This is a genomic window from Streptomyces sp. NPDC007929 (genome assembly GCF_042959065.1).
GTDB lineage: Bacteria > Actinomycetota > Actinomycetes > Streptomycetales > Streptomycetaceae > Streptomyces.
This window is the reverse complement of the sequence record NZ_JBIBKD010000011.1, coordinates 114568-170858: the sequence shown is the minus strand read 5'-3', so window position 1 is coordinate 170858 and position 56291 is coordinate 114568. Positions and strand designations below refer to the sequence as shown.

Below are 56291 nucleotides of genomic sequence, written 5' to 3'. Positions count from 1 at the left end.
GGCTGGCTCCATCCTTGATCAACAGGCGGATGTCCAGGTAGTGGGATCAGGTGTCAACCGGATGTGAGGCCTACGCCCCGCTGCGGATACCATCGCAGTGACCATCGGTTTTTCGATCGGTCGCTGGAACTGTCAAGCGTCTGGAAGGGGGCCGCTCGCGTGAGTGTGCTCGACGAGATCATCGACGGAGTCCGTGCCGACCTCGCGGAGCGGCAGGCGCGCGTCAGCCTCGACGAGCTCAAGGAGCGCGCGGCGAAGGCTCCCGCGGCCAAGGACGGCGCGGCAGCGCTGCGCGGCGACGGTGTCAAGGTCATCTGCGAGGTCAAGCGCTCCAGCCCCTCCAAGGGCGCGCTGGCCGCGATCGCCGACCCGGCCGGACTCGCCGCGGACTACGAGGCGGGCGGCGCGGCCGTCATCTCCGTCCTCACCGAGGAGCGCCGCTTCGGCGGCTCGCTCGCCGACCTGGAGGCGGTTCGGGCCCGAGTGGACATCCCGGTCCTCCGCAAGGACTTCATCGTCACCTCGTACCAGCTGTGGGAGGCGCGCGCCTACGGCGCCGACGTCGTGCTGCTGATCGTCGCCGCCCTCGACCAGCCGGCCCTGGAGTCCCTCATCGAGCGCGCGGAGTCGATCGGGCTCACCCCGCTGGTCGAGGTGCACGACGAGGACGAGGTGGAGCGCGCGGTCGACGCCGGCGCCCGCGTGATCGGCGTCAACGCGCGCAACCTCAAGACCCTCGAGGTCGATCGCGGCACCTTCGAGCGGGTGGCGCCGGAGATCCCCGACCACATCATCAAGATCGCAGAGTCCGGCGTCCGCGGCCCGCACGACCTCATCGCGTACGCCAACGCCGGCGCCGACGCGGTGCTGGTCGGCGAGTCCCTGGTCACCGGCAAGGACCCGAGGACGGCGGTCTCGGACCTGGTGGCGGCCGGCGAGCACCCCGCACTCCGGCACGGCCGGAGCTGATCACCCGCTAGGCTTGCCCCGATGACTCCCACCCTGACGACCGTGGACCGGTACGCCCGCCTCGCGCGCGGCTGCCGCCCCCGAGGCTGCCGTGCGCCCGCGCGCCGCGTCCACGGCCGCCGCGTGAGGTACGTCATCGGTGACGAGCCCGGGCAGGTCAACGGCATGCGATGGCAGCGACGCCCTGCTTTTGGGGGCGCGGGGAACTGCGCGAACGGCCACAGCGGTCCCGCAGCCGACTGACAACCCTTGCCCCCACGGCGACTAGTGCATTCCACACACAACTCACCGTGAAGGTATCCGCATGCCCAGCCAGTTCTTCATCCCCGACCCCGAGGGTCAAACGCCCAACCCCGAAGGCTACTTCGGGGCCTTCGGCGGCAAGTTCATCCCCGAGGCCCTCGTCGCCGCCGTCGACGAGGTCGCCGTCGAGTACGACAAGGCCAAGCACGACCCCGAGTTCGCCAGGGAACTCGACGACCTCCTGGTCAACTACACCGGCCGCCCGTCGTCCCTCACCGAAGTTCCCCGGTTCGCCGCGGAAGCGGGAGGCGCCCGCGTCTTCCTGAAGCGGGAAGACCTCAACCACACCGGCTCCCACAAGATCAACAACGTCCTCGGCCAGGCCCTGCTCACCCAGCGCATGGGCAAGACCCGGGTCATCGCCGAGACGGGCGCCGGCCAGCACGGCGTCGCGACCGCCACGGCCTGCGCGCTGTTCGGCCTCGACTGCACCATCTACATGGGCGAGATCGACACACAGCGCCAGGCCCTCAACGTGGCCCGGATGCGCATGCTCGGCGCCGAGGTCATCGCCGTGAAGTCCGGCAGCCGCACGCTGAAGGACGCCATCAACGAGGCCTTCCGCGACTGGGTCGCCAACGTCGACCACACCCACTACCTCTTCGGCACCGTCGCAGGCCCGCACCCCTTCCCGGCCATGGTCCGCGACTTCCACCGGGTCATCGGCGTCGAGACCCGCCGCCAGCTCCTGGAGCGCGCCGGGCGCCTGCCCGACGCGGCCGTCGCCTGCGTCGGCGGCGGCTCCAACGCCATCGGCCTCTTCCACGCCTTCATCCCCGACACCGACGTCCGCCTCATCGGCTGCGAACCGGCCGGGCACGGCGTCGAGACCGGCGAGCACGCGGCCACCCTGACCGCCGGCGAGCCCGGCATCCTGCACGGCTCCCGCTCCTACGTCCTCCAGGACGACGAGGGCCAGATCACCGAGCCGTACTCCATCTCGGCCGGTCTGGACTACCCGGGCATCGGCCCGGAGCACTCCTACCTGAAGGACTCCGGCCGCGGCGAGTACCGCGCGGTCACCGACGACGCCGCGATGCAGGCCCTGCGCCTGCTGTCGCGCACCGAGGGCATCATCCCGGCCATCGAGAGCGCCCACGCGCTGGCCGGCGCCCTGGAGGTCGGCAGGGAACTCGGCAAGGACGGGCTGATCGTGGTCAACCTGTCCGGCCGCGGCGACAAGGACATGGACACCGCCGCGCGCTACTTCGGCCTGTACGACACCGACGCCGAGGTCGCCGAGGACGCCTCCGGCACCGCCGAGATCGAGGGGGACGCCAAGTGAACGGCAACATCAGGCTGTTGAGCGACACCCTCGCCGCGGCGAAGTCCGAGGGCCGCTCCGCCCTCATCGCCTACCTCCCGGCCGGGTTCCCGACCGTGGACGGCGGCATCGAGGCCATCAAGGCCGTCATCGACGGCGGCGCCGACGTCGTCGAGGTGGGCCTGCCGCACAGCGACCCCGTCCTCGACGGCCCGGTCATCCAGACCGCCGACGACATCGCCCTGCGCGGCGGAGTGAAGATCGCCGACGTGATGCGCACGGTCCGCGAGACGCACGCCGCCACCGGCAAGCCGATCCTCGTCATGACGTACTGGAACCCCATCGACCGCTACGGCGTCGAGCGGTTCACCGCCGAGCTCGCCGAGGCGGGCGGCGCCGGGTGCATCCTGCCCGACCTGCCCGTGCAGGAGTCGGCGCTGTGGAGGGAGCACGCGGACAAGCACGGTCTCGCCACCGTCTTCGTCGTCGCCCCCAGCAGCAAGGACCAGCGGCTCGCGCAGATCACCGCGGCGGGCAGCGGCTTCGTCTACGCCGCCTCCCTCATGGGCGTCACCGGCACCCGCGCCAGCGTCAGCAACCAGGCCCAGGACCTGGTGGAACGCACCCGGGCCACGGGGACGGACCTGCCGGTCTGCGTCGGGCTCGGTGTCTCCACCCCCGCCCAGGCGGCCGAGGTCGCGGGCTTCGCCGACGGTGTGATCGTCGGCTCGGCCTTCGTCAAGGCCATGCTGGACGCCCCGGACGACGCCGCCGGTGTCGAGGCCGTGCGCGCACTCGCCGCTGACCTCGCCCAGGGCGTGCGCGGACAGGCGTAACCACGCCGGAAGTCATACAGGTCCCTCGTACGGGTGGACCTGGGGCCGGGGAGGCGCGCTGCGCCTCCCCGGTTCGTTTCCGGGGTGTGAGCGAGAAGAACCGTGAGGGAAAGCGCACCGCCCGGGAGAAGCTGGCGGCCGAGCGCGAGAAGCAGAAGTCCGCGGACAAGCGCCGGCGTGCGCTGATCGTGGGCGGTGCCGTCGTCGCCGTCCTGGGACTCGCGGCGGTGATCGGCGTCGTCGCGGCCAACGCCGGCAAGGACGACGACAGCGAGGCCTCGGGCCCGGTCGTGGCGCCCTCGGGGGCCCAGGGCAAGGACAGCCTGGCCATCCCGGTCGGCAAGGACAGCGCCAAGTCCACGCTCACGGTGTGGGAGGACTTCCGCTGCCCGGCCTGCAAGTCCTTCGAGACGGCGTACCGGCCGGTGATCCAGGAGCTGACGGAGGCCGGTGAGCTGAAGGTGGAGTACCACCTGGTCACCCTCATCGACGGCAACATGCGCGGCACCGGCTCCCGCAACGCGGCCAACGCCGCGGCCTGCGCCCAGGACGCCGGAAAGTTCCCCGCGTACCACGACGTGCTCTTCGACAACCAGCCCCCGGAGGTCGACGACGCCTACGCGGACAACGCCAAGCTGATCGAGCTGGCCGGCAAGGTCGACGGCCTGGACACCCCCGCCTTCCGCACCTGCGTCGAGAAGGGCACGCACAACGGCTGGGTCGCCAAGTCCCATCAGGCCTTCAACAAGGGCGGCTTCTCGGGCACGCCGACCGTGCTGTTCGACGGCAAGAACATCTACCAGGACCGGACGATGACCCCGGCCAAGCTGAAGCAGATGGTCCAGGAGGCGAACAAGGAGTAAGGGTCTTCTCACGCCCCCGTTATGGACCCGTAGCCGGGCTGCCCGCCGCGGGCCCGGTGCGGCACGGTAGCGTCGACCTTGCCATGGAACTTGCCTTCATTCCCAGCCCGTCACGCGGGGTGCTGTACCTCGGCCCCATTCCGCTGCGCGGCTACGCGTTCTGCATCATCATCGGCGTCTTCATCGCGGTCTGGCTCGGCAACAAGCGCTGGATCGCCCGGGGCGGGCGGGCCGGCGCGGTGGCCGACATCGCCGTCTGGGCCGTGCCCTTCGGTCTCGTCGGCGGCCGCCTCTACCACGTGATCACGGACTACGAGCTGTACTTCAGCGAGGGCCGTGACTGGGTGGACGCCTTCAAGATCTGGGAGGGCGGCCTCGGCATCTGGGGCGCGATCGCGCTGGGCGCGCTGGGCGCGTGGATCGGCTGCCGCCGCCGCGGCATCCCGATGCCCGCCTACGCCGACGCCGTCGCCCCGGGCATCGCCTTCGCGCAGGCCATCGGCCGCTGGGGCAACTGGTTCAACCAGGAGCTGTACGGCAAGCCCACCGATCTGCCGTGGGCCCTGGAGATCACCTCCTCGTCGGACGGGCGGGTGCCGGGCACCTACCACCCGACGTTCCTCTACGAGTCGCTGTGGTGCATCGGGGTGGCGCTCCTCGTCATCTGGGCGGACCGCCGCTTCCGCCTCGGACACGGCCGGGCGTTCGCGCTGTACGTCGCCGCGTACTGCACGGGCCGGGCGTGGATCGAGTACATGCGCGTCGACGACGCCCACCACGTCCTCGGGCTCCGGCTGAACGTCTGGACCGCGATCCTGGTGTTCCTGCTCGCGGTGACCTACCTGGTGGTGTCGTCCAGGAAGCGGCCCGGGCGCGAGGAAGTCGTGGAGCCGGGTGCCGAGGCCTCCGGTGACGGCGCCGCCGACGCCCAGAAGTCCGAGCGCGCCGCCGAGGACGACGAGGTCGCGGACGACAAGGCCACGGACGACAAGGCCACGGGCAAGAGCGCGGACAAGGCCGAGGCCGAGACGGAGGCCGCCGGTAAGACCGGGGCCGACGCCGCCAAGGACGAGGCCGGGTCGGGGAAGAAGACCTGACCGCAGACCGCGGATGACAGGCCGAGAGCGCCCGGGAATCTCCCGGGCGCTCTCGGCGTATCAGCGCCGGCGCGCCAGGGACAGGGTGCGCTGGGCCGCCGTCACCACCGCCGCGTCGACGAAGCGGCCGTCCGGCAGGGCCTGGGCGCCCTGGTCCGTGGCGGCCGCCTTGAGCACCGTCTCCGCCTGCTCGATCTCCGCCTCGGTGGGCAGATAGGCGCGTTCGATCACCGGGAGCTGGCGGGGGTGGATCGCGGCCCGGCCGAGGAACCCCAGGGCACGGCCGTGGGCGCAGGAGGCCGCCAGGGCGTCCAGGTCGCGGGTGTCGGGGTGGACGGACTGCGGCGGCGGGGGCAGTCCGGCGGCCCGGGCCGCCACGACCACTCGGGAGCGGGACCAGTCGAGTCCGCTGTCGTCGCGCACCCCGAGGTCGGCCCGTAGATCGGTCTCGCCGAGTGCGATGCCGCGCAGATGCGGATGGGCACCGGCGATGGCGTAGGCCTGCTCCACGGCGAGGGCCGTCTCCAGCAGGGCGTACAGGTCGGTCCGGGCGGCTCGGCGGGCCACTCGGGCGACCTCGGCGGGTGAGCGGATCTTGGCGAGGCGCAGGCCCGAGAGCCCGGCCGCCGGAGACAGGGCCGCGATGTCGTGCTCGCCCCAGGGGCTGTCCAGGGCGTTGACGCGGACATGGACCGGGACGGGCGGTGGGTGGGCGAGCAGCTCGGCGGTGGCGGCCCGGGCGTACTCCTTGCGGTCACAGGGGACCGCGTCCTCCAGGTCGACGACCACGACATCGGCACCCGAGGCCAGGGCCTTCGCGACCACCTGCGGCCGGTCACCCGGGGCGTAGAGCCAGGTCAGCGGGTACTGCGCCGTCACAGGGCGCCCTCCGCGCGCAGCGCGCCGACGTCCTGCGGGGTCAGGCCCAGCTCGGTCAGGATCTCCTCGGTGTCGGCGCCGTGCGGGCGGCCGGCCCAGCGGATCGAGCCGGGCGTGGCGGAGAGCCGGAAGAGGACGTTCTGCATGCGCAGCGGGCCCAGTTCGGGATCGTCGACGGTGGTGATGGTGCCCAGGGCCTGGTACTGCGGGTCCGCCATCACATCGCGCACGTCCTGGACCGGGGCGACCGCCGCCTCGGCCTTCTCGAAGGCGGCCAGGACGTCGGTGCGGGTGCGCGCCGCGATCCAGCCGCCGACCGCCTCGTCCAGGACGTCGGCGTGCCGGGCGCGCTCGGCGCCCGAGGCGAACCAGGGCTCGTCGATCAGCTCCGGGCGGCCGACCAGGCGCAGCACGCGTTCCGCGACCGACTGGGCCGAGGTGGAGACGGCGACCCAGGTGCCGTCGGCGGTGCGGTAGACGCCGCGCGGTGCGTTGTTGGGGGAGCGGTTGCCGGTGCGGGGCTGGACGTGGCCGAGCTGGTCGTACCAGAGGGGCTGGGGGCCGAGGGCGGCCAGGATCGGCTCGATCAGCGCCATGTCGACGACCTGGCCCTCGCCGGTGTGCGCGCGGGCGGCCAGCGCCGTCATCACCGCGTACGCCGTCGTCAGGCCCGCGATGGAGTCGGCCAGGCCGAACGGCGGGAGGGTCGGGGGCGAGCCCGGCTCGCCGGTGATCGCGGCGAAGCCGCTCATGGCCTCGGCCAGGGTGCCGAAGCCGGGGCGGTGCGCGTAGGGCCCGAACTGGCCGAAGCCGGTGACGCGGGCCAGGACCAGGCGGGGGTTGACGGCCGACAGCTCCGGCCAGCCCAGGTCCCACTTCTCCAGGGTGCCGGGGCGGAAGTTCTCGATGATCACGTCGGTGCCCGCGGCCAGGCGCAGCAGGGTGGCGCGACCACCGGGCTTGGACAGGTCCAGCGTCATGGTCCGCTTGTTGCGGCCGAGCATCTTCCACCACAGGCCCACGCCGTCCTTGGACGGGCCGTGGCCGCGGGAGGGGTCGGGCTTGTCCGGGTGCTCGATCTTGACGACCTCGGCGCCGAAGTCGCCGAGCAGGGTGGCGGCCATCGGGCCGGCGAAGAGGGTGGCGAGGTCGAGGACGCGCAGGCCGGTCAGGGGCGCGGGCACGGGCGTGGACGTGGGCAGGGACGCGGTCATGGGCGGGGGACCTCCCGGTGTGTGAGGTGGGCGAGGGTGTCGAAGCCGACGCCGTCGAAGTCGCCGATGGAGGTGGTCAGCCGGTTCTTCAGGGGCGCCGTCCAGCGGCCGGGGAGCGCGCCGGGGTGCCCGGCCAGCAGTCCGGCGACCGAGCCGGCCGTGGCGCCGTTGGAGTCGGTGTCCCAGCCGCCGCCGACCGCACGGCAGATGGAGCCGGTGAAGTCGCCGTCCGCGTGGGTTAGCGCGGCGGCGATCAGGGCGGTGTTGGGTACGGCGTGCACCCAGTGGGTGCCGGTGTGGCTCGCGTGGAGCGCGTCGACGACGGTGTCGAAGTCCGTGTGCTCGTGCGCGAGCCGCACGGCGTGCCGGACGGCCCGGGCCAGTCGGGAGCGTGGCGGGACGACGGTGAGACCGGTGCGCAGACAGCTGTGGACGTCGTGGTCGCCGGTCGCCGCCGTGGCGATGACGGCCGCCGTGAACATCGCCGCGTAGACGCCGTTGGCGGTGTGCGTGAGGGTCGCGTCCCGGTGGGCCTGCTCGGCGGCCGCGGCCGGGTCGCCGGGGTTGGTCCAGCCGTGGACGTCCGCGCGGATCAGGGCGCCGATCCATTCGCGGAACGGGTTGCGGTGGCGGGCCGTGTGCGGGGGCTCCAGGCCGCACAGGAGGTTGCGGTAGGCGATGCGTTCGGCGGTGAAGGTGCGGCCGGCGGGGAGCTCGTCGAGCCAGGTGCGGGCCACGTCCGTGGTGGTGAACGTCCGGCCGTGGCGTTGCAGCAGGACGAGGTTGACCAGGGGGTAGTTGAGGTCGTCGTCCTCGGGCATGCCGTCGATGTTCTCGGCGAGGGAGGTGGGCGCCGAGCGGCGGTTCCAGGGGTACCGGTCGAGCAGTTCCCGCGGGACGCCCCGGGCGGTGAACCAGGTGCTGAGGGGCCAGTTGCCGGTGGCGCGGGCGAGACTGCGGATGGCGTCGAGGGGGAGCTTCTCGACCGGTTTGCCGAGGAGGCAGCCGGTGGCGCGGCCGAGCCAGGCGGCCTCCAGGGCGAGCGGGGTGGTGGCCGGGGCGCCGACCGGCCGCGGCCAGTCGGGGCAGGCGGAGCGGATCCTGTCCAGGGCGGTGGGTTCGTCGTCCGCCAGCGCGCTCGGGAGATCGGCCAGTTCGTCCAGGAGGTCTTCCGCCAGCCGGCGCAGGTAGCGGGAGGCCGGGGCGGGGGACGCGCCCGCGCCGGCCGGGGCGTCGGGACCGCCCGCCGCCCGCCAGCGGGCCGCGACCGCCTTGGGCGCGCGGCCGTCCTCGGCCGCCTGGCGCAGCTCGTGGCCGAGCAGGTCCTCCGGCTGGACCCAGGTCAGTCGGAGCATGCCGGGCCTCCGAGGGAGGCGAAGGCCCGCTCGTGGGCGCGGCGGCGGGCCACGTCCCGGTCGAAGACCTCGCGTGTCACGGCGGTGAGGGTGGCCGCCGGTTCCCACAGGTCCAGGCGGCTGGCCTCGGCGACCGTCTTGGCCCAGTCCTCCGGGACCGGTGCGCCCAGGGCCCCGGCCACGGCTCCGGCCATCGTGGCGATGGAGTCGCAGTCGCGGCCGTAGTTCACCGCGCCGAGCACCGCGTGACGGTAGTCGCCGCGCGCCACGAGCACCATGCCCAGCGCGACGGGCAGTTCCTCGATCGCGTGCAGCCGGGACGGGCGGCGGGCGCCGAGCGAAGGGGCCCGGTAGTCGGGGCCGACCGTGTCGTACGGGGTCACCGCCTCGCGCAGCGGGCCCAGCGCCGACTCGAAGTCCGTGTGGCGGGCCGCCTCCTCGCAGACCCGCTCGATGGCGGCCCGGGTGCCGTCCTTGGCGAGGGCGAGGCACGCCGAGACGACCGAGTCCGGGGTCGCGCCGGGGGTGCACGCCGCCGCCACCGCCGCGGCCAGGACCCCGGCCGCCTCCCGGCCGTACGACGACTGGTGCGCGCCGGCGATGTCGAGGGCCTCGGCGTACGCCGCCCGCGGGTCGGCCGCGTTGACCAGGCCGACCGGGGCCATGTACATCGCCGCGCCACAGTTGACGATGTTGCCTGTGCCGGCCTCGCGCGGGTCGGCGTGGCCGTAGTGGATCCTCGTCACCAGCCATTTCTCCGCCAGGAAGATCCGCTGGAGGGGGAGGGCCTCGCTCTCGAGTTCCGGGATCCAGCGCGGCTCGGTCATCAGGTCCGGGACCAGGTGGTCGGCGACGGAGTAGGCGTCGAGGTGGTCGCGGACCCGGGCGTAGACGCGGATCAGGGCGTGGGTCATCAGGGTGTCGTCGGTGACGTGGCCGTCGCCCTTGTGGTACGGGGCGAGGGGGCGGGCCGTGCGCCAGTCGTCGCCGTGCCAGGGGCCGACGATGCCGTGGACGCGGCCGCCGTGGCGCTGAAGGATCTGCTCGGGGGAGTAGCCCTCGACGGGGCCGCCGAGCGCGTCGCCGACGGCCGCGCCGACCAGGGCCGCTGTGATCCGCTCGTCCAGTGGGGTGTTTTGGGGGGTTTTGGGCTGCATGGCCGCATCATCCACCCGGGCGGGCCGGTCGCACCGCTTCCAGGAGGTCGGCGAGTTCCACTAGGTCCGTGCCGGTGAGGCGGGGCAGGACGCAGCCGGAGAGGGTGCGGCAGGTCTCCCGCCAGGAGGCGGGGATCGACGCGCCGCCGCCCAGCGCGCCGGTGAGGGCGCCCGCCAGGGCCGGTGCGGAGTCCGCGACGCGGGACAGGCAGGCCGCGGCCGGGATCGCCTCCGCGATGCGGCCGCGGGCCGCGGTGGCCAGGGCGAGGGCGACCGGGACCGTCTCCGCGGCGGCGATGCCGTAGCTGTAGACGTGGTCGACGATCTGGTGCTCCAGGGGTGGGACGAGCGCGAAGGCACTGTCCGCGGCGGTGGCGAGGGTCAGGGCCTGCCGGGCGTTGCGGCCGATCTCCGTCTTCTCGGGGAGCTCGGCGAGGGCCGCGGTGACGCAGGCGCCGACGTCCGCTCCGGCCAGGGCGAGGGCGAGGGCGGCCGCCATCGCGCGGGCGCCGTGGACGCCGTCGCCGTCCTGGGTGTAGCGGGCGTCGAACTCGGCGAGGTCGGCGGCGCCGCGGGGGTCGCCGGGGTGGGCCACGGCCAGGACGCAGGCGCGTACGCAGGCGGCGTCGTCGAAGTAGTGCGGGTTGTCGTGGCCGGTGGCGGGTGGACGCAGCCCGGTGGCGAGGTTGCCGAGGCCGGCGCGGACGGAGATGCGGGCGCGCAGGGGGAGTACGGCCGACTCGATCTCGGGGGCGCGGTGCGCCGCGGCGGCGACCTCGGCGGCCAGGGCGTTCCAGGTGAGGTCGATGGCGGCTCGGGTGCGGCGTTCGCGGCTGAGGTCGTCTCGGACGGTGTCGTCGCCGGCGCGCAGGAGGGCCTCCGCGGCGAAGGCTGCCCACTCGGCGTCGTCGGACGGGCCGAGGCGGAGGGGTTCGGGGGGCTGGTTCAGGGCGATGGGGACGGGGAGGGTGGTCGTGGCGTTCTGTTCGGCGAAGGTGTCGAGTTCGCGGGTGAGGCGGCGGGTCCAGTCGGGCATGCGGGCGGCTCGGTGGCGGGCGGCGGGCCAGCCGGCGGCGTCGCCGGCGGCGAGTCCCAGCAGGAGGCCTTCGGCCCGTCTTGTGGCCTCGGCTTCGCCTTCGGCCCTGTGGTCTCCCGCCCGCGCACCGCCCGTGACTGTCACCTGAGGGGCCCTGGTCTCCCGTGGGGCGCGTTCGCCGTCGGCGGGTGCGGGGGATTCGTGTGGTGTCGGGGCGCGTTCGGCGTCGGCGGGTAGGGGTGGGGGTGGGTTCTGCGGGGTCGGGGTGCGTTCGCCGTCGGCGGGTGCGGGTGCGTGCGTGGTCACGAGGGTCCCTCCGTTCCGTCGCCCGCCAGGACGAAGTCCGTCGGTGTCAGCAGGTCCGCCACGTCCAGGACGTGGTAGCCCGCCATGGCTGGGAGGCATCTGCCGAGGACCGGGCCGATGGGGGTCGTCCAGCGCTCGGGGATCGAGGAGACTGCGCGGGTCGCTCCTGCCAGGGCCCCGGCCACCGCCGCTGTCGTGTCCGCGTCGCGGCCCATGTTCACCGCGGTCAGGACGGACTGCTCGAAGTCGCCGTCGGCCGCCGCGTACGCGCCGAAGGCGAGGGCGACCGCCTCGGGGGCCAGGTCGGTCCAGGGGTAGCCGCCGATGACGACCGCGGAGCGCACCGCGCGTTCGCCGCGGTGGGCGACCGCCACCGCGCGGCGCAGGCTGCGGGCCGTCCAGGAGTCGTCGGGGACGACCGCGAGGGCCGCGGCCACGACCGCGGTCGGCGGCGCGCCGGCCATCGCCGCCGCGACACCCGCCGCCACCGCCTGGCCGCCGTAGATGCCCTCGCCGTCGTGGCTCACCGAACCGTCGATCGCGACCAGCCGAGCCGCCTCCGCCGGACGGCCCGCCGCGAACACCCCGAAGGGCGCCGCCCGCATGGCCAGGCCGTCGCTCCAGGCGTGCCGGTGCTGCGCGGAGATCGGGGCGGCCAGCCCCCGCCGGAGGTTCTCCAGCGTGCCCCGTTCGCTGAACCCGGCGCCCCGGAAGGGGCCCTCGTCGCGGTCGGCGATCCACTCGTGCCAGGCCGCCTCCACATGGGCCGGGGTGAGCGCGGAGCCGTGCCGGGCCAGCAGGAGGCCGGAGAAGATCGCGTACTCGGTGTCGTCCGTGCCCGCCGGACGCTCGGCGACGTAGCCGGTGATCCTGCCCCACCGGGCGCGGATCTCGGAGGGCTTCAGGTTCTCCGCCGGAGCCCCGAGGGCGTCTCCGACGGCCAGGCCCAGCAGTGCGCCGCGGGCGCGTGCGCGCAGTCCGGCGGCGTCCCCGGGCGCCGGGACGGAGGGGATGCAGGCGATCGATGCCATACGGCATGTGTCCCACTCCGGTTGCTCCGCCGAGCCTCACGCGCCCCAGCATCACCCGGTCGACATCTGTGCGCACTGATGATCAAGTGAGCACGAAAGGGCAAAACCGCAGGTTAGCGCAGCCTTTCCTTGCTGGCGAGGAAGGAATCCGGGGCGTATTTTTGGTGTTGTAAAACTCTGGAACATGTCCAAAGACGGGGAGTGGGGTTCCTTTCCATGGCCATCATCGACACCGAGGCGACGCTGCACGAGGCGCACCGGGACAACCACACGCACCGGGACGTGAACGGCGGCTGGCTGCGCCCCGCGGTGTTCGGCGCGATGGACGGCCTCGTCTCCAACCTCGCCCTGATGACCGGCGTCGCGGGCGGAGCGGTCGGCCAGCACACCGTGGTCATCAGCGGCCTCGCGGGGCTGGCCGCCGGCGCCTTCTCCATGGCCGCCGGCGAGTACACCTCCGTCGCCTCGCAGCGCGAGCTCGTCGAGGCCGAGCTGGACGTGGAGCGGCGCCAGCTGCGCAAGCACCCCGCGGACGAGGAGGCCGAGCTCGCCGCGCTCTACGAGTCCAGGGGCGTGGAGCCGCGCCTGGCCCGCGAGGTCGCCCGGCAGCTGTCGAAGGACCCCGAGCAGGCTCTGGAGATCCATGCCCGGGAGGAACTGGGCATCGACCCCGGCGATCTGCCCTCGCCGACCGTGGCCGCGGTGTCCAGCTTCGGCTCCTTCGCGCTGGGCGCGCTGATCCCCGTCGCGCCCTATCTGCTGGGGGCGAGCAGCATCTGGCCGGCCGTTCTGCTGGCGCTGCTCGGGCTGTTCCTGTGCGGTGCGGTGGTTGCCAAGGTGACGGCTCGCACCTGGTGGTACAGCGGGCTTCGGCAGCTCCTCCTGGGAGGCGCGGCGGCCGGTGTGACGTACGCCCTGGGCACCCTGTTCGGAACGGCCGTAGGATAGCTCGACCCGGACCTATGCAAGGGACTGCATAGGTAGTCGTTACTCGTTGGTTTCGGAGGCACAGCCACCGGGCATGAGCCGTAAGCGCTGCGGGCAACGACGCTCGCCGCGCACCCCTGGCGGGGTGGGCGAAGACGCCCGTCCCGCTCCCCGGGCCGATGGACACCGATCTGACCCGATCGTTCCGTGCGGTCCCCCCATAGCCTCCACCGCGGTGCGGAACCCCCGCCGTACACCCGCGGTGTCCGCATGCTGGAACGGACTATCCCGGTTCCCGAGAACCGCTCCATCATGTAACCTGCACGAAATTTTGCGATCACGCGAGGGCCAACGTCGTCCCTCGGCACTTGCACATGCCAGATGACGACGACGGGAGAGCCGATGCGTACGCCGCGCCAGCCGTCCCAGCATTCCGCGAATGGCCAGAACTGGTCCTTCATGGATGCTCGCCCTGCTGCGCAGGGTATGTACGACCCCCGCAACGAGCACGACGCCTGCGGCGTCGGCTTCGTCGCCACCCTCACCGGCGAGGCGTCCCACACCCTGGTGGAACAGGCTCTGACCGTTCTGCGCAACCTCGAACACCGCGGCGCCACCGGCTCCGAGCCCGACTCCGGCGACGGCGCCGGCATCCTGTCGCAGGTCCCGGACGCCTTCTTCCGTGACGTGGCCGGATTCGAACTGCCCGACGCCGGTTCCTACGCCGTCGGCATCGCCTTCCTGCCGGAGGACTCCACCGCCGACGCCGTCTCACAGATCGAGACGATCGCCGCCGACGAGGGCCTCACCGTCCTGGGCTGGCGCGAGGTGCCCGTCGCACCCCAGCTGCTCGGCGCCACCGCCCGGTCGACCATGCCGGTCTTCCGCCAGATCTTCGTCGCCGACGGCTCCGCGACGCCCGCCACGGACATCGCCCTCGACCGCAAGGCCTTCGTGCTGCGCAAGCGCGCCGAGCGCGAGGCCGGCGTGTACTTCCCGTCGCTGTCCGCGCGGACCATCGTCTACAAGGGCATGCTGACCACCGGCCAGCTGGAGCCCTTCTTCCCGGACCTGTCCGACCGCCGCTTCGCCTCCGCGATCGCGCTCGTGCACTCCCGGTTCTCGACGAACACCTTCCCGTCGTGGCCGCTGGCCCACCCCTACCGCTTCGTCGCGCACAACGGTGAGATCAACACCGTCAAGGGCAACCGCAACTGGATGGTGGCCCGCGAGTCGCAGCTCGCCTCGGACCTGTTCGGCTCTGCCGACGATGGGCACAGCGGGTCCGACGGCAAGACCATCGACCGGATCTTCCCGGTCTGCACGCCGGACGCCTCCGACTCCGCCTCCTTCGACGAGGTCCTCGAACTCCTGCACCTGGGCGGCCGCTCCCTGCCGCACTCCGTGCTGATGATGATCCCGGAGGCGTGGGAGAACCACGACTCCATGGACCCGGCCCGGCGCGCCTTCTACCAGTTCCACTCCACGATGATGGAGCCCTGGGACGGCCCGGCCTGTGTCACCTTCACCGACGGCAAGCAGGTCGGCGCGGTCCTCGACCGCAACGGCCTTCGCCCCGGCCGCTACTGGGTCACCGACGACGGCCTCGTCGTCCTCGGCTCCGAGGTCGGCGTCCTGGACATCGACCCCTCCAAGGTCGTCCGCAAGGGCCGCCTCCAGCCCGGCCGCATGTTCCTCGTCGACACCGTCGAGCACCGCATCATCGAGGACGACGAGATCAAGGCCGAACTCGCCGCCGAGAACCCCTACGCGGAGTGGCTCGAGGCCGGCGAGATCGAGCTCGAGGACCTGCCCGAGCGCGAGCACATCGTGCACACGCACGCCTCGGTCACCCGCCGCCAGCAGACCTTCGGCTACACCGAGGAGGAGCTGCGCGTCCTCCTCGCGCCGATGGCCAAGGCCGGCGCCGAGCCGATCGGCTCCATGGGCACCGACTCGCCCATCGCCGCCCTGTCGGACCGCCCCCGTCTGCTCTTCGACTACTTCACCCAGCTGTTCGCGCAGGTCACCAACCCGCCGCTGGACGCCATCCGCGAAGAACTCGTCACCTCCCTGCGCTCGTCGCTGGGCCCCCAGGGCAACCTGCTCGACCCGAACGCGGCCTCCTGCCGCAGCGTCCTGCTGCCCTTCCCGGTCATCGACAACGACGAGCTGGCCAAGCTCATCCACATCAACGCCGACGGCGACATGCCCGGCTTCAAGGCCGCGACGCTCTCCGGCCTGTACCGGGTGCACGGCGGCGGTGAGTCGCTGGCCGCGCGCATCGAGGAGATCTGCGCCGAGGCCGACGCCGCCATCGACAACGGCGCCCGCCTGATCGTCTTGTCGGACCGCCACTCCGACGCCGAGCACGCGCCGATCCCGTCGCTGCTGCTCACCGCGGCCGTCCACCACCACCTCATCCGCACCAAGCAGCGCACCCAGGTGGGCCTGCTGGTCGAGGCCGGTGACGTCCGCGAGGTCCACCACGTCGCCCTGCTCATCGGCTACGGCGCCGCCGCCGTCAACCCGTACCTGGCGATGGAGTCCGTCGAGGACCTGGTCCGCGCCGGCACCTTCCTGCCCGGCATCGAGCCCGAGCAGGCCATCCGCAACCTGATCTACGCCCTCGGCAAGGGCGTGCTGAAGGTCATGTCGAAGATGGGCATCTCCACCGTCGCCTCCTACCGCGGCGCCCAGGTCTTCGAGGCCGTCGGTCTCGACGACGCCTTCGTGGAGAAGTACTTCAACGGCACGGCCACCAAGATCGGCGGTGTCGGCATCGACGTCGTCGCCAAGGAGGTCGCTGCCCGGCACGCCAAGGCCTACCCGGCCTCCGGCATCGCCCCCGCGCACCGCGCGCTGGAGATAGGCGGCGAGTACCAGTGGCGCCGCGAGGGCGAGCCGCACCTGTTCGACCCGGACACGGTCTTCCGGCTCCAGCACTCCACGCGCTCCGGCAAGTACGACATCTTCAAGAAGTACACCGAGCGGGTGAACGAGCAGTCCGAGCGGCTGATGACGCTGCGCGGCCTGTTCGGCTTCAAGTCGGACCGGCAGCCGATCTCCATCGACGAGGTCGAGCCGGTCTCCGAGATCGTCAAGCGCTTCTCCACCGGCGCCATGTCGTACGGCTCCATCTCCCAGGAGGCGCACGAGACCCTCGCCATCGCCATGAACCAGCTGGGCGGCAAGTCCAACACCGGTGAGGGCGGCGAGGACCCGGAGCGCCTGTACGACCCGGCCCGCCGGTCGTCCATCAAGCAGGTCGCCTCCGGCCGCTTCGGTGTGACCTCCGAGTACCTGGTCAACTCCGACGACATCCAGATCAAGATGGCCCAGGGCGCCAAGCCCGGCGAGGGCGGCCAGCTGCCCGGCCACAAGGTCTACCCGTGGGTCGCCAAGACGCGTCACTCGACGCCGGGCGTGGGCCTGATCTCCCCGCCCCCGCACCACGACATCTACTCGATCGAGGACCTGGCCCAGCTGATCCACGACCTGAAGAACGCGAACCCGCAGGCGCGGATTCACGTGAAGCTGGTCTCCGAGGTCGGCGTCGGCACGGTCGCCGCGGGTGTCTCCAAGGCGCACGCGGACGTCGTCCTGATCTCCGGCCACGACGGCGGCACCGGCGCCTCGCCGCTGACCTCGCTGAAGCACGCCGGCGGCCCCTGGGAGCTCGGCCTCGCCGAGACCCAGCAGACCCTGCTGCTCAACGGCCTGCGCGACCGCATCGTCGTGCAGACCGACGGCCAGCTCAAGACCGGCCGTGACGTGGTCATCGCCGCGCTGCTGGGCGCCGAGGAGTTCGGTTTCGCGACCGCGCCGCTCGTCGTCTCCGGCTGCGTCATGATGCGCGTCTGCCACCTGGACACCTGCCCGGTCGGCATCGCCACGCAGAACCCGGTCCTGCGCGAGCGCTACTCCGGCAAGGCCGAGTACGTCGTGAACTTCTTCCAGTTCATCGCCGAAGAGGTCCGCGAGATCCTCGCCGAGCTGGGCTTCCGCTCCATCGAGGAGGCCGTCGGCCACGCCGAGACCCTCGACGTCTCCCGGGCCGTCGACCACTGGAAGGCCCAGGGCCTGGACCTGGAGCCGCTGTTCCACGTGCCCGAGCTGCCCGAGGGCGCGGTGCGCCACCAGCTGATCGCACAGGACCACGGCCTGGAGAAGGCGCTCGACAACCAGCTCATCAAGCTGGCCTCGGACGCGCTCTCCGCTTCCGGCGCCGCCGACGCCCAGCCGGTGCGCGCCCAGGTGCAGATCCGCAACATCAACCGCACGGTCGGTACCATGCTCGGCCACGAGGTGACGAAGAAGTTCGGTGGCGCGGGCCTGCCCGACGACACCATTGACATCACCTTCACCGGCTCCGCGGGCCAGTCCTTCGGCGCCTTCGTGCCGCGCGGTGTCACGCTGCGCCTGGAGGGCGACGCCAACGACTACGTCGGCAAGGGCCTGTCCGGCGGCCGGATCGTGGTCCGCCCGGACCGCTCGGCCGACCACCTCGCCGAGTACAGCGTCATCGCCGGCAACACCATCGGCTACGGCGCCACCGGCGGCGAGATGTTCCTGCGCGGCAAGGTCGGCGAGCGGTTCTGCGTCCGCAACTCCGGCGCCACGGTCGTCTCCGAGGGCGTGGGCGACCACGGCTGCGAGTACATGACCGGCGGCCACGCGGTGGTCCTCGGCGAGACGGGCCGCAACTTCGCGGCCGGCATGTCCGGCGGTATCGCGTACGTGATCGACCTGGACCGCGACAACGTCAACGTCGGCAACCTGGACGCCGTCGAGGCGCTGGACGACGCCGACAAGCAGTGGCTGCACGACGTGGTTCGCCGCCACCAGGAGGAGACGGGCTCCACCGTCGCCGAGAAGCTCCTGGCCGAGTGGGACACCGCCGTCGAGCGGTTCAGCAGGATCATCCCCAGCACCTACAAGGCAGTGCTCGCCGCCAAGGAAGCCGCCGAGCGAGCCGGTCTCACCGAGACCGAGACCCACGAGAAGATGATGGAGGCGGCGATCAATGGCTGACCCGAAGGGCTTCCTCAACCACGGGCGCGAGCTCGCCAAGTCCCGCCCCGTCGAGGAGCGCGTCAAGGACTGGAACGAGGTCTACGTCCCCGGTTCCCTGCTGCCCATCATCAGCAAGCAGGCCAGCCGCTGCATGGACTGCGGCATCCCGTTCTGCCACAACGGCTGTCCGCTCGGGAACCTCATCCCCGAGTGGAACGACTACGCCTACCGCGAGGACTGGGCGGCCGCCTCGGAGCGCCTGCACGCGACGAACAACTTCCCGGAGTTCACGGGCCGGCTCTGCCCCGCTCCCTGCGAGGCGGCGTGTGTGCTGGGCATCAACCAGCCGCCGGTCACCATCAAGAACGTCGAGGTCTCGATCATCGACAAGGCGTGGGAGACCGGGGACGTCGCCCCGCAGATCCCCGAGCGCCTGTCCGGCAAGACCGTCGCGGTCGTCGGCTCGGGCCCGGCGGGACTCGCCGCCGCCCAGCAGCTGACCCGGGCCGGTCACACGGTCGCCGTCTACGAGCGCGCGGACCGCGTCGGCGGCCTGCTGCGCTACGGCATCCCCGAGTTCAAGATGGAGAAGCGGCACATCAACCGCCGCATCGAGCAGATGCGCGCGGAGGGCACCCGCTTCCGCACCGGCATCGAGATCGGCCGCGACCTGAAGGCCACGGACCTGAAGAAGCGCTACGACGCGGTCGTCCTGGCCGTCGGCGCCACCACGGCCCGTGACCTGCCGGTGCCCGGCCGCGAACTCAAGGGCATCTACCAGGCCATGGAGTACCTGCCGCTGGCCAACAAGGTGCAGGAGGGCGACTTCGTGGCGCCCCCGATCTCGGCCGAGGGCAAGCACGTCGTGGTCATCGGCGGCGGCGACACCGGCGCGGACTGCGTGGGCACCGCCCACCGCCAGGGCGCGGCCTCCGTCACGCAGCTGGAGATCATGCCCCGCCCGGGCGAGGAGCGGAACGCGGCCTCCCAGCCGTGGCCGACCTTCCCCATGCTGTACAAGGTCACCTCGGCCCACGAGGAGGGCGGCGAGCGGGTCTACTCCGTCTCCACCACCCACTTCGAGGGCGACCAGGACGGCAACGTCCAGTGGCTGCACCTCACCGAGGTGGAGTTCATCGACGGCAAGCTGACCCCGAAGCCGGGCTCCGAGCGCAAGATCCCCGCGCAGCTGGTCACCCTCGCCATGGGCTTCACCGGCACCGACCGGGACAACGGCCTGGTCGAGCAGTTCGGGCTGGAACTCGACGAGCGCGGCAACATCGCCCGCGACGGCGACTACCGGACCAACGTGCCGGGCGTGTTCGTCGCCGGTGACGCCGGCCGCGGCCAGTCGCTCATCGTCTGGGCGATCGCGGAGGGCCGCTCGGCGGCGCGCGGCGTGGACCGCGCGCTGACAGGTACGAGCGAACTGCCGGCCCCGATCCGTCCGACGGACCGCGCACTGATGGTCTGACCGGCACGCGGTCCGGCCTCCCGTGGTCCGACCGCACCTCACAGAACGTCCCGCACAAAGGCGTGCGGAACACTGACGGCGCCTGCCCCGTGTCCCCGACCGGACGAAGGGGCGGGCGCCGTCGCACGTCCTCAGCCGTTCTCGGTCCCGTCCTGGTGCGGCCACACCTGGATGTGATCCTCCTCCAGCTCCAGCAGCACCCGGTCCGCCATGCCCAGGGCCGCGGTGTACTCGGCCGGCAGCTGGAGGCGGCCCGCGCGATCGAGCATCGCGTACTCACGGGCCACCAGAGACTCCTGCCCCGCCTCGTCGACCTCCGTACGGCGCAGGACCTCCGTCGAGGTGCGGCCGTCACGGATCGCGACCGTACGGCGGACCTCCCCGGCGACCGCCTGGTCGTGCGTGACGATGACGATCGTCGTCCCCAGCTCCTCGTTGGCCCGGCGGAACGCCGCGAACACCTGCTGCCCGGTCGCCGAGTCCAGCTCGCCCGTCGGCTCGTCGGCCAGCAGCACGGCCGGGGCGTTGGCGAGGGCGACGGCGATCGCGACGCGCTGCTGCTGGCCACCGGACATCGCCTGCGGACGCCGGTCCCGGCAGTCGGCGACCCCGAGCAGGGACAGCAGCTCCTCCGCCCGCCCGGCCCGCTTCCGCCGGGAGACACCCGCCAGCTGCATGGGCAGGGCGACGTTCTGCGCGGCCGTCAGATACGGCAGCAGATTGCGGGCCGTCTGCTGCCAGACGAAGCCCACCACCTCACGCCGGTACCGCAGCCGGGCCTTGGCGTCCATCGTCAGCAGATCGCGGCCGGCGACCCTCGCCGCGCCCGCGGTCGGGACGTCCAGCCCCGCCAGGATGTTCATCAGCGTCGACTTGCCGCTGCCCGACGCCCCCACCAGGGCCATCAACTCGCCCTCCCGGACGAGGAGATCGAGCCCCTGGAGCGCCTGCACCTCCACCGCGTCCCCGCCGCCGCGCTTGGCGAAGATCCGCACCAGCCGGTCGCAGGCGATCAGGGCATCGTGCCCGTACGCGGGCCGGTCGCGGTGCTGCGTGGCGCGCCGCTGAAGTTCCGCCAGCGATTCCGTCGTGGCGCTCATCGCATGTCTCCCGCCCTGAGGTGAGTGATCGGTGTCCGGCGTCCCGCCCACCAGGCCTGCGCGACGGCCACCGCCCCGGCCAGCAGCACCGCGCCCACGGCCGGCAGAGCCAGTGACCACAGGTCGGTCCGCAGCACGGCGTCCGGCGGCGTCACGCCGGAGGCGTCCGCCAGCGCGAGCCGGTCCAGGTCGATGCCGGGGGCGAGCAGTCCCACCGTGGCCCAGCCGACGGCCATGCCCCCGGCTGCCGCGAGCAGCGTCTGGGGCAGCGCCTCCAGGCCGAGCAGACGCCGTCCCTGGCGGGTCGTCATACCAAGGGTGCGCAGCCGGGCCAGCAGCGCGGCCCGCTCCGGCGCGGCCCGCAACAGCCCGAGCACCAGGGCCAGCACGGCGTAGCCCGCGCCCGCCGCGACGGCCCAGACGTAGATCCGCTCGGCACCGGCCTGCAACGGCGCGTCGGACAACGCCGCCCGTTCCTCGCTCCGCAGCGTCACCGACAGGCCGGAACCGACGCCGCGCACGGCCGCCCGCAGCTCCTTCGCGTCGAGCCCGGAACCGGCCGCCAGCAGCACCGACGGCCCGGGGGAGCCCTTCAGGGCCGCCGCGTCGACCAGGAGGAACTCGCCCTCGGGCACGGCCGGGGTACGCGGACGCACCGCGGTGATCCGCACCGTGAGCGGCCCGGCGTCGGTCACGATCCGGCGCGGCGCCCGCCCGAGCCGCTCGGCGACCTCCGGCGAGGCGACCGCGCCCAGCACCCCGTCCCGCGTCCGCAGCCGGTCGGCCGCGAAACCACCCAGCCCCACCCGCCCGGCCAGCTCCCCGTACGCGTCCGGCTCGACCCCGGCCACGGTCAGCGACCGCGCCTCGTCCGAGTCGCGCTCCGAGGCGAACTCGACACCCACGGCCGTGACCTGCCGCACCCCCGTCACCTCACCCACCGACCGCGCCAGGCCCGCCGGGAGCGGGGAACCGTCGGCGGTGGCGACCAGCGCGTCCGCGCCCGTCGCCAGCAGCGCGGCCCGGTCCCGTGCCTCCGCCACGCCCGCCAGCACGGACCCCCCGAACGCGGCCGTCGTCAAGGCCGTCAGCAGGGCGAGCAGCGGCAGTGTCGCGACCGCCGCCGGGGAGCGGCCGGCGCGGGCCAGGGACAGAAAGCCCACCACACCGCGCAGCCGCCCGGCCGGTCCCGCCGCCCAGCGCAGGGGCAGCGGGTACAGCCGGACCAGGACCAGCGCCGCGACCAGGGCCACGAGCACCGGGGCCGCGCTCACCAGCAGATCACCGTCCCCGGCCGGGCCCCGGCGGCGCAGCGTCAGCACCGAGCCGGCCGCCAGCACCAGCAGGGTCAGCTCGGCGACGGTACGGCGTCCGCCCGGCCTGGCCCCGGCCAGGTCGTCGCGCCCCTGGTGCGCCCGCGGTCTGCGATGCGCCAGAGCCGCCCGCACCGGCAGCGCGACGCAGGCGAGCAGCGCCACGGCACCCGCCCCGAGGACGGCGGGCAGCAGCCGGGCCTCGTCCACGACCACTACGGCGAGCAGCAGACCGCAGGCCGCGGCGGGCAGCGCCGGTACGGCGTTCTCGGCCAGCAGCCGCCCGGCGATCCCGCGCAGGGAACCGCCCCGGGCCCGCAGCAGGGCGAGTTCCGCGTCACGGCGGGCGGCGGCCAGACCCCCGCTCATCGCCACCACCACGAAGGCCACCGCGGTGATCCCGAAGGCCGCCACCGCGACCACCGGCGCGACCGCGTCACGCGTCTCGGTGTGGGCGCCCACGACCTGCTCCAAGCCGGTGGACACCTGCGCGGTCGGACCGGCGACGGCGCGCATCCGCACCAGGCCGGGCCCGTCCTCCAGGGACGCGATCCGGCCGGCCAGCGCCGAGGTGTCCGCCCCGGTGAGCCGCCCGGTCGCGGGCGCGAACCGCCAGTACCGCTCCGGCTCCCCCTGGCCGCCGAGCAGGGCCGGGGCGGCACCCGGCGCCAGCAGGACGCCCGCCTCCCAGTAGAACTGCGGTGGACGGCCGCCGTCGCTCGCCATGGCCGGGGTCCGCAGAACGGGTTCCGCGGACCAGTAGCTCCGCTCCGGATGCCGGGGCTCCAGGACGCCGGTGACGCGGACGGTCAGCGGCCCGTTCACGAAACCGCCCAGCGTGAGGGTCGAACCGGCCCGCAGCCGCAGCGTGCGGGCCGTCTCGGTGGTCACGGCCCCTTCCACGGTCCGGGTGTCCACGCTCACCGAGCCGTCGGCGGTGGGGAGCCGGCCCTCGCGCACGGTGGCGTGGCCGGCCGCGTCCGACTGCGCGAGCAGGGTGAACCGGGGCAGCAGCCCGTCGGGCCGGGGCAGCCACGCGTCCAGCGCCTTCAGGCTCTTGCCGGTCCGCACCCCGTACGCCGACTCGGCAGGGTCCACCCGCAGCGGCGCGGGCAGCAGCTCCCGCGCCGCGCCGTCGATCGCCGCGAGGGCATCCGGCCGGAACTCGTCGGCCCGGTCCTCCTCCGCCAGGTTGAGACCGGGCTGCTCCGTCTTCAGCTCCAGCACGGTCGACTCGGGAGCGGCACGCGCGACGGCCTGGCGCAGCCCGTCCGTCTCGTACGCCTCGACGGCCCGGGGCAGGACGGCCGCGAGGAACGCCGTGACCAGCACCAGCACCCCGAAGACGGCGGCCTGCCAGGGCGCGGCCCGCAACCGGGTCCGCACCCAGGAGGCCCCCTGCGCGTTCGGCGGCATCAGCCCTCCCCCTGGTGGCGGAGCGCGACCGCCGGTTCCGTACGGCGCAGCGCCGCCACGACGGTGATCAGCAACAGCGGGGCCGCCACCCCCGCGACGAGCAGCGCCACCTGAGACACCGGCAGCTCCACCAGGACCGGCGGGAGAGGCCGTGCGGCACCGGAGGTCAGCACGATCAGCGGGACGACGGCCCGGGTCAGGATCGTGCCGAGGCCGAGCCCGGCGAGCAGTCCGGCACCGATGAGCAGGCTCTGTTCCGTGGCGACCAGCCGGGCGAGATCCCGGCGGGGCGCACCCAGGGCGCGCAGCACCGCGAACTCCGCTGACCGCTCCCGCCGGGCACCGGCGGCGCTCACCGCGAACCCCCCGGCGGCCAGGGCCACGGCGGCCACCGCCACCGCCGCCAGTGCCGAGCGCGGACCGGCGCCGAGCGGGTCACGCAACAGCTCGGCCGCGGTCTCGTCCCGCACCAGCACCTGCCCGGGCTCGATGTCGGGGCGGGCCCTGAGCGCCGCGGCGACCTCGGCCTCCTTGCCGGGCGCGGTGCTCACCCACCACTCGGTGGGGGTCAGCGGTGTACCGGCCCGCTGCGCCAGTACGGCGTCGACGGCCCGCAGATCGAGCAGCAGCGCCCCGCCGGACACGGACTCACCGGCCGCGTCGGTGGTGGTCGTCGGCAGCTCCTGGACCGACCGCACGATCCGCACGCGCAGTTGTTCCCCGGACACCGGTACGTCGATGGTGTCGCCCACCCGGGCTCCCGCCGCTCGCAGGAAGTCCCGGCCGGCGACGGCGGCGAGGGTACGCGGCACCTCGGCCCCGGTGGTGTCGACCCGGACGGTGTAGACCGGCTGGGCGCCGTAGCCCACGTCGTGGTGGGCGCCGGTGCCGTAGGAAACGGCCAGCGGCGTGCTCCCCGACGCGGCGGGCCTGGTGGCCCCACGGGAGACGACCTCGCCGTTCTGTGTCACCACCCGACTGCCCTGCCAGCGTGTCCCGGCGGGCACGGCAACGGTCCGGGCGGTGCCGTCGCCGCCGGTGGCGAGCAACTTCTCGACGGTGAAACGGTGTCGTTCGGGGCGGTCGGCGGGAGAGGTGTCGTCGAGCTGCAACCCGGTCAGCCGCAACGGTCCGGCCGGGGTCGCCCGGCCGCCCGCCGAGGTCCCGTCCAGGTCGAGCGCGACCCGGTGGACCCGGCCGTCCACCGGGACGGTGCCGCCACCGAGCCGGTATCCGATGCCGTACCGGTCCTCGACGACCACCGTGAGCAGCGGTGCGCGATCGGAGGGGGAGCGCCCGGTCCGGGCCCGCTCGTCGGTGATGCGCACGTCGAGGGCGATCCGCCGGGTGCCGTCGGGAAGCAGCACGGCCCGGTCCTGGTCCGGCGCGGGCGGCGCCAGGGCCCGCAGCAGCCGCTCCGGGGGCTCCTCGGACAGGTCCTCGCGCATCAGCATCGCGTCCCGGGCGTGTGCCGTGTCCAGGGCGAGGACCGTCGCCCGGCGGTCCCCGGACAGGCTCACGGTGGCGCGGTGCGCGGGGGCGGCGGCCACGGCGCCGGGCAGCGCGGCGTAGAGCCCCGTCTGCCCGGGGCTGCCCGGTCGGTGGTCGAGCACCCGCACGGCGGCACCCGTCGCGAAGTCGGCCTGATCGTCCTGCGACCGGTCCCAGGACGCGCCGTGCCCGATCGCCAGCATGCCCGTCGCCACGGCGATGACCAGCAGCAGCACCGGGCCCGCCCCGCGCAGCGGACGCCTGCTGAACTGCCAGCCCGCCAGCGCCGCGGGAAGTCCACGCCCGCTCGCGGAGCGCCGCTCGGCGAGCCGGGCCACGAGCGGCAGCAGACGCAGCGTCAGCACCGTGCCCGCCAGCAGCGCCAGCGCGGGCGCCGCGACCAGCAGCGGATCGATGCCCAGATCCCCGGCCCGGTCCCGGCTGAGCACCCCACCGCCGGTCGCGTCGGTCTGCCGGTCGAGCTGCCAGTAGGCCACACCCGCGATCAGCAGCAGCCCCACGTCGGCCCCGGCCCGCACGGGCGCGGCCGACGTCGCGGCCCGGACCCGCCGCAGCCGTACGGGAGTTCCCGTCCGCGTCGCCGCGAGCGCGGGCGCCACAACGGCCGCCGCGCAGGCCGCCGCCACCCCGCCCGCGACCAGCCACACCAGGCCCACCGGCGCGGTGTCCAGCCGCAGCCCGACCCGGTCGAGCGAGGACCAGCGGGCCAGCAGCCGGGCCAGCGGCCCGGACAGCAGCGCGGCACAGACCGCGGCCGGTACCGCCAGCAGCAGCGCCTCCAGCGCGGCGAGCCCGGCGATCCGCCCGCGTGATCCGCCCCGGGCCCGCAGCAGCTCGGTCTCACCCGCCCGCTCGCCGCCCAGCAGCCGGGCCACCAGCAGCAGCGCGTACCCGGCGAGCAGCACCAGCTGCACCGAGACGATCATCAGCGTGGACCGGGACACCAGCAGGCCCCGCTCGGTCCGGTCGAGCACCTCGGGCAGCCCCGTGCGCACATCCGCGTCGCCCCCGAGCGCCCGCTCCTCGCGCAGTTCCCCGGCCGCACGCACCGATGCCGAACGGAGCGCGCCGATGGAGTCGGTCGTCAGGGTGCCGAAGTCTGCCGTCGCCACCCAGCCGGTGACGTCCTCGGAGACCCGGCCCGAGGCGGGCACCGACCCGTGGGTCAGCAGCGGCCCGTACGTGGTGAAGGCGACGGTGCGCACACCCCGGCCGCCGAGCGGGTCGGCCTGCCAGTAGGGATCGGAGCTGTCGGCCGCCCGGTACACGCCGGTCACCCGGATTCGGAGCGGCGCACCGCCCAGCCGGTCGGTCAGTGTGATCCGCGCCCCGGGCCGCAGCTTCAACCGGTCGGCGGCCGCCTCGGGCAGGGCCACGGGCACGGCGGCCTCGCGGGATGCCGGGACCGGGCCCGGCAGGGTGCCCGACAGCAGCTTGATCCGGGACCGGTCGAGGGCGGCGAGGTGCGTGAGGTCGGGGTCCCCGGCGCGGGCCTCGGCACTCTGCAGGGACCGGGGCAGCGCGTACGGCCCGGACCGCTCCAGCCTCCGCACGGTCACCGGCAGTCCGCCGAACGCGTCCCGCGCCCCCCGCACCACGGCCCGCTGCGCCGCGTCCCGCCGCTCCCGGGGCACGTCCGCCTCGACCACGAGGGAGGCGGAGGACGCGGCCCGGCCGCTCAGGGCGCCACGCAGCGCCGCGTCCCCGACGGAGCCGGAGTAGGCCGTGAGCGCGGAAAGGACCGAGGTGGTCAGCAGGACGGCGAGCAGGGCGGCGGTGAGCAGCAGCCGGTGCGCGCGCAGGCGCAGCAGCAGTAAGCCCGTCACTCTTCCCCCACCCGTCGCGCGAGCCGCACTTCCCCCAACACGGCATGCATATCACGGAGTTGCCTGACCTATACAAGAGTTCGAACGTGAATCGTCCCGCTCTTGACCATGCGGGTCACTTCCGTATGGGATGCGGAGATGACCGAGAAGACCAGCCCGGGGCCCGGCACCACCCTCGCCGACCCGCCCGGGGAGCCGATGCTGCGGGTGGAGGACCTGCACCACTCCTACGGCACGGGCGCCGCGGCGGTGCACGCGCTGCGCGGGGCCTCCTTCACCGTCGGGCGCGGTGAACTCGTCGCCCTCAAGGGCCGTTCGGGCTCCGGCAAGTCGACGCTGCTCCATCTGATCGGCGGCCTCGACTCCCCGCAGCGCGGCCGTGTCGTGGTGGACGGCACCGATCTGTCCACGCTCGGCGAGAGCGAGCTGCTGGAACTGCGCCGGGACCGGATCGGTTTCGTCTTCCAGTCCTTCGGGCTCATCCCCATCCTCACCGCCGCCGAGAACGTGGGCGTGCCGTTGCGGCTGCGCCGGGCCGAGCCGCGTGAACGCGAGGAGCGGGTGGCGCTGCTGCTGGCGCTGGTGGGCCTGGCCGGCCACGAGACGCAGCGGCCCGCCGAGCTGTCCGGCGGACAGCAGCAGCGGGTCGCCATCGCCCGGGCCCTCGCCAACAGCCCGGCCCTGCTGCTCGCCGACGAGCCGACCGGCCAGCTCGACGCCGCGACCGGCCTGGCGGTGATGGAACTGCTGCGGGCGGTGGTCCGCAGCGAGGGCGTCACGGCCCTGGTCGCCACCCACGACCCCCAACTGCTCGGCCTGGCCGACCGGGTGCTGGCACTGAGCGACGGAGCGGTCGTCGAGGAGTGACCGGCGGCCCCCCGGGTCGTCGTGGAGATCGGCGCGGTCGCCGGGAGTGAGAGGATGCGGCCCATGGTCGCGATCAGTCTGAGCAAGGTGCAGGAGTCCGCTCCCGCCTTGGTAAACCTCTACAAGAGCGCCGGGGTGTGCCTGACGAAGCACGGCCTCGACGGGCTGCGGGCCGCGGTCTACCTGGTGGTCGACTACTCCGGCTCGATGAAGCCGTACTACAAGGACGGCAGTGTGCAGGCGCTGGCCGAGCGGGTGCTCGGGCTGTCGGCGCACCTGGACGACGACGGCAGCGTGCCCGTGGTGTTCTTCTCCACCGACGTCGACGCCGTCACCGATATCGCACTCGCCGACCACCGGGGGAAGATCGAACGGATCGTGGCCGGGCTCGGGCACATGGGGAAGACCAGCTACCACCTGGCGATGGACGCCGTGATCGACCACTACCTCGACAGCGGGACGACCGAGCCAGCCCTGGTGGTCTTCCAGACCGACGGCGGCCCCATCAACAAGCTCGCCGCCGAACGGTACTTGTGCAAGGCGGCCAAGCTGCCGCTGTTCTGGCAGTTCATCGGGTTCGGTGACCCCGGCAGCAAGCAGTTCGACTTCCTGCGCAAGCTGGACGAGCTGGCCGTGCCGGGCAAGCGGGTCGTCGACAATGCGGGCTTCTTCCACGCGGGGGAGGACCCCCGGAAGGTCCCGGACACCGAGCTGTACGACCGGCTGGTGGAAGAGTTCCCGAAGTGGCTGGTCGCCGCGCGGGCCCAGGGCATCGTCCGGGACCGCGGCAGCCGCTGAACCCGGGCTCGCTCCCCTGGCCCAACCACCCCGCCCCTTGGCCCACGCCCCGTTTGCACGGCCGCGCCGCCGTGCCACGCTGGGAAGGATCCGACGGGGAGGCGACGACGTATGGGCGACGACGGCGCACGACGGGTGTACGGGACGGACTCCGCGGCGCGGAGGCCACCGGCCGGCAAGGGCGAGAAGCTCGCCGACTGGGCGGACGGACGGCTCGGGCTCTACGGCCTGGCCAAGGCCAACATGCGCAAGGTCTTCCCGGACCACTGGTCCTTCATGCTGGGCGAGGTCACCCTCTACAGCTTCGTCGTGCTGATCCTCACCGGCGTCTACCTCACCCTGTTCTTCGAGCCCAGCATGCAGGAGGTCGTCTACGACGGCTCCTACACGGAGCTCAACGGCGTCCTGATGAGCAGGGCGTTCGAGTCCACGCTGGACATCAGCTTCGATGTGCGCGGCGGGCTGCTGATCCGCCAGATCCACCACTGGGCGGCCCTGGTCTTCATCACCGGCATGCTGGTGCACATGATGCGGGTGTTCTTCACGGGCGCCTTCCGCAAGCCGCGCGAGCTGAACTGGCTCTTCGGCTGGACCCTGCTGATGCTCGGCATCATCACCGGCCTGACCGGCTACTCCCTCCCCGACGACCTGCTGTCCGGCACCGGCATCCGCTTCGCGCAGGGCGCGATCCTGTCCATCCCGATCGTCGGGACGTACCTGTCGTTCTTCCTGTTCGGCGGGGAGTTCCCGGGCGAGGACATCATCTCCCGGCTGTACCCGGTCCACATCCTGCTGCTGCCCGGGATCATGCTGGGTCTGGTCACCGCCCATCTGATCCTGGTCTTCTACCACAAGCACACCCAGTTCCCGGGGCCCGGGCGCAAGGAGCGGTCGGTCGTCGGGATGCCCTTCCTGCCCGTCTACCTGGCCAAGGCCGGGGGCTTCTTCTTCCTCGTCTTCGGCGTCCTGACGGTGATGGGCGCCCTCGCCCAGATCAACCCCGTGTGGGCCTTCGGCCCCTACCGCCCCGACCTGGTCACCACCGGCGCCCAGCCCGACTGGTACCTCGGCTTCTCCGAGGGACTGATCCGGGTGATGCCGGGATGGGAGATCAACCTCTGGGGGCACACGCTCGTCCTCGGCGTGTTCATCCCCTTCTCCCTCTTCCCGCTGATCCTGCTCGCCCTCGGCCTGTACCCCTTCATCGAGGCGTGGATCACCGGCGACAAGCGCGAGCACCACATCCTGGACCGGCCGCGCAACGCGCCCGTGCGCACCGGCCTCGGCGTGGCCTGGCTGACCCTCTACGCCGTCCTGCTGATCGGCGGCGGCAACGACATCGTCGCCACCCATCTGCATCTGTCCATCAACGTGATCACCTGGTTCGTGCGGATCGGCGTCTTCGTGCTGCCGGTCGTCGCCTTCATCGCCACGAAGAAGATCTGCATGGGCCTCCAGCGCCGCGACCGCGCCAAGGTGCTGCACGGCAGGGAGACCGGCACGATCAAGCGGCTGCCGACCGGCGAGTACATCGAGATCCACGAGCCCCTCGCGCAGGCCGAGCTGCACACCCTCACCCAGCACGAGCAGCACCCGCCGTTCGAGGTCGGGCGCGAGGTCGACGCGGGGGGTGTCCGCCGCAAGGTCAAGCGGTCCGAGCGGCTGCGGGCCCGGCTCGCGCACGCCATGTACGGGCCCGACGCGCGGATCGAGAAGCCGACGGTGGAGGAGTACCGGGAGATCACCAGCGGCGATCACCAGCACTGACCACCACGGACCTGCACTCCTCGGGCGTGCCCCAGGCCGTGCGCAGGGCCCGGGCCTTGGTCAGCCACAGCGACAGGCCGTACTCGGCGGTGTAGCCGATCGCCCCGTGCAGGTGCAGCGCGCTTCGGGCGGTGGCGTACGCCGCCTCGCACGCGGCGGCCTTGGCGGCGGCCACGTCGGCGGGCGCCATGGTCAGCGCGGCGCCGAACACCAGCGGGCGCGCGAACTCCAGGGCGATCCGCGCGTCGGCCAGCCGGTGCTTGACCGCCTGGAACGACCCGACGGGGACCCCGAACTGGATGCGCTGCTTGACGTATCCGACCGTGGTGTCGAGCAGCGCCAGACCGACTCCGAGGGCCTGTGCGGCGGTGGCGAGACGGGCCCAGGTCAGGGCCTCGCCGTCGGCCAGGGCGAGGGGGGCACCGCCGGGGAGGAGCGGGGTGAGGCGGCGGGCCGGGTCGAGGGAGGGGCGGACCGGGCCGTGGCCGGGGGAGAGGCGGATGCGGCCGGACCCCCAGGAGATCCGCAGGTCGGCCGCGTCGCCGTCCAGGGCGTACGCCCCGTCCCGGGCCACCGTCGCCATCGCCTTCCCGGACGCCAGCCCGGGCAGCAGCCGTTCGGCGGTCCCCGGGTCCGCCCCCGTGAGCAGCACCGCAGCCGTGACCGTCTCGACCAGCGGGCCCGGTACGGCGTGGCGCCCCAGCTCCACGAAGGCCGCGGCCAGCTCGACCGGCCGCGGGCCCAGGCCCTCGTACGCCTCCGGCACCGCCAGAGCGAACACGCCCGCGTCCGCCAGCCGCCCCCACAGCACCCGCCCCCTCGCCTGCTCCCCCCGGCTCCAGTCCCGTATCACCGCCGGAGTGTCAGCCGCCGCCAGCAGCCCGCCCACCGCCGCGACAAAGTCCCGCTGCTGGTCATCGAGAAGGAAACGCATCGGGGTGCCCCTTCCATGAAGCGCCGTCATCGACGACGCCCCTTCCGTGATCCGCCGTCATCGGCGGCGCTGCTCTGTGGGGCGCCCGGGGGTGCCAGTTTCCGTGATGCGCCGTCATCGGCGGCGCTCCTTTTGCGGGGCCTCCGAATCGGGGCGTTCCTCCCACGGGGCGCCCGTCATCGGCGGCGTCCCCCCTGTGGACGTGCCGGGGCGCCCCGTTCGCGAAGCGCCGTCACCGGCGGCGGCTTTCCATGGAGCGCGAGCCGTCAGCCGCGCCGATGCGTGGAGCGCCCGGCAGAGGCGGTAACCCCTTCCGCGGAGCGCCCGGTCCGGCGGAGTCCTCCGGGGGCGCCGGCCATCAGCGGCCCCCTTCCACACAGCGCCGGCCATCAGCCGCGCCCTTCCCCCAGAGCGCTTCGGCCATCAGCCGCGCCCTTCCCCCGGAGCGCCGCCGGCATCAGCGGCGTCCCTTCGGCAGGCCGAGGAGGCGTTCGGCGATGATGTCGCGCTGGATTTCGTTCGTGCCCGCGTAGAGGGGGCCGGCGAGGGCGAAGACGTAGCGTTCCGCCCAGGCGGTGTCGGCCGACTCGGCTTCCGGGCCGAGCAGATCGAGGGCCGTTTCATGCAGCGCGATGTCCAGTTCGGACCAGAAGACCTTGCTGAGGCTCGACTCGGGGCCGGTGCTCCCGCCGTCCAGGAGCCGGGAGGCGGCCGCGTAGGTGAACAGCTGGTAGGCACGGGCGCCGATCAGCGCGTCGGCCACCCGGTCCCGCGCCGACGCGGGGCACCCCTGCCGCCGCCACAGCGCCTCCAGCCGACCGGCCGAGGCGAGAAAACGGCCGGGGGAGCGGAGCATCAGACCCCGTTCGTTGCCCGCCGTCGACATCGCGATCCGCCAGCCCTGGCCCGGCTCGCCGATCACGTCCTCGTCGGGCACGAACACCTCGTCCAGGAACAGCTCCGCGAAGGCCGGTTTGCCGTCGAGGCGGGCGATCGGGCGGACCGTGACGCCCGGGGCGCGCAGCCCGAACATCAGGTACGTCAGACCCTGGTGGGGCCGCGCCGCGTCCGGGTCGCTGCGGAACAGACCGAAGGCGCGATCGGCGAACGCGGCCCGAGAGGACCAGGTCTTCTGGCCGGACAGCAGCCAGCCGCCGTCCGTGCGCACGGCCCTGGCCCGCACGGACGCCAGGTCCGAACCGGCCTCCGGCTCCGACCAGGCCTGCGCCCAGACCACCTCGCCGCAGGCCATGGACGGCAGGATCCGGGCCCGCTGCTCCTCGGTGCCGTGGTCGAGGAGGGTCGGGGCGAGTAACTGGATGCCGTTCTGACCGACCCGGCCCGGCGCGTCAGCCGCCCAGTACTCCTCCTCGAAGAGCAGCCACCGCAGCAGCCCCGCGGCCCTCCCGCCGTAACGCGAGGGCCAGTTGACGACCGACCAGCGGTCCGCGGCCAGCTCCGCCTCCCAGCGGCGGTGGGCGGCGAAACCCTCCTCGGTCTCCAGGGAGGGCAGGGGCACGCGCGGCACGTGCGCGTGCAGCCACTCCCGCACCTCGGCGCGGAACTCCTCGTCCGCCGGGGAGAACGCCAGGTCCATGCCCGCCCCTCCTTCCCTAACAAGTGTTTGGTAGGTTAGCGTGAGCCCATGACAGACGTCGAGAGCCCGGACTACGTGCCCGGGCACGGCCTGCTGAAAGGGCGCAGCGCCGTCATCACCGCGGCGGCCGGTGCGGGCATCGGCGGGGCCACGGCGCGGCGCTTCCTGGAGGAGGGCGCCCGCGTGCTCATCAGCGACGCGCACACGCGACGGCTGAAGGAGTACGAGACCCTGCTCGCCGCGGAGTTCGGCAGACGGTCGGTCACCGCACTGCCCTGCGACGTCACCGACGAGACCCAGGTGCGCGCCCTCTTCGAAGCGGCCGCGGCGGAGCACGGGCGCCTCGACGTCGTGGTCAACAACGCCGGTCTGGGCGGCACCGCGGAGCTCGCCGACATGACCGACGCGCAGTGGTCCCGCGTCCTGGACGTCACGCTGAACGGCACCTTCCGCTGCACCCGCGCCGCCCTGCGCCTGATGCGTGAGTCGGGAGGAGGCGTGATCGTCAACAACGCCTCCGTCGTCGGCTGGCGCGCCCAGGCCGGACAGGCGCACTACGCCGCCGCGAAAGCCGGGGTGATGGCGCTGACCCGGTGCGCGGCGCTGGAGGCCGCCGCGTACGGCGTCCGGGTCAACGCCGTCTCGCCGAGCCTCGCCCTGCACCCGCACCTGGTGAAGGTCACCTCGGCGGAACTGCTGACGGAACTGACCGGGCGCGAGGCCTTCGGCCGGTACGCCGAGCCCTGGGAGGTGGCCAACGTCATCGTGTTCCTGGCCTCCGGCTACTCCTCCTACATGACGGGCGAGGTCGTCGCCGTCAGCAGTCAACACGCCTAGGACAATGGACGACGTGCCGACCAAGAAGAAGCCCCAGGTGAGCGCCGCGGCGCCCGCGCGACGCCGTGAACTCCTCGACACCGCCGCCGAGGTCTTCGCCGAACAGGGCTACAACGCCACCACCGTCCGCAAGATCGCGGACCACGCGGGGATGCTCGCCGGGAGCCTCTACTACCACTTCGACTCCAAGGAATCGATGCTGGAGGAGATCCTGCGCACCTTCCTCGACGAGCTGTGGGACGGCTACGACACCGTCCTCGGCGCCGGACTCGGACCCCGCGAGACGCTGAAGGCCCTGGTCACCGAGTCGTTCCGGGAGATCGACCGGCATCGCGCGGCCGTCGCGATCTACCAGAAGGAGAGCAGACAGCTCGTGGCGCAGGAGCGGTTCGCGTTCCTCGCCGCGTCGCAACGCCGGTTCGAGAAGGCCTGGCTGTCCACGCTGGAGCGCGGCGTCGAAGAGAGCGCCTTCCGGGCCGACCTCGACGTCCGGCTCACCTACCGGTTCGTGCGCGACACGGTCTGGGTCGCCGCGTCCTGGTACCGGCCGGGCGGACAGCACAGCCCCGAGGAGATCGCCCGGCAGTACCTGTCGATGGTGCTGGACGGGATCGCCGTACGCGAATAACCCCTAGGTGCGAGGGAGTCGTCATGGCCGAGGCCTACATCGTCGAAGCGGTCCGCACGCCCGTCGGGCGGCGCGGGGGAGGGCTGAGCGCGGTCCACCCGGCCGACCTCGGCGCGCACGTCCTCAAGGAGCTGATGGACCGCTCGGGCATCGACCCGGCCGCCGTGGAGGACGTCGTCCTCGGCTGCCTGGACGCGGTCGGGCCGCAGGCCGGGGACATCGCCCGGACCTGCTGGCTGGCGGCCGGGCTGCCCGAGGAGGTGCCGGGTGTCACCGTCGACCGGCAGTGCGGCTCCTCGCAGCAGGCCGTGCACTTCGCCGCCCAGGCCGTGCTCTCCGGCACCCAGGACCTGGTGGTCGCGGGCGGCGTGCAGAACATGTCGATGATCCCCATCGCCTTCGCCACCCGGCAGGCCGCCGAACCGCTCGGGCTGACCCAGGGCCCCTTCGCGGGCAGCGCCGGCTGGCGGGCCCGGTACGGCGACAAGCCCGTGAACCAGTTCGTCGGCGCCGAGATGATCGCCGCGAAGTGGGGCATCAGCCGACGGGACCAGGAGGAGTTCGCCCTGCGCTCCCACCAGCGGGCGGTGCGGGCCGTCGACGAGGGCCGCTTCGGCCGCGAGAGCGTGCCGTACGGGGAGGTCACCGCCGACGAGGGGCCGCGCCGGGACACCAGCCTGGAGAAGATGGCCGGGCTCAAGCCGGTCCTCGACGGCGGCACCGTCACCGCCGCCTGCTCCTCACAGGTCTCCGACGGGGCGGCGGCGATGCTGCTCGCCTCCGAGCGGGCCGTGCGCGACCACGGGCTCACCCCCCGCGCCCGTGTGCACCACCTCTCGGTGCGCGGCGAGGACCCGATCCGGATGCTCACCGCCCCCATCCCGGCCACCGCCCACGCCCTGAAGAAGACCGGCCTGACCATCGACGACATCGACCTCGTCGAGATCAACGAGGCCTTCGCCCCGGTCGTCCTGGCCTGGCTGAAGGAGACCGGCGCCGACCCGGACCGGGTCAACGTCAACGGCGGCGCCATCGCCCTGGGCCACCCCCTCGGCGCGACCGGCGTCCGGCTCATGACGACCCTGCTGCACGAACTGGAGCGCACCGGCGGCCGGTTCGGCCTGCAGACCATGTGCGAGGGCGGCGGCCAGGCCAATGTGACGGTCATCGAACGGCTGTGAGCCGCGCCAGCGTCTCGTCGGCCTCCTTCATGATCCGCTCCAGCAGTTCCGCGCACGACGGCAGGTCGTCGATCACCCCGGCGACCTGCCCGGACGCCATCACCCCCAGATCCGTACGGCCGTCCACCATCGCCGACTTCAGCAGCATCGGCGTGCTCGCGGCGAGCAGCACCTGGCTCCACGACAGGTCCTTGCCGCGCCGCAGGGCGAGCCCGTCGCGGACCAGTCGCGGCCAGGTCAGCCCGGCCAGCCGCCGGAATCCGGCCGCCGCGCGCACCGCTCGCACCAGCGCCCGGGCCCGGCCGGTGTCCTCCAGGGCGGCCACCAGTTCCGTCCGCAGCATGCGGTGCGGCAGCCCGTCCACCGCCCGGGTCACCGTCACATCCCGCACGGTCGCCGCGAGGTAGCGCGCCTTCACCGCGTCCGGCACGGTCGAGTCGGACGTCAGCAGGAACCGCGTGCCCATCGCCACGCCCGCCGCCCCGTAGGCGAGCGCCGCGGCCAGCCCCCGCCCGTCGAAGAAGCCACCCGCCGCGACCACCGGGATCCGCACCGCGTCCACCACCTGCGGCAGCAGCACCGTCGTGGCCACCTCACCGGTGTGCCCGCCGCCCTCCGCGCCCTGCACCAGCACCGCGTCCGCGCCCCACGCCTGGACCTTCTCGGCATGCCGCCGCGCGCCCACGGTCGGCATGACGACCACCCCGGCCTCCTTGAGCTCGCCGATCAGCTCCCGGGACGGGGCGAGGGCGAAGGAGGCGACACGGACGCCCTCCTCGATCAGGATCCGGACGCGGTCCCCCGCGTCGGCGGCGTCCGCGCGCAGGTTCACCCCGAACGGCGCGCCGGTGCGCGCCTTCACCTCCCGCACGGCGTCACGCAGCCGGTCCGGCGTCATCGTCGCCGAGGCCAGGATGCCCAGGGCGCCCGCGTTCGCCGAGGCGGACACCAGACGGGGACCGGCCACCCAGCCCATCCCGGTCTGCACCACCGGATGACGGACACCGGTCAGCCGGGTCAGCGCCGTCCCCCTCACGCGGCGACCTCCCGGGCCCGGGCCCCGGCCGGGTCGAGCACCTCGCGGATCAGCCGGAGCTCCTCATCCGTCGGCTCCCTGGTCGCCGGCACCTCGTCCGGCACGGTCAGCTCGAAGCCCGTCGCCTCCCTGACCTGCCCGATCGTGACGCCCGGGTGCAGCGAGGCCGGCCGCATCGAGCGGTCGGGGGTGGCGAAGTCGAAGACGCCCAGGTCGGAGACGACCCGCCCGATGCGGTGGTAGCGCGCCCCGGCCGCACGGTCGTAGCCGACCCCGCAGACCATGTCGACGCGCTCCACGAAGACCCGCCGGGAGTGCTTGGGGATCCAGTAACTGGTGGGGTTGTTCAGGGTGTTGACCGGGGCGCCGCGCACCCCGAGCAGCTGTCGCCGAGGCCGCTCCCAGTCGCCGACGCACGCGATGTTCTGGTTGCCGAACCGGTCGATCTGGCTCGCGCCCATCATCACGTGCCGCCGCCCGCCCGTGACCCAGTCCAGATGCTCGCGGTACGGCAGCCAGCCCTCGGGTGTGCCGTCCGGGCGGACGAGCAGGGCCTCGCCGTCGGTCAGCAGCAGCTCCGGGGCGAAGGTGAGCCGGGCCAGCCGGGCGCCGATCGAGGGGATCAGCCCCATGGGGCTCGCCAGCACCTCGCCGTCGCCCCGCCAGGCCTCGGCGCAGGCGATCACGCAGTACTCGGCGCGGGTGGGCCCGGTCATGTCCCCTCCCGCCCGGTCGCCTGGTACGCCTGTTCCCGCCCGGTCGCCTGGTACGCCTGCTCCCGCCCGGCCGTCCGGTACGCCTGCTCCCGCACGGCCGCCTGGTACGCCTGCTCGTCCCCGGTGAGGAACCCCGCCTCGAACTCGGGCCAGGGCGTGGTCGCGTACCTCTTCTGGAAGGCCTCGTCCCGGCCGTAGTCGGGCGCGCAGGACGTGAAATGCGCCCCGTTCGGCGCCTCGACGACCCCGGTGACCGTGTGGCGCCGGATCAGCAGCGTCTGGGGCGGGCCCTGCTTGGTCAGCTCGGCCGTCTCGACGACCCGCTCGCAGCTCACGTACGCCGTGTCGGCCGCCGCGCAGAACAGGTCGTCGAAGTACGGGTCCGGGCCCAGGTACTGGCCGTTGCCCGAGCGGTCGGCGCGGTTGACGTGCACCAGGGCCGCGTCCATCCGCAGGGCGGGCACGGCGACGAACGTCTCCCCGTCCTCGTAGGGCGAGGTGACCGTCCGCAGGCCGGGGTTGACCCGCATCACGTCCGAGCCGAACCCCGCCCGCACCGGCAGGAACGGCAGCCGGTTCGCCGCCGCCCGAAGCCCCCACAGGAACATCGCCTCGTCGATCTCCGTCAGCTCGAAGGCGCCCCGCTCGCGGGCCGCCCGGTAATGCGGCTCCAACGGGATCGAGTCCAGGGTGACGAACGCCGTCACCAGCCTCCGGATCCGCCCTGCGGCGGCCAGCATGCCCACGTCCGGGCCGCCGTAGGAGACGACCGTGAGGTCGGTGACGTCCGACCTGAGCAGCGCTCTCACCAGGGCCATCGGCTTGCGGCGCGAGCCCCAGCCGCCGATGCCGAGGGTCATGCCGCTGGACAGCCGGGAGACGGCCTCGTCCGCCGGCATCGTCTTGTCCCTCATCGCGCTCCCTCCTGCCCGAACCGGTCCCGGACCCGCGCCCCCACCCCGCTGAGACCCGCCTCGAAGGTGAAGCCCTGCTCGAAGCGGTAGCTGCGGCGCACGTCCACGGGGTCGATGCCGTTGAGCGCCGCCTTGGCCAGACGCAGCAGCCGCCCGTCCTTGGCGGCGATCTCCCGGGCCAGCTCCAGTGCGGCGGCGGGCAGTTCGGCGCGCGGCACCACCCGCCACACCGAACCGTGCGCGTGCAGCTCGGCCGCGCTCGCCGTACGGGCCGTGTAGTACAGCGCCCGCATCAGGTGCTGGGGGACCAGCCGGGCCAGGTGCGTGGCCGCGCCCAGGGCGCCGCGGTCCAGCTCGGGCAGCCCGAACACCGCGTCCTCGCTCGCCACGATCGCGTCCGCGTTGCCCACCAGCCCGATGCCGCCGCCCAGGCAGAAGCCCCGCACCGCCGCCACGACCGGCACCTCGCACTCGTAGACCGCCGCGAAGGCCTCCGCGCAGCCGCTGTTCACCCCGCGCAGCGCGCTGTGCTCCCGGTCGTCCGCCTGCAACTCCTTGATGTCCACACCCGCGTTGAACCCGCGCCCCTCGGCGGCGAGCACCACGCACCGCACCTCCGGGTCGCGCCCGGCCGCTCGCACCGCGTCGGCCAGGGCGAACCAGCCGGCCACCGGCAGGGCGTTCACCGGCGGGAAGTCGACCGTGACGACGGCGATGCCCTTTTCCCCGCACGAGGTGGAGACACCCATGGCCGCATCAGCTACCTTTCCACCAAACGTTTGTTAGGTGAAAGGTAGCAGCGGATGGAGCTGGACGGGAAGGTCGCCGTCGTCACCGGCGGAACCCGGGGCGTCGGCGCCGGCATCGCGCGGGCCTTCGCACGGGCGGGCGCCGAGGTCGTGGTCTGCGCCCGCCGGCCACCGCCGACGCCCGTACCCGGCACCGAGTTCCTGCCCCTGGACGTCCGGGACGCCGACGCGGTCGGACGCCTGTTCGCCGGCCTGCCCCGGGTCGACGTCCTCGTCAACAACGCGGGCGGCGCGCCCCACCGGCTGCTCACCGAGGCCAGGGCGGACCGGCACGCGCGCGTGGTGGAGCTCAACCTGCTCGCCCCCCTGACCGTCTCCCTCGCCGCCCACGACCGGCTCCGGTCCGCCCGCGGCTCGATCGTCATGATCGGCAGCGTCAGCGGCGGCCGCCCCTCGCCCGGCACCGCCGCCTACGGCGCCGCCAAGGCGGGCCTGGAGAGCCTCGCCCGGTCGATGGCCGTGGAGTGGGCCCCCGACGTCCGGGTCAACACCCTCGTCGTGGGCATGGTCCGCACAGAACTGTCCCACCTCCACTACGGCGACCAGGACGGCATCGCCGCCGTGGGCCGCACGGTCCCGCTGGGGCGCCTCGCCGAGCCGTCCGACGTGGGCGCCGCCGCGGTCTTCCTGGCCTCGGGAGCCGCCGCCTACATCAGCGGGGCGAGCCTGCTGGTGCACGGGGGCGGGGAACACCCGGCGTTCCTGGACGCGGCCCGTACCTCCCGTAAGAACGGAGAACTGGAATGAGCCGACTCTGCGCGGGCCGGGTCGTGGTCGTGACGGGCGCGGGGCGAGGGCTCGGCCGGGCCCACGCGCTCGCCTTCGCGGCCGAGGGCGCCCGGCTCGTCGTCAACGACCTCGGAGTGGGCCTCGACGGCAGACCCGAACCCGACGGCCCCGCCACCCGGGTCGTCGAGGAGATCCGCGCGGCGGGCGGCGAGGCGGTGGCACACGGCGGCGACATCGCCACGGCCGACGGCGCCGCCGGTGTCGTCCGCACCGCCCTGGAGACGTACGGCAGGCTCGACACCCTCGTCAACAACGCGGGCTTCCTGCGCGACCGCATGCTGGTCAACCTCGACGAGGACGACTTCGACGCCGTCGTACGCGTCCACCTCAAGGGCCACTTCCTGCCCCTGCGGCACGCGGCCGCGCACTGGCGGTCCGAGGCGAAGGCCGGCCGCGGGCCCGAGGCCCGGATCATCAACACCAGCAGCGGCGCGGGCCTGCTCGGCTCGGTCGGGCAGGGCAACTACAGCGCGGCCAAGGCCGCGATCGTCGCCCTCACCCTGGTCGCCGCGGCCGAACTGCGCCGCTACGGGGTCCAGGTCAACGCGATCGCCCCCGCCGCCCGGACCCGCATGACGGAACGCACCTTCGCCGCCACCATGACGGCCCCCCACTCCGGATTCGACGCCATGGCCCCCGAGAACGTCTCCCCCCTGGTGGTCTGGCTGGGCTCCCCGGCGAGCGCGGGGGTGACCGGCCGCGTCTTCGAGGCGGAGGGCGGCCGGATCACGGTCATGGAGGGCTGGCGGCCGGGCCCGAGCACACACGGGGGCCGCCGGTGGACCCCGGCCGAGGCGGGCGAACAGGCCCGCAAACTCCTGTCCGAGGCGGCCGAGCCCGGACCGGTGTACGGAACCTAGCCCCGTCCGGCACCCTCACGTGTCGCACTCCAGCACGCTCCGGCACAACGCGCACCGCGCCCGGACCCGCCCCCGCACCGGCACCCTGATCCGCTGATGGCACGTGGGGCAGGGGAACGACACCCGCAGCCCGCCCCCGTCGGGGGAGAACGCGTACCGCACCCCCGGCTGCGGCGGACCCGCCGGCGCGTGCCGCCGGTCCCGGGCGTACCGCCGCCGCCCCGCCCACCCCGCCGCGCTCAGCGGCGGCTGCCGCCCGTCCCGGCGGGCCAGCTCCATCCCCTTCTCGTACGCCGTGTACGCCTGCGCACTGGTGAACCACACCGACGGATCCTCACCGAAGACCAGCGCACGCTTGGCCAGCACGTACCCGAACTCCTCCGGCGTGAGATACCCCAGCTTCTGCGAGGACGCCCCGTCCTCCCGGTACGCGTCCAGCAGCAGCCACCCCGCACCCAGATACGTCGCCGCCGTGTCCGTGAGGATCTCGTTGTCCCGCACGCCCGGGAAGGACAGGCCGAGCCGGTGCAGATACACATGCATCACCTCGTGCGCCAGGGCCGCCCCGATGTCCCGCCGATGGTCACGGAACCGGTCGTTCAGCTCCACGAAGTACTCCGGCCCGGCCGCGAGCTCCACGCTCGCCGCGTGCCGCATCTCCCGGAAGCTCACCACCAGCCGGGCGTCCGGCAGCCGGTAGTGCCGCACCAGCTCGTGCGCCACCCGCTGCGCCCCCAGATACAGGTCGTCGGTGTCGCAGAACGCCACGTCGACCGGGAGCACGCTGGTCGCGAACGTCCGCACGGTGTCGTACGACAACCGCTTGTACAGCGCCGTGACAGCCGCCCGCACCGTCTCCAGATGCGGGTAGCCGTGCTCGACCGGCCCGTCGTTCGCCACGCGTCACCCCCAAGACGCCCCTGAACCCGGTTCCACTGTACGAGGACCCGGCCCGCCGCGGACGGGCGCGGGCCTGGCGAAAACCGGTCGTCGCCCCCCGGCGCCCAGGGCAGAATCCGGGCCGTGACCAGCGAACAGCACACCGTCGCCGCCTCCCTCCAGGTGGGCGGTCAGGACCACGACCTCGAACAGCGGCTCGACGACGAACTGACCGCCTTCAACACCGCCGCCGCCGACGGGGCCGTCACCGAGCCGCTCTCCGTCCGCGTCACCGACCAGGCCGGCACCCTGATCGGCGGCCTCACCGCCTGGACCTGGGGCACCCTGTGCTCCGTCGACATGCTGTGGGTACGCGAGGACCAGCGGCACGGCGGCTGGGGCGGCCGGCTGATGCGCACCGCCGAGACGGAGGCCGCCCGGCGCGGCTGCACCGACATGATCGTCTCCACGTACAGCTTCCAGGCGCCCGGCTTCTACCCGAGGCTCGGCTTCACGGAACGGGCCCGCATCCAGGGCGTCCCCGGCGGCCACGAGGACATCCACTTCCACAAGGAACTCTCACCGCCGAAGAATGAGACGGCCGGCGGCCACCCGGCGTGATCCCCGTAGGCTGACGCCCCATGACCACCAGCAACACCGGTTCCCCCGACGTCGACCCCGCCGTGCGCGAAGAGCTCGCCCGGCTGCGCGACAGCATCGACAACATCGACGCGGCCGTCGTCCACATGCTCGCCGAGCGCTTCAAGGCCACCCAGCAGGTCGGCCACCTCAAGGCCCAGCACCAGCTGCCGCCCGCCGACCCCGCCCGCGAGTCCCGCCAGATCGCCCGGCTGCGCGCCCTCGCCGAGAACGCCAAGCTGGACCCGGCCTTCGCCGAGAAGTTCCTGAACTTCATCGTCGCCGAGGTCATCCGCCACCACGAGCGCATCGCCGACGAGGCGCTCAACGGCACCACCCCACACGGCGACTGACCCCGCGCGCACCCCGACCGGGGGAGTGACACGACGCCCCGCCCGGAGCATGCTCGCTGTGCACAGCATGTCAGCTGACGAGCACTGCGTGTCAGTCCCCCGGACTACTCTGGACCTCCACGAGGGAGGGGCGTCGGGCCATGCCGTCGGATACCAGCATCCTCATCGTCGACGACCACGAGGACACGCTCTACGCACTGGAGAGCGCCCTGGCCCCGCTGGGCTACCAGCTCAGCCGGGCCACCAACGGCGACCAGGCACTCAAACAGGTACTGCGCGGCCAGATCGGCCTGCTCCTGCTCGACGTACGCATGCCCGGCATCAGCGGACTGGAGGTCGTGCGCTACCTGCGGCGCGTGGAACAGACCCAGCACATCCCCGTCATCCTGCTCACCGGCTTCGGCGCCGACCACGAACTCACCACCACCGCCTTCGCACTGGGCGTAGCCGACCTCGTCCTGAAACCCGTCGACCCCTGGGCCCTGCGCACCAAGGTCCGCTACCTCTACGACGCCCACCTCCGCCACCTCGCCCTCGAACGGGAAGTACGCCGCCTGCGCGCCCTCACCGCCGAGCACACCGAGACCCCCGCACACCCCCGCCCCGGCCTGCCCCACCCCGACGCGCGCGTACCCGCACAGAGGCCCTCGGGGGCGCACGCCGGGGAACTGGAAAAGGACCGTACGTAGAGCGGACATTACGCACGTACCGATCCGCCTCTGTGCGTTGCCGACGCCATCAGGCAGCATGTCTCGCATGTCCGTACTGACGCGCGACGAAGCGCAGACCCGAGCAGAGTTCCTCGACGTCCACCGCTACACCATCGAACTCGACCTGACCGGCGGAGACGACACCTTCGACTCCCGCACCCTGATCAGGTTCGCAGCCCGTGTGGACGGGGACACCTTCGTCGAGCTCAAGCCCGCCGAGCTGCGCAGCGCCACCCTCGACGGACACCCCCTGGACCCCGACGCCCTCGACGGCAACCGGCTCCCGCTGAAGAAACTCACCGCCGGCGAACACGAACTGCGCATCGACGCCCGCATGCGCTACTCCCGCACCGGCGAGGGCATGCACCGCTTCACCGACCCCACCGACGGCGAGACCTACGTCTACACCCAGCTGTTCCTGGACGACGTCCAGCGCGTCTTCGCCGCCTTCGACCAGCCCGACCTCAAAGCCGTCTTCGAACTGTCCGTGAAGGCCCCGCAGGACTGGACCGTCCTCACCAACGGCATCACCGAACAGACCGACGGCGTATGGAAAGCCGCCCCCACACCACTGATCTCCACCTACCTCGTCGCCGTCGCCGCCGGCCCCTGGCACTCCGTACGCACCGAGCACCGCGGCCTGCCCTTCGGCCTGCACTGCCGCCGCTCCCTCGCCCCGTACCTGGACACCGACGCCGACGAACTCCTCGACATCACCCGCGCCTGCTTCGACCGCTACCACGAGAAGTTCGACGAGCCCTACCCGTTCGACTCCTACGACCAGGCCTTCGTCCCCGAGTTCAACGCCGGCGCCATGGAGAACCCGGGCCTGGTCACCTTCCGCGACGAGTTCGTCTACCGCTCCGCCGTCACCGACACCGAACGCCAGACCCGCGCCATGGTCATCGCCCACGAGATGGCCCACATGTGGTTCGGCGACCTCGTCACCCTCAACTGGTGGGACGACATCTGGCTGAACGAGTCCTTCGCCGAGTACATGGGCTACCAGACCCTCACCGAAGCCACCCTCGGGGGATCTGAGGGGACGCCCTCCAGGAAGTGGGGCACCGACACCTGGACCGAATTCGGCGTCACCCGCAAGTCCTGGGGCTACGACGCCGACCAGCGCCCCTCCACCCACCCCGTCGCCCCCGAAGCCGTCGACGACACCGCCTCCGCGCTGCTCAACTTCGACGGCATCTCCTACGCCAAGGGCGCCAGCGCACTGCGCCAACTGGTCACCTGGCTCGGCGAGAAGGACTTCCTCGCCGGCATCAACACCCACTTCGCCCGGCACAAGTTCGCCAACGCCACCCTCGCCGACTTCATCGACAACCTCGCGAGCGCCACCGACCGCGACGTCCACGCCTGGGCCGACGCCTGGCTGCGCACCACCGGCGTCGACACCCTCACCCCCCGCATCACCCCCGGCGAACACGGCACCTGCGCCCTCACCGTCGACCGCGCCGGCAGCCGCCCGCACCGCGTCGCCGCCGGCCTCTACGACCGCGACCTCGGCGACGACGGCGGCCAGCTCGTCCTGCGCGAACGCCTCCACCTGGACCTCCCGCACACCAGCCCCCAGCCCATCGGCAAACGGCCCGCCCTGCTCCTCCTCAACGACGGCGACCTCAGCTACGCCAAGGTCCGCTTCGACCCCGAGTCCTTCGAGACCGTCCGCAAGGAGCTGTCCGGCCTGCCCGAACCGCTCACCCGCGCGGTCGTCTGGAACGCCCTGCGCGACGCCGTCCGCGACGGCGAACTCGCCCCCGGCGCCTACCTGGAGACCGCCCGCGCCCACCTCCCCCTGGAAACCGACCTCGCCATCGTCCAAGGCGTGCTCGCCTTCGCCTCCACCTACATCCCCGACCGCTACCTCACCCCCGAGGAGCGCCCCGCCGCCCTCGCCACCCTCTCCGACCTGTGCCGCGACCTCATCCGCCGCACCGAGGACGGCGACAACCCCGGCCTGCGCCTGATCGCCGTACGCCACCGCATCGCCGCGGCCGCCCACCCCGACACCATCGCCGCCTGGCTCGCCGACGGCACCGTCCCCGGCGGCCCCGAACTCGACCCCGAACTGCGGTGGCGCGTCCTCGCCCGGCTCGCCGTCCTCGGCGCCACCGACGAGGCCGCCATCGCCGCCGAACTGGAACGCGACCCCAGCGCCAGCGGCCAGGAAGGCGCCGCCCGCTGCCGCGCCGCCCTCCCCGACCCGGAGACCAAGGCCCGCGCCTGGGAAGCCATGTTCGGCTCCGACACCCTGTCCAACTACCTCTTCACCGCCACCGCCCGGGGCTTCTGGCAGCCCGAACAAGCCGACCTGGTGAGCGAGTACGTCGGGCGCTACTACGCCGACGCGGTCGCCGTCGCCGACCGCCGCGGCCCCGCCATCGCTACCGCCATCGGCCGCGACGCCTTCCCCGCCCACGCCGTGGACCCCGAGACCCTCCGCCTCGGCGAGGCCTGCCTGCGCGACGCCGACCCCACCCCCGCCCTGCGCCGCAAACTCATCGACCAACTGGACGACCTGGCGAGGGCGCTGCGGGTACGCGAGGCGTAGCCCGCTGGGCCGGGACCCGCGCAAGGCGCCTGACGGCCCCGCCCCCACGGCGGGGCCGGCGGGCGCCCTCGTCTTGGTGGCCCCCGCCCGCACGACCCGACCCCACCCGTTTCCCTGAACCGAGCTGTACCGAGGTACCTCCACGCACCTTTCGTCGTTGAACTCTCCGGGCGCGTCGCCCCGCGCCCCGGAGGTCAGTCATGTGCACGCCGCCCCTTGCCTCAGGCCCCGAAGGGCCCCACGCCCTGCGGCCCTTGCTCGACATCGTCCTCGACGCGCTGGACGCCGGTGGCCGGGCGCGCGGCGGGCCGCTGCCGGTGGGCGGACCGGACGCCGTCGCGGACCGGATCCGGGAAGCGGCCGGAGACGTCCTGCCCGACCACGGCGACCCGCACGCCGTCCGCACCCTGGTCCACGCCTTCGCCGCGACCGCCGCCGACCCCGCCCACCCCCTGTGCGCCGCCCACCTGCACTGCCCGCCGCTCGCCGTCGCCGCGGCCGCCGACCTCGCCGCCAGCGCCCTCAACCCGTCGATGGACTCCTGGGACCAGGCACCGGGCGCCAGCGAACTGGAGTCACTGGTCACCGCCGCCCTGGCCCGGGAGGTCCACCCGGCCGGCACCCCCGACGCCCTCGTCACCACCGGCGGCACCGAATCCAACCAACTCGCCCTGCTCCTCGCCCGGGAGGCCAACGGCGGATCCGTCCGGCTCGTGCACGGGGCCAACGCCCACCACTCGCTGCCCCGCGCCGCCTGGCTGCTCGGACTGCCCGAACCCGTCGTCGTACCCGCCCCGCACGGCACACTCGACCCCGACGCGCTCGCCGCGACCCTCACCCGCCTCCACGGCCCCCTGCTCGTCGCCGCCACCGCGGGCACCACCGACGCCGGACTCATCGACCCCCTGCCCGAGATCGCCGCCCACAGCGCGACCCACGGCGCCCGGCTGCACATCGACGCCGCCTACGGCGGAGGCCTCCTCTTCAGCGACCGGCACCGCACCCGCCTCACCGGACTCGACGCCGCCGACACCGTCACCCTCGACCTGCACAAACTCGGCTGGCAACCCGTCGCCGCAGGACTCCTCGCCGTCCGCGACACCCACGACCTCCACCCCCTGCGGCAACACGCCGACTACCTCAACGCCGACGACGACACCGACGCCGGACTCCCCGACCTCCTCGGCCGGTCCCTGCGCACCACCCGCCGCCCCGACATCCTCAAACTCGCCGTCACCCTCAAAACCCTCGGCCGCGACGGCCTCGGCACACTCGTCGACCAGGTCTGCGCCCACGCCCGGCAGTTCGCCGCCCTCGTCGACACACACCCCGACTTCGAACTGCACGCCCCACCCGTCATCAGCACCGTGCTGTTCCGCCCCACCGGCGCCACCGACACCACCGTCGCCGCCGTACGCCGCACCCTCCTCACCGACGGCACCGCCGTCCTCGGCCGGGCCCGACTCGACGGCCGGCTCTGGCTCAAGGCCACCCTCCTCAACCCCGCCACCGGGCCCGACGACCTGGCCGCCCTGCTGCACCTCGCCGCAGAGAGCCGAGCCACCCACGTGGAAGGACACACCCCCCGATGAACCCCACCCCCGCCCCCGACACCCCCCGCGACCTCGTCGGCATCGGCATCGGCCCCGCCAACCTCTCCCTCGCCGCCCTCGCCCACCCCCTCGACGACCTCGACACCGTCTTCTACGACCAGCGCCCCGCCTTCGGCTGGCACCCCGGCCTGCTCATCGAAGGCGCCACCATCCAGGTCCCCTTCCTCGCCGACCTGGTCTCCCTCACCGACCCCACCAGCCCCTGGACCTTCCTCAACTACCTCCGCTCCCGCGAACGGCTCTTCCCCTTCTACTTCGCCGAGCGCTTCCACATCCAGCGCGCCGAATACGACGCCTACTGCCGCTGGGTCTGCGAAAACCTCCCCGGGCTCCACTTCGGCCACCAGGTCGACGCCGTCCGCTGGAACCCCGAACGCGACGTCTTCGAAGTCGACTACACCCAGCTCGACACCGACGGCGAAGCCGAAGCACTCGGCCGCACCTACACCCGCAACGTCGTCCTCGGCATCGGCACCGAGCCCCACGTCCCCGACGCCCTCAGACCCCTCGTCGACACACCCGGCGTCCCCGTCGTCCACGCCGCCGACTACCTCGACCACCGCGCCACCCTGCTCGCCGCCGAACACGTCACCGTCGTGGGCATCGGACAGTCCGGCGCCGAGATCTTCCTCGACCTGCTCCGCAACAGGCCCGCCGGACACGAGAAACTCCACTGGCTGGGCCGCACCGAGGCCTTCGCCCCCATGGAGTACTCCAAGCTCGGCCTGGAGCACTTCACCCCCGACCACACCCGCTACTTCCACGCCCTGCCCGAATCCACCCGCGACCGGCTCGTCGAGGGCCAGTGGCAACTCCACAAGGGCATCGACGCCGCCACCATCGCCGCCGTCCACGACGAACTCTACCGCCGCACCCTGCACGGCGGCTGGCCCGACGCCGTCCTCACCCCCGGCGTCCGCGTCCGCACCGCCGGCCGCATCGCGACGACCAAAATCGAACTGCACCTGGAACACACCCTCCAGGACAGCCGCTCCCGCCTCACCACCGACGCCGTCGTCCTCGCCACCGGCTACCGCGAACGCCCCCTCGACCGGATCCTCGCCGGCCTCGACCCCTACATGCGCCGCGACAACCAGGAACGCCCCCGCATCGACGAGGACCACCGGCTCGTCCTCGACCCCTCCGTCACCGGCACCGTCTACGTCCAGAACGCCGAGACCCACACCCACGGCGTCGGCGCCCCCGACCTCGGCCTCGCCGCCTGGCGCGCCGCGATCATCCTCAACTCCCTCACCGGCAGCGAGACCTACGCGCTCCCCGGCCGCACCGCCTTCACCACCTTCGGCCTCACCCAGCGCCGGCACGTCCCGCCGCCCCGCGAGGCACCGGCACTGACCCCACTGGTCGACGACCGAAGGTGACGAAGCGCGCGCATCACAATACGGCTCAGAAAACGGGCGTGCCGTTACGGGTGAGCTTCCAGTCGACCCCCGCGAACGCGGCCGGATCGATCGACCCCTTCGCCTTCACCCAGGCGATCATGGTGTTACGGATCTCGTCCGAGTTCGACCACGCCAACTGGGCCGCGGCCACATGCGGGAAGTTGCCGCCGCCGTTGGCCCGGTAGTTGTTCACCGCGAACACGAACTTCGCGTCATCCGCCAGCGGCTGACCCTCGAACCGCACATCCGTCACCCGCGACCCGGCCGGCTTCGCGATGTCGATCTCGTACGACAGACCACTCACCACGTCATAGTTGTAGTCCGGCGTACCGTTCGCGTTCGTCAGCTTCGCCGGGTCCACCGGCGCGTCCGGCGCCGTCTGCACGTAGTAGTTCGCCGAGAACTCCAGATACGCCTTCATCTGCGCACCCGTCATCAGACGCGCCTCCAGCGTGTTCTCGAACACATACAGACCCGCCACGTCCCGGATCGTCACCTCGCCCGACGGAATCCGCGCACTGCGCGAGAAACACGCCGCCTGCGACAGCACCGGCAGCGCCGCATGCTCCGTGCCCGCCAGCGCCTGCCTCACCGTGTCCGCCTGGATGTGGTTGATCAGATCGATGATCGGCACATCCTTGTACGGCGCCTCCGCCGACGTCATCTCCGCCGCGTTCGTGCCGATGACCTGGTTGACGTACGCCACGACCTTCTCGTGCTCGTCCGTCAGCAGCTTCGTGATCCTCGGATCCTCCTCCACCGTGTTGGAGTTCAGAACCGTCGCGCCCACCTTCTCGACCTTCCAGCAGCCCCTCTCCCAGACCAGCCCGAAGTCGAACAGCGTCAGCCGCTGCCCCCACTTCAGCGGCTCCGACAGCACGACCTGCTTGCCCGTCTTCTTGTTCGTGACGAAGTACTCCGGGATCTCGGTGTGCGCGTGCCCCACCAGGATCGCGTCGATCCCCGGCACCTGCTCCGCCACCAGAGCCGCCGCGTTCTCGATGTACGGCAGCTGATCACCGTAGGACGACGTCCCCGACGAACCACTGTGCGCCGACACGATCACCACGTCCACACCCATCGACCGCAGCTTCGGCACCCACTTCGCCGCCTGCTCCTCCAGACCCGGGAACGTCATCTTCCCCTGCACGTTCGCCTTGTCCCAGATCGCGATCCCCGGGTTCGTCAGCCCCAGCACCGCCACCTTCACATCCCGCCCGTGCGGCGTACGCAACCGGTGCATGCTGTACGGCGCGAACGCCGGCCGCAGCGTCTTCGCATCCAGCGCGTTCGCCCCCAGCAACGGGAAACGGCACTGCTGCTCGAACTTCCGCAGCACCGGAATGCCGTAGTTGAACTCGTGGTTGCCGAGCGCCGCCGCGTCGTACTCCATGGCGTTCATCGCCTGCGCCATCGGATGCACCGGGCCACCCTTGGCCGTGATCGGATCCACCTTGGCGTAGTAGTACGACAACTGCGTGCCCTGAATGGTGTCGCCCGCGTCGATCAGCAGCGTGTTGCGACGGCCCTTCTCCGCACGGACCCGGTTCACCAGCGTCGAGACCTTCGCAAGACCCACGTCGTTGTGGTCCTTGTCGTCGAACTCCTTGTCCGTGAAGTAGTCCCAGTTGAAGACGTTGCCGTGCAGGTCCGTCGTCCCCAGCACGGTGAACGCGTACCGCTTCGCGCCCCGCTTCGCCTCGGCCGCCTGCGCACCCGGCGCCGAGACCGCACCGGCCAGCGCCACCCCCGCCCCGGTCACGGCGGACTTCTCCAGGAACTTCCGGCGGTTCAACGGCATGTCTGGCTCCCCTGCGGAATCTGTGAACGACGCGCGTAGATAACGCGCGTAGATTCTGACCCGGCCATGACCGACCGCAACAGACCCGGCAGGTTGCGATCTGATGACTCGACCCCCCGACTCCCGGCCGCCAACCAGCCCAGACATGACAGAGTGGGGCGTATGACCGCGGCCACCCCAGACGCCTCCCAGCCCGCCGTCCCCTACGGCACCCCCGAGGCACCCCGCATCGCCGTCCGCGGCGAAGCCCGCCTCGAAGTCGACCCCGAGATCGCCCGCATCGGCATCACCGTCGCCGCCCGCGGCCGCGACCGCCGCTCCGCCCTCGACGACCTCACCCGCCGCAACACCGTCATCCTCGACCTCGTCAAGTCCTACGGCGACGCCGTCGAACGCCTGGAGACCGGCGCCTTCTCCATCACCCCCGAACTCACCAAACACGGCCGCGGCGAACGCGTCCGCACCTACCACGGCAACGTCCGCGTCACCGCCGAACTCACCGACTTCACCGCCCTCGGCGAACTCACCACCCGCCTCGCCGACCTCGAACTCACCCGCGTCGACGGCCCCTGGTGGGCCCTGCGCCCCGACTCACCGGCCCACCGCGACGCCAGGAAGAAGGCCGTACGCGAAGCCGTCCAGCGCGCCCGCGAGTACGCCGAAGCCCTCGGCACCACCCTCTCCGCCCTGGTCGAACTCGCCGACATCGGCGCCGAGAGCGCCCCACCGGCCTACCCCCAGGCCCCCGGCCGCATGCGCTCCGCCGCCTACGCCGGAGCCGCCGAGGACACCCCGGCCCCCCTCGACCTCGAACCCCAGCGCCAACGCGTCCACGCCCAGATCAACGCCCGCTTCACGATGGTGCCGCCACAGTTGTAGACGCGAACCGTGACGGCCCGAGGTGGACCCTTTCCACCTCGGGCTACCAATTGGTAACTCATAGGCTCGCACCATGCGCCGAGCAAAAATCGTCTGCACCCTGGGACCCGCCACCGACTCCTACGACCAGATCAAACAACTGGTCGACGCCGGAATGGACGTAGCCCGCTTCAACCTCAGCCACGGCGGCCACGCCGAACACGAGGAGCGCTACCACCGGGTCCGCAAAGCCGCCGACGAAACAGGCCGCAGCGTCGGCCTCCTCGCCGACCTCCAAGGCCCGAAAATCAGACTCGGCCACTTCACCGAAGGACCCGTACTCCTCGAACCCGGCGACACCTTCACCATCACCGTCGAAGAAGGCACCGAAGGCAACGGCCACATCTGCGGCACCACCTACGCCGGCCTCGCCACCGACGTCACCACCGGCGAACGCATCCTCGTCGACGACGGCAAGGTCTGCCTCGAAGTCACCGCGGTCGACGGCCCCCGCGTCCACACCACGGTCATCGAAGGCGGAGTGATCTCCGACCACAAAGGCCTCAACCTCCCCGGCGTCGCCGTCTCCGTCCCCGCCCTCTCCAAAAAGGACGAGGACGACCTCCGCTGGGCCCTGCGCACCGGCTTCGACGTCATCGCCCTCTCCTTCGTCCGCTCCGGCCGCGACATCCAGGACGTCCACCGCATCATGGACGAGGAAGGCCGCCGCCTCCCCGTCATCGCCAAAATCGAAAAACCCCAGGCCGTCGACACCATCGACGACATCGTCGCCGCATTCGACGGCATCATGATCGCCCGCGGAGACCTCGGCGTCGAAATGCCGCTCGAACAGGTCCCGATCGTCCAAAAGCGCGCCATCAAAGTCGCCAAGCGCAACGCCAAACCCGTCATCGTCGCCACCCAGATGCTCGACTCGATGATCGACAACGCCCGGCCCACCCGGGCCGAGGCCTCCGACGTCGCCAACGCCGTCATCGACGGCACCGACGCGGTGATGCTGTCCGGCGAGACGAGCGTCGGCAAACACCCGATCGAGACGGTCCGCACGATGGCCCGCATCGTCGAAGCGGCGGAGGAGGACATCCTGGCGAAGGGCCTCCCGCCCCTGACCGAACGCAACAAACCCCGCACCCAGGGCGGCGCCGTCGCCCGCGCGGCGGCGGAGATCGGTGACTTCCTCGGCGCGAAGTTCCTCGTCGCCTTCACCCAGTCGGGCGACACCGCCCGCCGCCTCTCCCGCTACCGCTCGCCCATTCCGCTGCTGGCCTTCACCCCTGACCAGGCGACCCGCTCCCAACTCAGCCTGACCTGGGGCGTCGAGACCTTCCTCGGCCCGTGCGTCGACTCCACGGACGCGATGGTCGACCAGGTCGACGAGCTCCTCCTCCGCTACGGCCGCTGCCGCCCCGGCGACACGGTCGTCATCACGGCCGGCTCCCCACCCGGAGTCTCCGGCTCGACGAACCTGGTCCGCGTCCACCGCATCGCGGAGTAGCGACGCCGGTGTCAGTACTTGGGGCCTACGTGGGCGTCCATGAGGGCTACGGAGGCTTTGCGGGCGACGGAGATGTTGCGTGCGTTCGCCATCTTCCATTCGACGCCCACCTGGTCGAGCGCCGCGGTGAAGAGGCGGATGATGTCGGCCGAGAGGTTCGTGAAGAAGTACCGCGGATACTCGTAGCGCTTTCGCTGCCCACCGACGATACGGGTCGTCCAGTTAATGATTCGGCAACCGTCGGAGTGGATGAGCCCGCGGATGAACTCCCAGGGGTGGGCGTCGACAATGGCCTGCTGCCAGGGTTCAAGGGCGATCCGGCGTTGGTGTTTCATCCCGGGGCCGTGCTGGGGAAAGAGATGCGGCCAGTGCCTGCTGTAGCTGGTCACCGAGACGTACCCCTGAGCCTGCGTGCGGGAGGCCCGCCCAGTCGGGTTGATGGCGCGCATCGCGATCTCGCAGGCGTCGATCAGGCCGGGCCATGCGTTGGCGCACGCGATCCTCAGGTAGTACCCGGCGCCGCGAGGGCTACCGCTGATGCAGCCATCGCCGAGATAGAGGCCCAGCAAGTAAGCGTACGCGGACTCATCAGAGGGCGGTCCGGAACGGTCTGGGGGCGCCATACGGGGGCGCGGTTCGAGGCGGCCCCGCCAAGAGCGGATCGCGGCCCGCGAAATGCCCGTTTCGCGGCTCACCGAATTCAGGCTGCGGCCCTGGGCCACCAACGCGAGTGCTCGCTTGCGTGTGCTGAGGTCGTACATAGGAGTCACTGTGGAACTGTGATCGCGTCGACGCGCAGCAAAAAGCGGATGTTCACGAGAACGTGGACATCCGCTTCGAAGTGGTGACTTTGGAAACCAAGGAAAAGTGCCCCGGGTCGGACTCGAACCGACACTGTATGGGTTTTGAATCCATTGCCTGCTGCCAATTGGGCTACCGGGGCCCGGTGAATCCAAGGTTGACCTCGACCCACTGCCTGACCACCATACCGCAGCTAGGTACGCTCTTGGGAGCAGTACCGGCCTGCCCCTACCAAGGAGCCCACGTGAGTGCCCCCGAGTCGCCCCAGCCTGTTGACGTGCCTGAAGAGGACAAGTCGCACGTGCCTCCGATGACGACGCGGGTCGTCATCGCCGAGGACGAGGCGCTGATCCGGCTCGATCTCAAAGAGATGCTGGAGGAGGAGGGGTACAGCGTCGTCGGTGAGGCCGGGGACGGGGAGCAGGCGGTGGAGCTGGCGCGTGAGCACCGGCCCGATCTGGTGATCCTCGACGTGAAGATGCCGAAGATGGATGGCATCTCCGCGGCGGAGAAGATCGCGGAGGAGAGCATCGCGCCGGTGCTGATGCTGACCGCGTTCTCACAGCGCGACCTGGTGGAGCGAGCCCGGGACGCGGGTGCGATGGCGTACCTCGTGAAGCCGTTCAGTAAGAGCGACGTCGTGCCGGCGATCGAGATGGCCGTTTCGCGGTTCACGGAGCTGAAGGAGCTGGAGAAGGAGGTCGCCGACCTCACGCTGCGGCTGGAGACGCGCAAGCTGGTGGACCGGGCGAAGTCGATTCTGCAGACGGAGTACGGGCTGTCGGAGCCGGCGGCTTTCCGGTGGATCCAGAAGACGTCGATGGATCGCCGCATGTCGATGCAGCAGGTCGCGGAGGCGGTCATCGAGGACGCCGACGAGAAGAAGGCCAACAAGGGCTGAAGCCCCGACGCGAGAGGCCCGCTCCCCTTCCTGATGAGAAGAAGGGGAGCGGGCCTCTCGGCGTATGGGCGGGACGTCAGTCCTCGCCGAGGTACGCCTTGCGGACCGACTCGTCGTGCAGCAGGTCCTGGCCCGTGCCGGAGAGGACGATGTTGCCGACCTCCATGACGTGGCCCTGGTCGGCGAGGGAGAGCGCGGCCTGGGCGTTCTGTTCGACGAGGAGGATCGTCGTGCCCTGGGACTTGAGCTCGGAGATGGTCGCCATGATCTTCTGCATCATGATCGGGGAGAGGCCCATGGAGGGCTCGTCGAGCATGAGCAGTTTGGGCTGGGACATGAGGGCGCGTCCCATGGCGAGCATCTGCTGTTCGCCGCCCGAGAGGGTTCCGGCGGCCTGCTTGCGGCGTTCCCCGAGGATGGGGAAGAGGTCGTAGGCGCGCTGGATGTCCTTCTCGATGCCTTCCTTGTCCTTGCGGAGGAACGCTCCGAGCTGGAGGTTCTCGGCGATGGAGAGGCGGGGGAAGATGTGCCGGCCTTCGGGGGAGTGGGCCAGGCCGAGGGCGACGATCTTGTGGGCGGGGACCCCGCTGAGGGGCTTGCCGTCGAAGAGGATCTTCCCGGACGTCGGCTTGAGCAGGCCGGACAGGGTGCGCAGGGTGGTGGTCTTGCCGGCGCCGTTGGTGCCGATGAGGGTGACGACCTGGCCGGCGTCGACGCTGAAGGAGATGCCCTTGACGGCTTCGATCTTGCCGTAGGAGACCCGGAGGTCCTCGACCTCGAGGAGTGCGGTCACTGGGCTTCTCCCTTGGTGCTGCTGGTGGTGCTGGTCGCTTCGGCGGCGGCTTCGGCGGCCTCGACCTCGGCGGCTTCGGCTTCGCCGGGGTCGCCTTCGAACGGTTCGCCCAGGTAGGCGGCGACGACGCGCTCGTCGGCCTGGACGACCTCGGCGGTGCCCTCGACGAGCTTCTCGCCCTGGACGAGGACCGCGACGCGGTCGGAGAGGTTGAAGACGAAGCGCATGTCGTGCTCGATGAGGAGGACGGCGATGCCCTTGTCGCGGATGGCGAAGACGAGTTCCTCGGTGGCGCGCGTCTCCTGGGGGTTCATGCCGGCGGTGGGCTCGTCGAGGAGCAGCAGGCCGGGCTCGGAGGCCATGGCGCGGGCGATCTCGAGCTTGCGCTGTTCGCCGTAGGGGAGGTTGCGTGCCAGGTGGTCGCGCTTGTGGGCGAGGCCGATGAACTCCAGGAGTTCCATGGCGCGTTCTTCGCTGTGGCGTTCGGCCTTCCTGAAGCCGGGGCCGCGCAGGAGGGCGGACCAGAGGCCTTCCTTGGTGCGGGTGTGGCGTCCGACGAGGACGTTTTCCAGGACGGTCATGTTGGCGAACAGGCGGATGTTCTGGAAGGTGCGGGCGATGCCGGCCTGGGTGACCAGGTGGGGCTTGGGCGGGAGGACGGTGCCCTTGTAGGAGACGGTGCCCTCGGTGGGGACGTAGAGGCCGGTCAGGCAGTTGAAGAAGGTGGTCTTGCCGGCGCCGTTGGGGCCGATGAGGCCGACGATTTCCCCTGCGTTGACGGTGAAGTCGACGGAGCGTACGGCGGTGAGGCCGCCGAAGCGCATGGTGACGTCG

At 72.4% G+C, this 56291-nt stretch carries 47 protein-coding genes and 1 tRNA gene (2 of these 48 only partly in view); 27 read left to right on the top strand and 21 right to left on the bottom strand.

Annotated elements, in window-relative coordinates; translation table 11 throughout:
* The 7 genes from ACFZDE_RS32260 to lgt form a co-directional block, all read left to right on the top strand.
* Positions 1-18, top strand: partial view of a DUF2752 domain-containing protein gene (locus ACFZDE_RS32260; RefSeq protein WP_391206001.1) — the 3' end only. It extends 417 nt beyond the left edge of the window; the window shows 18 of its 435 coding nt (coding positions 418-435); the start codon falls outside the window, past its left edge; its stop codon occupies positions 16-18.
* Positions 19-159: 141 nt separating this feature from the next.
* Entirely contained in the window at positions 160-969 is an 810-nt protein-coding gene (gene trpC, locus ACFZDE_RS32255; RefSeq protein ID WP_030848367.1) for an indole-3-glycerol phosphate synthase TrpC, read from the top strand.
* 21 nt (positions 970-990) lie between these two features.
* Positions 991-1212 carry a tryptophan biosynthesis modulator TrpM gene (trpM, locus tag ACFZDE_RS32250; RefSeq protein WP_391002140.1) on the top strand — a complete coding sequence of 74 codons (222 nt, stop codon included), beginning with the start codon at positions 991-993 and terminating at the stop codon, positions 1210-1212.
* Positions 1213-1273: 61 nt separating this feature from the next.
* Complete coding sequence (trpB, locus tag ACFZDE_RS32245) at positions 1274-2557, top strand: tryptophan synthase subunit beta (protein WP_391205998.1); 1284 nt, start codon at positions 1274-1276, stop codon at positions 2555-2557.
* Positions 2554-3372, top strand: a complete 819-nt coding sequence (gene trpA, locus ACFZDE_RS32240; RefSeq protein ID WP_391205995.1) for a tryptophan synthase subunit alpha — start codon at positions 2554-2556, stop codon at positions 3370-3372. The genes trpB and trpA overlap by 4 nt, the downstream gene beginning before the upstream one ends.
* A gap of 86 nt (positions 3373-3458) precedes the next feature.
* Positions 3459-4235, top strand: a complete 777-nt coding sequence (locus tag ACFZDE_RS32235; protein WP_391205992.1) for a thioredoxin domain-containing protein — start codon at positions 3459-3461, stop codon at positions 4233-4235.
* A gap of 83 nt (positions 4236-4318) precedes the next feature.
* On the top strand, positions 4319-5332 hold the full coding sequence (gene lgt, locus ACFZDE_RS32230) for a prolipoprotein diacylglyceryl transferase (RefSeq protein WP_391205989.1): 1014 nt from the start codon (positions 4319-4321) through the stop codon (positions 5330-5332).
* Between the two features lie 60 nt (positions 5333-5392).
* Here lgt and ACFZDE_RS32225 read toward each other — a convergent pair whose 3' ends face one another.
* Genes ACFZDE_RS32225 through ACFZDE_RS32200 form a run of 6 tightly spaced genes read right to left on the bottom strand, consistent with a single transcriptional unit; the run spans position 5393 to position 12310 of the window.
* Complete coding sequence (locus ACFZDE_RS32225) at positions 5393-6211, bottom strand: aldolase/citrate lyase family protein (RefSeq protein WP_391205986.1); 819 nt, start codon at positions 6209-6211, stop codon at positions 5393-5395.
* Entirely contained in the window at positions 6208-7425 is a 1218-nt protein-coding gene (locus ACFZDE_RS32220; protein ID WP_391205983.1) for a CoA transferase, read from the bottom strand. The genes ACFZDE_RS32225 and ACFZDE_RS32220 overlap by 4 nt, the downstream gene beginning before the upstream one ends.
* Positions 7422-8780, bottom strand: coding sequence for an ADP-ribosylglycohydrolase family protein (locus ACFZDE_RS32215; protein ID WP_391002154.1), 1359 nt, complete (start codon positions 8778-8780; stop codon positions 7422-7424). Before ACFZDE_RS32215 ends, ACFZDE_RS32220 begins: the two co-directional genes overlap by 4 nt.
* On the bottom strand, positions 8768-9937 hold the full coding sequence (locus ACFZDE_RS32210) for an ADP-ribosylglycohydrolase family protein (RefSeq protein ID WP_391205980.1): 1170 nt from the start codon (positions 9935-9937) through the stop codon (positions 8768-8770). Before ACFZDE_RS32210 ends, ACFZDE_RS32215 begins: the two co-directional genes overlap by 13 nt.
* 7 nt (positions 9938-9944) lie before the next feature.
* The gene (locus ACFZDE_RS32205) at positions 9945-11378 is read right to left on the bottom strand and encodes an ADP-ribosylglycohydrolase family protein (protein WP_391205977.1); all 1434 of its coding nucleotides are present in this window, start codon (positions 11376-11378) and stop codon (positions 9945-9947) included.
* Complete coding sequence (locus ACFZDE_RS32200; RefSeq protein ID WP_391205974.1) at positions 11276-12310, bottom strand: ADP-ribosylglycohydrolase family protein; 1035 nt, start codon at positions 12308-12310, stop codon at positions 11276-11278. The genes ACFZDE_RS32205 and ACFZDE_RS32200 overlap by 103 nt, the downstream gene beginning before the upstream one ends.
* Before the next feature lie 216 nt (positions 12311-12526).
* Here ACFZDE_RS32200 and ACFZDE_RS32195 point away from each other — a divergent pair, with 216 nt between their 5' ends.
* The 3 genes from ACFZDE_RS32195 (at position 12527) to ACFZDE_RS32185 (ending at position 19727) form a co-directional block, all read left to right on the top strand.
* Positions 12527-13258: a VIT1/CCC1 transporter family protein gene (locus tag ACFZDE_RS32195; RefSeq protein WP_391002162.1), complete on the top strand. Its 732-nt coding sequence runs from the start codon at positions 12527-12529 to the stop codon at positions 13256-13258.
* A gap of 381 nt (positions 13259-13639) precedes the next feature.
* Positions 13640-18271, top strand: coding sequence for a glutamate synthase large subunit (gltB, locus tag ACFZDE_RS32190; RefSeq protein WP_391206179.1), 4632 nt, complete (start codon positions 13640-13642; stop codon positions 18269-18271).
* Positions 18264-19727, top strand: a complete 1464-nt coding sequence (locus tag ACFZDE_RS32185) for a glutamate synthase small subunit (protein ID WP_391002166.1) — start codon at positions 18264-18266, stop codon at positions 19725-19727. The genes gltB and ACFZDE_RS32185 overlap by 8 nt, the downstream gene beginning before the upstream one ends.
* A 131-nt stretch (positions 19728-19858) precedes the next feature.
* Here ACFZDE_RS32185 and ACFZDE_RS32180 read toward each other — a convergent pair whose 3' ends face one another.
* From ACFZDE_RS32180 to ACFZDE_RS32170, 3 genes are read right to left on the bottom strand one after another with little or no spacing between them, the layout of a single operon-like run.
* Complete coding sequence (locus ACFZDE_RS32180; protein WP_391002168.1) at positions 19859-20827, bottom strand: ATP-binding cassette domain-containing protein; 969 nt, start codon at positions 20825-20827, stop codon at positions 19859-19861.
* Positions 20824-23556, bottom strand: coding sequence for an ABC transporter permease (locus ACFZDE_RS32175; RefSeq protein WP_391205971.1), 2733 nt, complete (start codon positions 23554-23556; stop codon positions 20824-20826). Before ACFZDE_RS32175 ends, ACFZDE_RS32180 begins: the two co-directional genes overlap by 4 nt.
* Entirely contained in the window at positions 23556-26894 is a 3339-nt protein-coding gene (locus ACFZDE_RS32170) for an FtsX-like permease family protein (protein WP_391205968.1), read from the bottom strand. Before ACFZDE_RS32170 ends, ACFZDE_RS32175 begins: the two co-directional genes overlap by 1 nt.
* Before the next feature lie 138 nt (positions 26895-27032).
* Between ACFZDE_RS32170 and ACFZDE_RS32165 the strand changes: the two genes are divergently transcribed.
* From ACFZDE_RS32165 to ACFZDE_RS32155, 3 genes are all read left to right on the top strand, one after another.
* The gene (locus tag ACFZDE_RS32165) at positions 27033-27761 is read left to right on the top strand and encodes an ATP-binding cassette domain-containing protein (RefSeq protein WP_391002174.1); all 729 of its coding nucleotides are present in this window, start codon (positions 27033-27035) and stop codon (positions 27759-27761) included.
* A gap of 63 nt (positions 27762-27824) precedes the next feature.
* Positions 27825-28559, top strand: a complete 735-nt coding sequence (locus ACFZDE_RS32160) for a VWA domain-containing protein (RefSeq protein WP_391205965.1) — start codon at positions 27825-27827, stop codon at positions 28557-28559.
* A gap of 111 nt (positions 28560-28670) precedes the next feature.
* On the top strand, positions 28671-30326 hold the full coding sequence (locus ACFZDE_RS32155) for a cytochrome b N-terminal domain-containing protein (RefSeq protein WP_391205962.1): 1656 nt from the start codon (positions 28671-28673) through the stop codon (positions 30324-30326).
* On the opposite strand, the gene ACFZDE_RS32150 is transcribed toward ACFZDE_RS32155, so the two are convergent.
* Both ACFZDE_RS32150 and ACFZDE_RS32145 read right to left on the bottom strand, forming a co-directional pair.
* Complete coding sequence (locus ACFZDE_RS32150) at positions 30301-31260, bottom strand: acyl-CoA dehydrogenase family protein (protein WP_391205959.1); 960 nt, start codon at positions 31258-31260, stop codon at positions 30301-30303. The two genes, ACFZDE_RS32155 and ACFZDE_RS32150, sit on opposite strands and share 26 nt — an antisense overlap.
* 457 nt (positions 31261-31717) lie before the next feature.
* Positions 31718-32857 (bottom strand): acyl-CoA dehydrogenase family protein, encoded by a 1140-nt coding sequence (locus ACFZDE_RS32145; protein WP_391205956.1) that lies wholly within the window; start codon positions 32855-32857, stop codon positions 31718-31720.
* Positions 32858-32905: 48 nt separating this feature from the next.
* Between ACFZDE_RS32145 and ACFZDE_RS32140 the strand changes: the two genes are divergently transcribed.
* The 3 genes from ACFZDE_RS32140 to ACFZDE_RS32130 are packed head-to-tail and all read left to right on the top strand — an operon-like array spanning position 32906 to position 35503.
* Complete coding sequence (locus ACFZDE_RS32140; protein WP_391205953.1) at positions 32906-33694, top strand: SDR family oxidoreductase; 789 nt, start codon at positions 32906-32908, stop codon at positions 33692-33694.
* Between the two features lie 13 nt (positions 33695-33707).
* Positions 33708-34322, top strand: a complete 615-nt coding sequence (locus tag ACFZDE_RS32135) for a TetR family transcriptional regulator (RefSeq protein WP_391002184.1) — start codon at positions 33708-33710, stop codon at positions 34320-34322.
* A gap of 23 nt (positions 34323-34345) precedes the next feature.
* Entirely contained in the window at positions 34346-35503 is a 1158-nt protein-coding gene (locus ACFZDE_RS32130) for an acetyl-CoA C-acetyltransferase (RefSeq protein ID WP_391002186.1), read from the top strand.
* Here the strand turns inward: ACFZDE_RS32130 and ACFZDE_RS32125 are convergent.
* Genes ACFZDE_RS32125 through ACFZDE_RS32110 form a run of 4 tightly spaced genes read right to left on the bottom strand, consistent with a single transcriptional unit; the run spans position 35487 to position 38918 of the window.
* Positions 35487-36539, bottom strand: a complete 1053-nt coding sequence (locus tag ACFZDE_RS32125; protein ID WP_391205950.1) for a nitronate monooxygenase — start codon at positions 36537-36539, stop codon at positions 35487-35489. The two genes, ACFZDE_RS32130 and ACFZDE_RS32125, sit on opposite strands and share 17 nt — an antisense overlap.
* Positions 36536-37255, bottom strand: a complete 720-nt coding sequence (locus tag ACFZDE_RS32120) for a CoA-transferase (RefSeq protein ID WP_391002190.1) — start codon at positions 37253-37255, stop codon at positions 36536-36538. The genes ACFZDE_RS32125 and ACFZDE_RS32120 overlap by 4 nt, the downstream gene beginning before the upstream one ends.
* Entirely contained in the window at positions 37252-38169 is a 918-nt protein-coding gene (locus ACFZDE_RS32115) for a CoA-transferase (RefSeq protein ID WP_391205947.1), read from the bottom strand. Before ACFZDE_RS32115 ends, ACFZDE_RS32120 begins: the two co-directional genes overlap by 4 nt.
* On the bottom strand, positions 38166-38918 hold the full coding sequence (locus tag ACFZDE_RS32110; RefSeq protein ID WP_391205944.1) for an enoyl-CoA hydratase family protein: 753 nt from the start codon (positions 38916-38918) through the stop codon (positions 38166-38168). The genes ACFZDE_RS32115 and ACFZDE_RS32110 overlap by 4 nt, the downstream gene beginning before the upstream one ends.
* Positions 38919-38972: 54 nt before the next feature.
* Between ACFZDE_RS32110 and ACFZDE_RS32105 the strand changes: the two genes are divergently transcribed.
* Together ACFZDE_RS32105 and ACFZDE_RS32100 are read left to right on the top strand one after the other, a co-directional pair.
* The gene (locus ACFZDE_RS32105; protein WP_391205941.1) at positions 38973-39725 is read left to right on the top strand and encodes an SDR family oxidoreductase; all 753 of its coding nucleotides are present in this window, start codon (positions 38973-38975) and stop codon (positions 39723-39725) included.
* Positions 39722-40627, top strand: a complete 906-nt coding sequence (locus ACFZDE_RS32100) for an SDR family oxidoreductase (RefSeq protein WP_391205938.1) — start codon at positions 39722-39724, stop codon at positions 40625-40627. Before ACFZDE_RS32105 ends, ACFZDE_RS32100 begins: the two co-directional genes overlap by 4 nt.
* 15 nt (positions 40628-40642) lie before the next feature.
* Here the strand turns inward: ACFZDE_RS32100 and ACFZDE_RS32095 are convergent, their stop codons facing one another.
* On the bottom strand, positions 40643-41527 hold the full coding sequence (locus ACFZDE_RS32095; RefSeq protein ID WP_391002200.1) for a hypothetical protein: 885 nt from the start codon (positions 41525-41527) through the stop codon (positions 40643-40645).
* Positions 41528-41650: 123 nt separating this feature from the next.
* Here ACFZDE_RS32095 and ACFZDE_RS32090 point away from each other — a divergent pair, with 123 nt between their 5' ends.
* The 6 genes from ACFZDE_RS32090 (at position 41651) to ACFZDE_RS32065 (ending at position 48766) form a co-directional block, all read left to right on the top strand.
* Positions 41651-42127 carry a GNAT family N-acetyltransferase gene (locus tag ACFZDE_RS32090; protein WP_391205935.1) on the top strand — a complete coding sequence of 159 codons (477 nt, stop codon included), beginning with the start codon at positions 41651-41653 and terminating at the stop codon, positions 42125-42127.
* Positions 42128-42147: 20 nt separating this feature from the next.
* Positions 42148-42498, top strand: coding sequence for a chorismate mutase (locus ACFZDE_RS32085; RefSeq protein ID WP_391205932.1), 351 nt, complete (start codon positions 42148-42150; stop codon positions 42496-42498).
* Positions 42499-42638: 140 nt separating this feature from the next.
* On the top strand, positions 42639-43187 hold the full coding sequence (locus ACFZDE_RS32080) for a response regulator (protein ID WP_391002206.1): 549 nt from the start codon (positions 42639-42641) through the stop codon (positions 43185-43187).
* Positions 43188-43254: 67 nt separating this feature from the next.
* A complete protein-coding gene (gene pepN / locus ACFZDE_RS32075) occupies positions 43255-45771 on the top strand; it encodes an aminopeptidase N (RefSeq protein ID WP_391205929.1) in 2517 nt (838 codons plus the stop codon).
* Between the two features lie 200 nt (positions 45772-45971).
* Positions 45972-47363: an aminotransferase class V-fold PLP-dependent enzyme gene (locus ACFZDE_RS32070; protein WP_391205926.1), complete on the top strand. Its 1392-nt coding sequence runs from the start codon at positions 45972-45974 to the stop codon at positions 47361-47363.
* Positions 47360-48766, top strand: a complete 1407-nt coding sequence (locus tag ACFZDE_RS32065) for a SidA/IucD/PvdA family monooxygenase (protein ID WP_391205923.1) — start codon at positions 47360-47362, stop codon at positions 48764-48766. Before ACFZDE_RS32070 ends, ACFZDE_RS32065 begins: the two co-directional genes overlap by 4 nt.
* A 25-nt stretch (positions 48767-48791) precedes the next feature.
* Here ACFZDE_RS32065 and ACFZDE_RS32060 read toward each other — a convergent pair whose 3' ends face one another.
* Positions 48792-50588: a 5'-nucleotidase C-terminal domain-containing protein gene (locus ACFZDE_RS32060; protein WP_391205920.1), complete on the bottom strand. Its 1797-nt coding sequence runs from the start codon at positions 50586-50588 to the stop codon at positions 48792-48794.
* A 162-nt stretch (positions 50589-50750) separates the two neighbouring features.
* On the opposite strand from ACFZDE_RS32060, the gene ACFZDE_RS32055 reads away from it, so the two are divergent.
* Positions 50751-51467 (top strand): SIMPL domain-containing protein, encoded by a 717-nt coding sequence (locus ACFZDE_RS32055; protein WP_391205917.1) that lies wholly within the window; start codon positions 50751-50753, stop codon positions 51465-51467.
* A 73-nt stretch (positions 51468-51540) separates the two neighbouring features.
* Positions 51541-52962 (top strand): pyruvate kinase, encoded by a 1422-nt coding sequence (pyk, locus tag ACFZDE_RS32050; RefSeq protein ID WP_391205914.1) that lies wholly within the window; start codon positions 51541-51543, stop codon positions 52960-52962.
* Between the two features lie 11 nt (positions 52963-52973).
* Here the strand turns inward: pyk and ACFZDE_RS32045 are convergent, their stop codons facing one another.
* A complete protein-coding gene (locus ACFZDE_RS32045) occupies positions 52974-53723 on the bottom strand; it encodes a transcriptional regulator (RefSeq protein WP_391205911.1) in 750 nt (249 codons plus the stop codon).
* A 107-nt stretch (positions 53724-53830) separates the two neighbouring features.
* A tRNA-Leu gene (locus tag ACFZDE_RS32040) sits at positions 53831-53905 on the bottom strand.
* 102 nt (positions 53906-54007) lie between these two features.
* Between ACFZDE_RS32040 and ACFZDE_RS32035 the strand changes: the two genes are divergently transcribed.
* Positions 54008-54664: a response regulator gene (locus ACFZDE_RS32035; protein ID WP_391002222.1), complete on the top strand. Its 657-nt coding sequence runs from the start codon at positions 54008-54010 to the stop codon at positions 54662-54664.
* Between the two features lie 76 nt (positions 54665-54740).
* Here the strand turns inward: ACFZDE_RS32035 and ACFZDE_RS32030 are convergent, their stop codons facing one another.
* Positions 54741-55457 (bottom strand): ATP-binding cassette domain-containing protein, encoded by a 717-nt coding sequence (locus tag ACFZDE_RS32030; protein WP_391002224.1) that lies wholly within the window; start codon positions 55455-55457, stop codon positions 54741-54743.
* Positions 55454-56291, bottom strand: the 3' portion of a protein-coding gene (locus ACFZDE_RS32025) for an ATP-binding cassette domain-containing protein (RefSeq protein ID WP_391205908.1). Its footprint extends 26 nt past the window's final position; 838 of the gene's 864 nt are visible here — the last part of the coding sequence; the start codon falls outside the window, past its right edge; the stop codon is at positions 55454-55456. The genes ACFZDE_RS32030 and ACFZDE_RS32025 overlap by 4 nt, the downstream gene beginning before the upstream one ends.

What these genes read in the sequence shown, in the direction of transcription:
- gltB (WP_391206179.1), top strand. Translation starts at nt 13,640, where the DNA reads ATGCGTACGCCGCGCCAGCCGTCCCAGCATTCCGCGAATGGCCAGAAC.
- ACFZDE_RS32195 (WP_391002162.1), top strand. Translation starts at nt 12,527, where the DNA reads ATGGCCATCATCGACACCGAGGCGACGCTGCACGAGGCGCACCGGGAC.
- ACFZDE_RS32120 (WP_391002190.1), bottom strand. Translation starts at nt 37,255, where the DNA reads ATGACCGGGCCCACCCGCGCCGAGTACTGCGTGATCGCCTGCGCCGAG.
- ACFZDE_RS32180 (WP_391002168.1), bottom strand. Translation starts at nt 20,827, where the DNA reads ATGAGCGCCACGACGGAATCGCTGGCGGAACTTCAGCGGCGCGCCACG.
- ACFZDE_RS32140 (WP_391205953.1), top strand. Translation starts at nt 32,906, where the DNA reads ATGACAGACGTCGAGAGCCCGGACTACGTGCCCGGGCACGGCCTGCTG.
- lgt (WP_391205989.1), top strand. Translation starts at nt 4,319, where the DNA reads ATGGAACTTGCCTTCATTCCCAGCCCGTCACGCGGGGTGCTGTACCTC.
- ACFZDE_RS32215 (WP_391002154.1), bottom strand. Translation starts at nt 8,780, where the DNA reads ATGCTCCGACTGACCTGGGTCCAGCCGGAGGACCTGCTCGGCCACGAG.
- ACFZDE_RS32145 (WP_391205956.1), bottom strand. Translation starts at nt 32,857, where the DNA reads ATGGACCTGGCGTTCTCCCCGGCGGACGAGGAGTTCCGCGCCGAGGTG.
- ACFZDE_RS32045 (WP_391205911.1), bottom strand. Translation starts at nt 53,723, where the DNA reads ATGTACGACCTCAGCACACGCAAGCGAGCACTCGCGTTGGTGGCCCAG.
- ACFZDE_RS32175 (WP_391205971.1), bottom strand. Translation starts at nt 23,556, where the DNA reads ATGCCGCCGAACGCGCAGGGGGCCTCCTGGGTGCGGACCCGGTTGCGG.
- ACFZDE_RS32165 (WP_391002174.1), top strand. Translation starts at nt 27,033, where the DNA reads ATGACCGAGAAGACCAGCCCGGGGCCCGGCACCACCCTCGCCGACCCG.
- ACFZDE_RS32070 (WP_391205926.1), top strand. Translation starts at nt 45,972, where the DNA reads ATGTGCACGCCGCCCCTTGCCTCAGGCCCCGAAGGGCCCCACGCCCTG.
- ACFZDE_RS32130 (WP_391002186.1), top strand. Translation starts at nt 34,346, where the DNA reads ATGGCCGAGGCCTACATCGTCGAAGCGGTCCGCACGCCCGTCGGGCGG.
- ACFZDE_RS32100 (WP_391205938.1), top strand. Translation starts at nt 39,722, where the DNA reads ATGAGCCGACTCTGCGCGGGCCGGGTCGTGGTCGTGACGGGCGCGGGG.
- ACFZDE_RS32105 (WP_391205941.1), top strand. Translation starts at nt 38,973, where the DNA reads ATGGAGCTGGACGGGAAGGTCGCCGTCGTCACCGGCGGAACCCGGGGC.
- ACFZDE_RS32055 (WP_391205917.1), top strand. Translation starts at nt 50,751, where the DNA reads ATGACCGCGGCCACCCCAGACGCCTCCCAGCCCGCCGTCCCCTACGGC.
- ACFZDE_RS32185 (WP_391002166.1), top strand. Translation starts at nt 18,264, where the DNA reads ATGGCTGACCCGAAGGGCTTCCTCAACCACGGGCGCGAGCTCGCCAAG.
- ACFZDE_RS32085 (WP_391205932.1), top strand. Translation starts at nt 42,148, where the DNA reads ATGACCACCAGCAACACCGGTTCCCCCGACGTCGACCCCGCCGTGCGC.
- pepN (WP_391205929.1), top strand. Translation starts at nt 43,255, where the DNA reads ATGTCCGTACTGACGCGCGACGAAGCGCAGACCCGAGCAGAGTTCCTC.
- ACFZDE_RS32155 (WP_391205962.1), top strand. Translation starts at nt 28,671, where the DNA reads ATGGGCGACGACGGCGCACGACGGGTGTACGGGACGGACTCCGCGGCG.
- ACFZDE_RS32160 (WP_391205965.1), top strand. Translation starts at nt 27,825, where the DNA reads ATGGTCGCGATCAGTCTGAGCAAGGTGCAGGAGTCCGCTCCCGCCTTG.
- ACFZDE_RS32220 (WP_391205983.1), bottom strand. Translation starts at nt 7,425, where the DNA reads ATGACCGCGTCCCTGCCCACGTCCACGCCCGTGCCCGCGCCCCTGACC.
- ACFZDE_RS32200 (WP_391205974.1), bottom strand. Translation starts at nt 12,310, where the DNA reads ATGGCATCGATCGCCTGCATCCCCTCCGTCCCGGCGCCCGGGGACGCC.
- ACFZDE_RS32150 (WP_391205959.1), bottom strand. Translation starts at nt 31,260, where the DNA reads ATGCGTTTCCTTCTCGATGACCAGCAGCGGGACTTTGTCGCGGCGGTG.
- ACFZDE_RS32110 (WP_391205944.1), bottom strand. Translation starts at nt 38,918, where the DNA reads ATGGGTGTCTCCACCTCGTGCGGGGAAAAGGGCATCGCCGTCGTCACG.
- trpB (WP_391205998.1), top strand. Translation starts at nt 1,274, where the DNA reads ATGCCCAGCCAGTTCTTCATCCCCGACCCCGAGGGTCAAACGCCCAAC.
- ACFZDE_RS32065 (WP_391205923.1), top strand. Translation starts at nt 47,360, where the DNA reads ATGAACCCCACCCCCGCCCCCGACACCCCCCGCGACCTCGTCGGCATC.
- ACFZDE_RS32060 (WP_391205920.1), bottom strand. Translation starts at nt 50,588, where the DNA reads ATGCCGTTGAACCGCCGGAAGTTCCTGGAGAAGTCCGCCGTGACCGGG.
- ACFZDE_RS32210 (WP_391205980.1), bottom strand. Translation starts at nt 9,937, where the DNA reads ATGCAGCCCAAAACCCCCCAAAACACCCCACTGGACGAGCGGATCACA.
- pyk (WP_391205914.1), top strand. Translation starts at nt 51,541, where the DNA reads ATGCGCCGAGCAAAAATCGTCTGCACCCTGGGACCCGCCACCGACTCC.
- ACFZDE_RS32205 (WP_391205977.1), bottom strand. Translation starts at nt 11,378, where the DNA reads ATGCCTCCCAGCCATGGCGGGCTACCACGTCCTGGACGTGGCGGACCT.
- ACFZDE_RS32115 (WP_391205947.1), bottom strand. Translation starts at nt 38,169, where the DNA reads ATGAGGGACAAGACGATGCCGGCGGACGAGGCCGTCTCCCGGCTGTCC.
- ACFZDE_RS32080 (WP_391002206.1), top strand. Translation starts at nt 42,639, where the DNA reads ATGCCGTCGGATACCAGCATCCTCATCGTCGACGACCACGAGGACACG.
- trpM (WP_391002140.1), top strand. Translation starts at nt 991, where the DNA reads ATGACTCCCACCCTGACGACCGTGGACCGGTACGCCCGCCTCGCGCGC.